Source organism: Bacillus sp. FSL H7-0578 (assembly GCF_038630855.1).
GTDB lineage: Bacteria > Bacillota > Bacilli > Bacillales > Bacillaceae > Bacillus > Bacillus safensis.
Genome location: NZ_CP152045.1, coordinates 287,305 through 344,975, shown reverse-complemented (window position 1 = coordinate 344,975; position 57,671 = coordinate 287,305). Strand labels below are relative to the sequence as shown.

The following is a 57,671-nucleotide window of genomic DNA, read 5'->3' as shown; positions in this document are numbered from 1 at the left end:
TGATAACAGGGATGGCACTCTCAAAGTCCTTCCCTCCGATGATTTTCTTAGATGCAACAGCACTTCCCCAATTACGAGCAATATGGTTCAAGAGACTGCTCTTTGACAAAAACAAGAAGAAATTTCTTGTGACCGACTCCATAAAGGGCACCTCCCACTCTTTGTAAGCTATGTCTTTATTGTAAAGCTCATAAGCTGTCCGCTACAATATTTGAAGATGACAAAAATTCTGACTTTTTTTGTGGTTTTATCACAATAAGAGATAAAAAAGAGCCTGCCGTGATCCGGCTGGCTCTTCCCTGCTTACGCCCACACCTCATCAAGGGTAGACTGCAGCAGCTCATTTAATTCTTGCAACAGGCTGTCCTTCGGCTGATTGTAGCTTTTCACCAATTCATCAAATCGCGCGAGCTCTTTGTCGATAAATGGATGGACATAAGCGAGGCGGTTCTCTACATCCATTTCTTCGCCGTCCATTTTACGTTTGAGCAGCTCATGGATTTCCGCTAAAAGCGGACCTTCCTCCACTAGTTCCTCGAGCAGTTTATGAAAGTCCATCGGCGGAACCGTCCTGTATCGTTCAATCCACTGACAGGCAAGCAGCGGACGAAGCACATAGAAATACTTCTTGATTCGCACCTGCTCTCCTCGTAAATGCCGGCTTTCATTCCGCTTCGCCATATTGAGGTAATGATACATCAATGCGGCAGGATAAAACGCTCGATCCTTTAATTCTCTTAGCTGCTTTGCCAAAGAGAAGGATTCAGCATAGATGATGTCAGACGACAGCCATTCCATGATGGACGGATTCGATTTATTGAATAAGCGAAGTGCCTTTCTAAGCTCCCAGCCGCTGATATCAAGCACATCATCAATCGGCCGTTCAATGACATCACGATGTTCTTCCATTGCCCAATACCATTCTTTTCGAGGAACATATAAAAAACGAACATCGTAATCACTATCAGTCGAGGGGAATCCCCATGCTCTGCTGCCTGATTCGACCGCGAGGCAAATTTTCACGTCATACGTTTCTTCGATGATTTTCAGCTCTTCCTTGATTCTCTCTCTCATCATCCATCAACTCTTTCTATAGAAATCTGCATGACTTCTTCACGTTTTGGTAAAATACGAATAAGACATATATGAAAAAGGAGTTGGATCTCATGTCTATATCTCGCATCATGAAATGGATCACCGGAATTTTTGAAGCCTGTCTTGCCATCCCTGTCATCGGAGGACTATTTATTATTAGCAATGGCTATTCACCGCTCATGGTCATGCTTATTCTGCATATTATCACACTCGTCTTATCGAAGCGAGACCAAGGACCAATGATTGGCAGCATCATTGGGATTATCACATCCTGCCTCGCCTGGATTCCGATACTTGGATTCATCCTTCATATCATCACAGCTCTTGCCCTTATTATCACCGCGTTAGTACCTGATGAAAAAACGAGACAAAATACGAGTTATTAAAAAAGAGGCCCTCCTAGAGCGGCCTCTTTGTTCTTTTATTTGAGCAAGTGCTTTTGTAAGAAGGAGAGCTTCTCTGTTTGAAAAGCCGGGATAAACTCGTGTCCAAAATAGCGGTATACCTTAAGGTCTTTATCTGTTTCTAAATGGTTGTATGCCGCAAACACAGTAGATGGCGGGGTAATTTTGTCAATCAGACCGATCGCCATCAATGTTGGCTGTTTGACCCATCCAGCTAAATTAATTAAGTCAAAATAGCTTAATGTCTCAAATGCCTTTTCTTCCACTTCCGGGTCACTATTTCTCCGAAAGTACGAATTGATTTCTAAATAAGGCTGCTCCAATGCCACATCCACTGCACGCTCAAAGTTTGATAAATAAGGGTAATCTGCCGCGACGACCTTCGGAATATCTGAAAGGGCTGCAGCTGCTACCGCTAATGCGCCTCCCTGGCTCCCACCAATTACGCCGATCCGGTGTTTATCCACTTCAGGGAAGGACTGAATAACTTCGAGTGCACGAACCGCATCTAAATAAACACCGCGATAATAGTAGGTCTCTTTTGATAAAATGCCTTTTGTCATCCACCCCAAAGCGTGACCGCCTGGTGTCACTGTCTGATCTTCACTGCCGCCTTGACCGCGGACGAGCATACCAAATGTGGCATAGCCGTGGAGCGCCCAGTTGACGATGTCGTGAATGCCGCCGTCATAGCTGGCATTATAGCCATGAAAACGAACGAGCGCTGGATGCGGGCCAGTTTGATCAGGTACAGCATAAAAGCCTTCAATTTTAGAATGTCCAAAGCTTTGATACGTCAGGTGGTACACCTTGACGCCTTTCACTGGATAGTCATACGGTTCAAGTATTGGCTTTGCCTCCACTTGGCGCAGTTCTTCGAGTGATTTCTTCCAAAAATCTGAGAAATCAGGGCGTGCTGTTTTCTTTGGTTTATATTTTTTTAGCTCTTCAAGTGGTAAATCGTACAATTGCATATCCGAGTATCCCCCTTTGTTTTATTCATTATATGTATCATAACACCGATTTCTTGAGTGAGAAAGCCATTTAACAAAACCTTCTGACATTTCTATTGGCAAAGATGATGGAAACCTTTATGATAAAGAAACTGGCCTTGAAGACTAAAATAAACCATTACATACATTCATGATTTTCACATGACATATAGCAAATAAAGGAGGAACTCGTATGAAAATCGCCCTTGTCCAAATGGACGTACAAATTGGAGAACCAGAAGTGAATTTTAAAAAAGCAGCAGCGTTTTTAGAAGAAGCGGTTCGCGAGCAGCCTGATTTGATCATTTTACCCGAAATGTGGAATACCGGCTACGCCCTTGAACAAGCCGATCAGCTTGCGGATGTAAACGGTGAACGCACAAAACAGCTCTTTTCCTCCTTTGCCCGCAAGCATCAAGTGTATCTCATCGCAGGCAGTGTATTAAATAAGCGGACAGAAGATGAAAATATCACCAACACGATGTATGTCTTTAACCGCCAAGGGGAGCTTTTGTTAGATTATGATAAAATTCATTTATTCCGCTTAATGGATGAGCACAACTATTTAACCGCTGGTGATCAGCTTGGTTTATTTGACTATGGGGAAGATGTGACGATTGGTGCAATGATTTGCTATGACCTCCGTTTCCCGCAGCTTTCCAGAACACTTGTGAACAAAGGAGCGAAGGTGCTCGTCAATACGGCGCAATGGCCGTCAGCAAGAGTGGACCATTGGCGCAGCCTGCTCATCGCAAGAGCGATTGAAAACCAGTCATTTATGATTGCTGTTAACAGAACAGGCACAAGCAGAGACACGGCATTCCCTGGACACTCTATGGTGATTGATCCACTCGGCCGCATCCTGCTTGAAACAAACGATGACGAAGATATTTATTATGCGGAAATTGATCTTCAGCTAGTGGATGAAGTCAGACAGCAAATTCCGGTTATGACGGATCAGCGTCTCGACTTATATTAAAAAGCAGGGTGCTCCCCTGCTTTCAGCGTGTAGACAAACCCTCGCATTCGGTGTCAGGTCTGCGCTCCGGTGCTCACGAATGTCAAATTCGCTCCGCTCCGGTGCTCGCCCTTCCTAGACTTCAAAGGTTTTCTATCACGCTGAAAAGAAGATAAAGGGCTAAAATCAAGATCATTTTAGCCCTTTGTCACCAATCTTAAAGCAGGGTGCTCCCCTGCTTTTTGCGTTTAATTAAACGTTTGTTTAAGCCTTCCCTTCATTCTGATAAAGGTCCATGAAGGCTTGAGCGGCTTTCGTTAAATACCTTTCTTCCACATATGCAAACACAAGTGTGCGGGTTGGGCATGAATCAATGTGTAAATAAATGACCCCGTTCCTATCCTCTTGCGCCACCATTTTCGGCACAACGGTCACACCTAGTTCGTTTTTGACCAATGCCTGTGCTGTTTGAATATGACTTGTTTCAAAAGCCGCTTTTGGCTGGAAACCGTGATGACGGCACAGCTCCATGACCACTTGCCGAAAACCGTATCCCTCTTTCAGCATAATAAATGGGGTACCTTCAAGAAGCTGAAAGGGAACGATTTCGTGACCGGACTCTTTTTGCCCTGCTTGCTTGATAATCTCGTTCAATTCCTCTGATAACCATGGCTGAGCAGCTTGCGGAACTGCAAGAAGGAGCGGCTCTGTCAGCATTTGTTTCGTTTTCAATGATTCATGCTCGACAGGCATAGATAAAATAGCCAAATCCAGTTTTCCAGCCAATAGACGTTTTTCGAGCTCACGAGGAGACTCTTCTATCAGTTGAACGTGAACATGAGGATACGTTTGACAAAAAGTTTTTAATAAACCGGGCAAGACATAGCCCCCAGTCACTGCTGGCGCTCCAATGTTCAGCTCTTTCCCGATTTCATAAGCTGCCTCTCCTATTTCACGCAGCAAATCATCTCTTTCCTTCAAAATATTCTCAGCCCTTTTAATGAATCGTCTCCCTTGAGGTGTGGGCGTTACTTGTCCATACTTTCGAATAAATAGCGGTGTGTCTAATTCCTCTTCCAGCTTCTTCATTTGCTGGCTTAAAGAAGGCTGTGCAATATGAAGTTGATCCGCTGCTTTTGTAAAACTTTGCTGCCGGTACACTTCCATGACATATTCCATCATTCGTATATCCACTTTCATCACCTCATAGGTTTTAACTATCCATGTCATATCTTTTATGTCTTAGACAAATAACAGAAGGAATTCTACGATAAAGAGACCACAAAGGGGGAAAAGAAATGAATCCATATGCTAAAGCCGAGAACCAATTTTCACAAAATGCCGAGAACTATCGAGATTCACCTATATTTGCGGCCGGAGAAGAGCTGGAATGGATGAAAACAACTGCAAATGCGAAGGGACATGAGCATTTACTTGATATTGGCTGCGCGGCAGGACATACCGTTTTTTCCTTTTCAGACGTTATCTCTAAAGGGGTCGGCATTGATGTCACGCAAAAAATGATCGAGATTGCAGCAGCACTTGCGGAAGAACGCCGCCTGAACCACATTACTTTTGAGCAGGCAGCCGCAGAAGCATTGCCCTTCTCTGATGAATCATTTGATTTAGTGACGTGCCGATTTGCTGCTCACCACTTTCCAAACCTTCAGGCAGCCATGTCTGAAATCAGCCGAGTCTTAAAAAAAGGCGGCCAATTTCTGCTCGTCGATCATTATGCACCTGAAAACCCTGCACAGGATTCATTTATTAATCACTTAAATAGACTGAGAGACCCTTCTCATGTGCGGGAAAGCTCGTTATCAGAATGGAAAGAGCTTTTCGATGACAACCAATTGACTCAGAAAGAGATTCGTTACTGGGACCTGCATATTGATTATAAGGACTGGATTATACGTGGACGCACGCCAGAGAATATTCAAAAGGAGATCGTTTCCCACCTTCAAGCCGCAGACCCTGACACAAAGCAGCTGTTTCAGCTTCAATTCGATGCACAGCATCAGCCCATTTCCTTCTGTTTAAAAGCTGCAATGATTCAGGGAATCAAGAATTGACCTTATAGAAAAAGTCTACCATTGTCGGTAGACTTTTTTAATCTTCACTGTCTCACAGGTATTGCTTTTCATGTTCGTGACACGTCTCTCCTTACGACAAGGAGTGCTAGTCATGTTTGTATTATATGATAAATGAACGAAGATAGGTGAGGCATTTTAGATCCTCTGAATAAAAAAAGAACCTACCCTCTTTGGAATAAGTTCTTCACTGCACGCGTAACTTACGGTGCAATATCCTCTAATACTTTCTCGCGCGTTTCTATCATTTTAAAAGCAAGAATTGCTCCCACTACAGTCACACTTGCAAAAAGAATAAAAATAGTTGAAACACCGCTTACCTCTAAAATAAAACCTATCATAATAGGAGCGATCGCTGAGGCCAGCCTAAGCCACGCTGTAGCAAATGCTGTTCCAATCACCCTCATACGGGTCGGATAAATTTCAGGTGTATATAGATAGAGGAGAACTGTAATTGTCCCCATCATTCCGTAAGCAGCAGACCCTAAATAGATGACGCTTTCTGGTGAAGTCGCTCCGCTGATCCATAAAGCCGTTAATAAAACACCTGTTAATACAAATGCAATGGTTGCCCAGCGCTTTCGTCCTACTTTATCAATTAAAAACGCACAAGCGAATACCCCTATGGTCTGTAAAATATTTGTGAGAGATGCTGCCCTTAATGAATCTCCGACTGGCAAATGGTAAACCGTATTATAAAGACTTGGTAACCAGTTATTTAAACCATTCGATACAAAGTAGGCAGAAAACCATAGTCCCCATACGACCAATGTTCTTTTACGGTAAAAAGTTGAAAATAGCTCTTTCCAGTCGCCTTTTTCAGTACTGCTGGATACTTGATTTGCGACAGGCATTCGTTTGTCAGTACTGGCTTCAATTTCTTCAATAATTCTTTCGGCTTCATCTAACCTGCCTTTCGAAATAAGCCACCTTGGCGATTCACGCAGCATGAAAAAGAATACAAAGACGATTAAACCTCCAATGCCTCCAATCAAGAACATCCATTTCCACCCAAAGCTAGGTACGACGAATGCGCCAATTTGTGCTGAAATCATTAATCCTAAAGGAAAAATCATCTCATAAAGCATAAAAAATCGACCTCTCCCTTGGGCTCGGGACAACTCATTAATATATGAGGCTGCTACCGGCACCTCTCCTCCAACTCCAATCCCTTGAATAAAGCGGAAAATAAAAAGGGCCATAAAATTACCTGAAAATACACAAGCGATACTCATAATAGACATGAGGAATACCGTCCATTTTGCACTAAAAACACGGCCGCGCCTTTCTGCTAACCATCCAAAGAAAATAGCACCAATCGCTTGTCCTATATAACCAGACCCAATAAGAAGACCAATCTGTGCAGGTGATAAATTCCACATGCCGATGAGGACCGGGAGAACAAACGCTAAAGATAGTGCATCAAAAGCATCAAAAAAGGTAGCAGATCCCATAATGATCCGAGGTTTTAAATGCCACCTCGAAAAAGGTACACTTTCCATCCTGGTCAATAGTTGTGAAGCTCTATCAACAACTTGCTCATCATGAGAATTTGAATTTCCGCTGAGTTCTAACGTCATGGTATCTCCTCCTTATTGGAGGAAATGATGCAAAAGTACATGCCGAAGAGCGCTAAAGAAATCGCTTACATTTTAAATCAAGAGAAATTCTCAAGCGATCTTACGAGTTTTCAGCATCTATCACATCTTTTTTGGCGTTCCCGTGGTGCCCCGATCTATATAATACATAGGGAAAATATGCTCCATCGCCTCTAACTGTTGTCCTTCCAACAACTGTGTTAGTAAAGAAACAGCTTTTCTTCCCATTCCAACTAAATCAACATGAACAGAAGATAAAGAAGGGGTTAGAAAACTTGCAATGGGCACATCATCGGCACCAACGACAGACAAATCATGAGGTATTGACACATTTGCGTTTTCTGCCGCTTTCATGACCCCTATCGCCAAAAAATCTGAAGAGCAAACAACTCCAGTCATGTGCTGGTTTCCTTGGAGAAATTGAGAAACCACTTCTACTACTTTTCCCCCATCAAATTCATCTAACTCAAACACAAGCTCTTTGTTCATTGTTAATCCTAAACGTTTCAGTGTGCGCTCATACCCCTTGTAATATCTCACACTATGCATCGAACTCATTGGACCATTGACCAGCCCAATGGTTCGATGACCTTTATCAAATAAGGCCGTTACAGATTGACAAACACCTTCTTCATCATCTGGCCTGACACATGGAAATGGTGAATCCTCTAAGTAACTTCCGACAACAATAATGGGAATAGCCAAACTTTTTAACCAATCCATGCTCAATTCTTCATTTCTTGGAGAAAATAAAATGGCACCATCTACAGCCTGCGTCTCAAGTAACCGCTGCTGCTGAACAGATGTAAATGACATCAGCATATTGAATTCGGTCTCATCTAATTCCTTCGCTATTCCATCTAAAATCGTTGAAAAAAATGGATTATTCAAAATATATGAACCGCGGGGAACCACTACAGCAATATTCCCAGTCTTTCTTTTCACGAGCCCTCTCGCTCCTAAATTAGGGCGGTAGCCTAACTCATCAATCACTTGTTTGATTCTTTCAGCCGTTTGAGCACCTACTCCTGGTTTACCACTTAATACTCGGGAAACAGAGGCTATAGACACTCCTGCTTTCAATGCTACATCTTTAATACTTACTGACACATTTCATACCTCCGGGAGTCTGTTGTTTTATACCCTATTATAACCTGACTCACCTTCATCATGAAATCAATGGTCTGTTATCTACTGACGTTTTCCTTAAGCAAACCAACACTTTGAAGGCCCTGGCGAATCTCTTCTTTTTCCTTTTGAGTTAAAGGTAATACCGGCTTTCTAGCAAGCGAACTGCTGATCAAGCCTCTCTGGAACATCGCTTCCTTCATTCGCAGATGAGAGGTAGATGAAGGTTCATCCATTTTATATACAGCATGCTTTAATTCAAAGATTCTATCGTACACTTTATTAGCTGCTGCAAGGTCTTGTTTTTCCACACATTTCACAAGTTCAGCGATCAAATCTGGCACAAAACAGCCGAAACCGACAAGCGCCCCATCAATCCCTTGAACTAATGTTGGCAATAAATATTCATCGTGACATGTGAGCAGCGATACATCTGGTGCATGCTTTTTCAGTGCGCGCACATCGACTTCATATTGTGCCATGTCCCTTTGACCAATTTTGAATGAGACAACATTTTCAATTTCCGACATTTCTAGTAATTGATTCGTTGTATATGAGGTTTTTGTCCACGTTGGATATTGATGAACGATGATTGAAATGTCAATCGCTTCTGCAACATCTTTAAAGAATTGGACAGGTGATTCAGGCTGCATACCGAATCTCAGCCATGAATGCGGCGGCATGAGAAGGATACCTTCTCCACCAGCTTCTTGAACTGCTTTTGCATGCTGGATCGCTTCAATTGTCCCTTCAGCTGAAACCCCGGAAATGACAGGTACTTCCCCTTTTAATTCGTCGGCTGCAATACGCACAGCCTCAGCTCGTTCATGTGGCAGCAAAGTCATAATCTCGCCAGTATGTCCATTGACAACAATCCCGTTAATTCCTTCGTGCTCCGCCACCCAGCGAACAAGCTTACGAAAAGCAGGTTCATCAATTGAATAGTCATCTTTAAAAGGAATTAAGACCGCCGGGAATACACCGCTCCATTTTTCTTTATTTTTCATCAACAAATTCCTCCCCATTCGATTATAGTAAACGTTTACCGTAAGCGTTTACGTAAACAATCATAGAATGTCCTCACGGAAGTTGTCAACATTATTTTTTAAAGATTATAATAATTCAATAAACTCTTATTGAAATTTAGATACTATTTTATTTTTCCGAAAAAGAAAATGATCTAGATCAAAAACCTCATCATCATGAACTGATTGAAGGAGGATCACCGCTTTTTCCAAACGGCTGCACACCAAAAAAAGGATAAATACATTTTGGTTGTCAAAGCATCATCATATGTACGAAGGAAAAGAATTCAATAGAAAAAAAGTCTACCCTCACGGTAGACTTTTTTTATTTCGAATATAAATCCCAGCCAAGCTTGAGTGTGTCCACAATATAATTGGCGACTTCCTCAGCCTCTAAATGATCTGTTTCCACTCTTGAGTTATGAAGAGAATAAATCTCCCGGCGCTCTTCAAACAGCTCTTTCATCTCATCAAGCGTCCGGTTGTGAAGAACAGGGCGGTTTTCAATTAAAATATCAAGCCGCTGCTTCCAATTCTCCCAAGACAAGTCAAGGAAAAGAACGGTACAATGCTTCAAGCAGGCGCGTTTGATTTCTTCCTGTTTGAATGCACCGCCTCCAAGGGAAACGATCTTGAGCTGTGTATGTTCACATAAATCGACGATATAATCCTTTTCAGCCTGCCTGAAGAATGCTTCTCCTTTTTGCTGAAACATCTCTGGAATCGTCATGTTGTACTTTTTCTCAATCTCCTGATCGACATCAATAAAATCTCTATATAGCTTTTTGGCAACCAGCTGCCCAATGGTTGTTTTCCCAACACCCATAAAGCCAATGAGGACAATATTCCGCTGTCTTACAGGAATTTCTCTATTGATTTTCATGGTCGTGACACGTCCTCCCTACGACAAGGAATGCTACATAATGTTTCTATTATATGATAAATGGAGCGCGAAAAGATAGGCAATCTTAAAAATTGTGTTTGACGACGTAGCCGAGCTGTTCAGAAAGCCTCTGTGCCTGTTCTTTCACTTTTTGCTGCAGCTTAGGAATGACTTCTTCAGTAAACCGATGGGTTGGACCAGATATGGATAAACAAGCCTTCACTTCCCCATGAATGTTAAAGACTGGTGCCGCTACTGCCGCAGATCCTACCTCTCGTTCATCGATACTGCAAGAAGTATACGTGTCAAGAATATGTTTACGTTCCTCTTGCCAGTCATCTCTCTTCACATGATCAGCCTCAGACGCTAATACTTTTTGTTGAAATTCTTCACTTTGAAAAGCCAATAATACCTTTCCGCCTGCACCTGCGTACAATGGCAGCTTCTCACCAATCTTGACAAGATGGCGAATCGATTGCAGCCCTTCCGCTTGTTCGATACAAACCCTGCTTGTTGAATCCAGTACATACAGGTTGACGGTTTCCTTTGTTTCATCACGAAGTGAGTACATGAGTGGTTTAGCCAGTTCCCTCAATTTAATGGACTTTCCTGCAATGTATCCAAGGAGATAAAGCCTTTGACCCAATCGGTATTTCATTGTTTCTTGATTCTTCTCCACAAAATGATTCATTTCAAGCGCCTTGAGCAGTCTCGTTGTCGTAGACATTGCTAAATTCATCTCTTTTGAAATATCCGTTAGCGTCAGCTCTTGACGTTCTTCACTAAAACAATACAGAATATCCAAAGCACGCTGAACTGTACGCAGTCCTGATTCTTCTTTTGACTTTTTATCAGCCATGTTCATTTTCTCCTTTTCCCCTTTGATTTCTTATCGACATCAACGATCGATTTTGCTATAATCCATTTTAAACGTTCCACTAAAAGAAAACAAATTCCACCAGTCGGAATAAAATCACTTGAAGATATTTGATGGAGGAGATATTTGAATGTACCTGCTCGTTTTTACACTTCTTATCAGTCTATATATTGTTCATCAACTATTTCCTGCTCCTATACTCTCCTATTTTGTTGGTCTGCTGGCCGCTGCCTCGCTCACCATTTCTTTTAAGAAAGCAAATGGGCTTTATTTGAAAACAGGTGCTGTATTTCTCATCATTGGGTTGTTCTTATTCTTCATATCCGGCCAGCCATTGCACACGTTTTTTCTTCACTTTCATTCCATGCTGGGCTTGCTTTCTCTCTTTTTCATGCTGCCTTTTATTCATTCTCTCATACATGTTGGACATTTCGATACACAATTAAATAAACTGCTCACACTGCATACAACGAGCTCAAACCAGCTTTATCGCAAGAGTTCATTTGTCACTCATATTCTCGGCATGTTTTTAAATATCGCGACGATTCCTTTACTATATACATCGCTCAAACCGTCGCTCGAATCTTTAAAAGAACAAGTGAAGCAACATCTTTATACACGGAACCTCTTAAGATCATATGCATTATGTTTAAGCTGGAGTCCTGTTGAAGTGCTGGTAAGCGTCACCATTGATGCAACCAAACTAAAATATTATCAAATTGCACCTATTACTTTTGGTTTAATGGTCGTCGTGCTGGCGATAGATTGGATGCTTTTTTCTCGTCAAAGCAAACGATTACCAAACATCATTCAGTCTTCAGAAACAAACGCCAATCCTCATCGAATTAAGCGAAAAACCCTTCAGCTCGCTTTCATGCTGCTAGGTTTTATGACAGTCGTTTCACTTGTCGATGCATGGATTGGGAAAGGCTATTTATTCGCTGTAGTACTGACGATTATTCCATTTGCTCTATTATTCTCTTCTATTATCAAAAAAAGAAAACAATATATCGCTGTCTCTGTGCCTCATTGGAAAGAAAGAACCCGTCAGCTCTCCAACTATATGTGTCTATTTTTAAGTGCAGGCTTCTTTGTCGATATGCTCCTTGCGACAAACAGTATGCAGCCGATTCAAGCATTTATTGTCAGTATATCAGACCATGCCATTTGGGTTTATTGTGTCATTGGGTTGTATTTTCTGATCACCGCCCTTTGCGGTTTTCACCCGCTTGTCTCGCTTGCTTTGTTAGTCAGCATGATGGCACCAGTCATCCATGAACTGCCTGCTCTTCCGATCGCAATCATGCTGATCGTTGCTGGCACATCAACTGTTATGTTTAGCCCTTTTAATGTTTCTGTCTCCTTATTGGCTGATTTGATGAAGGTCAACCCTTACCGTATCACTCGCTGGAATATATGGTTTGCCAGCCTTTATATCAGCATGGGCATCGCATGTGCAGCGATCATCACCATTATCTTTTATACATAAAAAAGAGAACTCACCTTTGAGTTCTCTTTTGCTTTCTCACTATGGTTTCAATTGAATTCGTTCAATTTTACCTACAATAAAAATGTACGACAATGCCCCGCCTAAAGCGACTAAACTGACGAATAAAATTCCTCCATTGTAAGAGCCTGTCGCCGACACGATGAATCCGATAATCAGCGGAGTGATGATCCCAGCTAAATTAGCAAAAAAGTTAAATACGCCGCCAGCCAGCCCAACCATTTCCCGCGGTGCCACCTCAGACAGCATCGTCCAAGAGATATTAGACAGTCCTTGCGCAAATGAAGCGATGGATAAAATGGTCAGCACAAGCGGGATATTTGTTGTAAAGTTTGCTAAAACAATGGTACTCGTCATCAGCAAGCCAACCACTACTGGCAGCTTTCTCGCTACATTCACTGATACGCCCTTTTTGAGCAGCCAATCAGACACATAACCTCCAAACAAGACCCCAAAGAATGCAGCAATGTAAGGAAGAGAAGCAGCAAAACCTACCTTGAGAAACGCCATATTTTTCGCCTCTGCCAAATAGGTCGGAAACCACGTTAAAAAGAAAAAAAGGGTAGACGCAACAGAGAATTGCCCAATATAAAGCCCGATCAATTTACGATATTTTAGAAGGGCGGCAAAGTCCGCCCATTTCAGCTTCTCCTGTGATGCGACTGTCAGCCCATCGCCTTGCCGGATTAATTCTAACTCATCTTCATTTATCTTCGGATGCTCTTTCGGTTCGTGATAATACTTGTACCAAAAGAAAGCAAATATGATACCGAGCGCACCTGCCGTAATAAAGACGGTTCTCCAATCGAAAGTCGTCATGATCCAAAAAAGAAGAGGTGTCGCAAAGGCAAGACCCACATACTCTCCAGCAGTATAAACACCTGTTGCAAAAGCCCGTTCCCGCCTTGGAAACCATGTGGTGACAATACGGTTATTTGCAGGAAAAGCGGGAGATTCTGTAATCCCAATAAACAAACGGCAGCCGAATAAAAAGGCAAAGCTGTTCGCAAACGCCTGTAAGCCTGTGAAAATAGACCAAGTAACGAGTGATATCCCATACGTTACCTTTGAGCCAAATTTATCGAGAATAAAACCGCCTGGTATTTGCATCGCTGTATATGTCCAGCTAAATGCCGAAAAAATCAAGCCTAATAAGGCAGGATTTAATTGCAATGAAGATTGAATCGCAGGAGCAACAATGGATACACTGGCTCGATCAATATAATTAATAGCAGTAATAAAAAACAACAGAATCAATATGCCAAAACGGGCTTTCGTTGGTTTCACATATGCGGGCTGCAATTCATTCCCCTTCAGTTCTGAATGCACTTTCATAACCATCCTCCTTTGTTTCCGCAGCGTGCGGTTCGGTTGAGCGTATTAAATTACCCCTTTTTCTTCTAACTGCTTACACTCTTCTTCTGTTAAGCCAAGCATATTTGTTAAAATCTCATAATTATGTTCGCCTAAATCAGGTGCAATGTGACGGATACTTCCAGGTGTTTTTTCAAACTTCGGAATGATCCCAGGCACCTTCACTTTTCCAAGACGAGGGTGATGCACCTCGACGATATTCTCTCGTGCTTTAAATTGTGGATGCTCAAAAATATCTCGAATACTTAAGATTGGGCTCACAGGTACGCCATGTGTATCTAAAATTTCTAATACGTCATCCCTTGTTTTCGACGCGATCCATTCAGAGACGATCGCATCCATTTCTTTGTTATGCTTCAGCCTGGATGCATTGACTGCAAATTTTTCATTCTCTAGTAAATCTAATCGATTCATCGCCTCTGCCAATCGATTGAAGGTCGAATCTGTACTCGTCACAAGAACCAAATAATGACCATCCTTTGTCTCATAGGTACCGGCAGGGCTTGAATGTCCGCTCAGCCCCGGTGAACGCTCACGCACCTTCCCAAGCTTGTCATATTCTGCAACCAAAAACTCTAACATACGAAACACAGATTCATAGAGGGCCAAATCCACCATTTGCCCAGTTCCTTCTGGATGTGTATCCCTGTAATACATCGCTGTCACAGTAGCAAACGCCACATAGATGCCAGCAATATAATCAGTGAGAGAAAAGGAAGGGCTGACTGGATGCCGGTCTGGAAACCCTTGAATATATGTAAAGCCGCTAAACGCCGTCGCTGGTGTTCCAAATCCGGCTTTGTCCTTAAACGGGCCCGTTTGACCATAACCCGATACACGAATCATAATTAAACGAGGGTTGATTTCTTTTAACACATCGTACCCAACGCCCCATTTTTCCAGTGTTCCAGGGCGGAAATTTTCAATCAGCACATCGACCTGACCCGCAAGTTTTTTAAAAATGTCCTTTGCTTCGTCTTTGTGCAGATCCAGTGTAAGGGATTTCTTATTCCGTGAGAGACCTGACCATCTAAGTGGTTCTCCATCTGCAAAAGGGCCGACATGCCGCAGCGTATCGCCTTTACCAGGAATTTCGACTTTGATGACCTCTGCGCCAAAATCCCCTAGAAGCACCGCGCCATAGGGTGCAGCAATCATCGTAGAGACGTCTAATATTTTTATTCCTTCGAGCGGTGTATTCATATTCATTGCTTGACTCCCTTTCATTCAAGTGATGAAGGGCTAAAATCATTCCTAATTTTAGCCCTTTTCATCTTTCTGATTGACCCGGAAAGCCCTGATGATCCAAAAGGAGGGCTTACCGGTGCAGATTTTTAATCCTTTGGAAGCTGCCCTTGCGGTGTGTAGAGCCAAATGAGCCATAAAGGTTCATCTCCTGTATTGACATGCTGGTGCGGGACTCCGTCTGGAATGAACATGAAATCATTTTGTTTAAAGGACTGCCTTTCTCCATCACAAATGACTTCGCCAGATCCTTTAATCACAAAATCAAATTCCTCTGAACCCGGGTGATTGTGCACTGAACTTGCTTCCCCCGGTTCAAAAATGGTGAGACCCGCCATCATATGCTCTGATCCAACAGTATCTGGTGTAATGGTTTGAAATACCTTTCGAATCATTTGCTCCTCTGGACGATCTAAGCCTAACCATAATGGGTTCCCATCTTGAAACGGATTCAATACTTTAATTTTCATTGTTAATTCCTCCCTCGTTCTGTTTAATTCACGCTGACATGTGAGCGCTTTGAATTTGGTGAATAAATGTCATTAATATTCCAATGTCCATCCGTAGGAACAGGATCATTTTTCATCGCTACATCAATAACGCAAGGCTCCTGAGAAGCAATGGCTTCAGCTAAAGCTTCTTTGAATTCAGAAGCAGAGGTGATTTTAATCCCCTTCATCCCATAACCTCTCGCAACGGCAGCAAAATCCGGTGAATAGCTTTCTCCACCTTTTCTGAAAACAGTGCCGTACGTCGTTTCATAGTGCGCCATTTGCAAACCGGCTATTGTTCCAAATGCACTGTTATTCATCACAATCCACACAACAGGAATGTTCTCTTCAACTGCTGTTGCAAGAACGGATGGATTTTGACCGAAGCCGCCGTCTCCAACGAGTGACACAACAACACGGTCAGGCTGGGCAATCTTTGCCCCAAGTGCGGCAGGTGCTCCAAATCCCATCGTTGCAAAGCCGCCTGGCGTTAAAATGGTACCTGGCGTGAGCACAGGAAATTGCTGTCCGACCCCATTTTTGTTCCAGCCAACATCCGTTGTAATAAAGGCATCTGGCGGCAATACTTCCCGTACTTCCTGCAAAATACGCTGCGGCTTCATTGGGAAGGATTCATCTTGAACATTCGTCAGATTGCTAGCCTGAAAATCCTTACGATATAACGCAATTTCCTTTTTCAATTCAGGACGATCCAGCCCTTTTGGCAGTCTCTCTCTCGCCACTCGATTGAGTACAGTCAAGGCTTGCTTAAGATCGGCTACTGCTCCAATTTCAACAGGATAGTTACGTCCAATTTCATTCGGGTCAATGTCAATATGAATGAGCTTTGTTGATGGGAAGCGGAACGTATAATCTGATTCCCACGAGCTCGCATCAGCTTCAGCAAAACGGGTGCCTAAAGCCAATATATAATCTGCTTCTTTGCACTGATCATTGATAAATTTTGTCCCCCAAAACCCTGTCATTCCAAGAGTCATTGGATGATCATCCGGCATGGCTCCTTTCCCCATCAAAGAATGGGCGACAGGGATACTCAGATGGTCAGAAAATGCCTTTAATTCTTCAGCTGCATCAGCTAATATAATGCCTCCCCCTACATATAAGAGCGGTCTTTCTGCCTGCAGCAATCGATCCAATATCCGATTGGCCGTTTGATCATCAATAGAAGGTTTTTCAATGGTGTGTGTATGATGGTTGATTTGTTCAAACAAGGACACATCTAGGTCCTTTGAGAACACATCCATTGGAACAGAAATAAGCACCGGGCCAGGACGGCCGCTTTCAGCTAACTGAAATGCTTTTGATAAAATCTCTGGAAATAATTCTGGAATATCGACTCGCCATGCTCTTTTCACAAACGGCCGGTAAATTTCGTATTGAGAGGCATCGGAATGAAGATTGATCTCTTGATGCGGGTGCTTTCCGTAATAATGACTTGGGACATCTCCTGCAATGACAACCATTGGAATGGAATCAAGTGCTGCATTCGCTACCCCTGTTGCCGCATTGGTGAGTCCGGGTCCTAGATGACTGAGAACAACAGCCGTCTGTTTCTTTGCCCGCGCATAACCATCAGCTGCATGTGCCGCTATCTGTTCATGCCTGACATTGACAAATTGAATCGAGCTTTTTTCAAGCGCTGATAAAAAAGCAATATTCGTATGACCGCAGAGACCGAAAATATGCTCGACTCCCCGATTTTCTAAGTACTGAATAACCTGTGTAGAAATATTCTTCTTCATGTTTCTCTCCTCTCACGGTGCAGCTATGAATCTGCTACTCACTTATTCTTTGAAAACACAATAGATAGAACATTGTTCAAATCCTGTATCGCCACTTGCCCGGGAGCTGAGCTTTCTTTCCCTACAGCAAAGGTCATGACAGATCCAAAAAGTCCGCCAATCATTCTTGTAAAAGCCCCGTATTCTCCCATTGCCATTGAAATAACGGGAATTGACAGCTGCTTTTTCGCATGGCTGGTCGCCGAGAGCAGTGTTAATGCATCGTCATAGGAATACGGCATCACTGCGATCTTTGCGATGTCGGCGCCGACTGATTCTGCATTGACGAATAGCTGCACGAGACGATCTACCTCAGGGGCACGCTGGAAATCGTGATACGACACAATCAAGGTGATCCCATTTCTTTTAGCCGCCTGACTGACTTGCTGTATATGTGTCACATCATGCATCAATTCATAATCAACGGCGTCCACAAGCTGAGTGGAACAAAGCTCGGCAAGCAGAGAAACCTTCTCAGATTCTGAGAGTGATATACTTTCGCCGCCCTCCTTTTCAGAGCGAATCGTGAATAAAAATGGGATACCCTTTGCCTTTTCTACCATTCCCTTAAGAGTTTCTATCACTTGTTCCTTGTCATGAAGGTGATGAAAAAAATCCGCCCGCCACTCTATCACATCAGGATTTTTCTCAGTTAACACCTCGACCTCATGAAATAATTCTTCCTTTGTTTGTCCGATGAGCGGCGTACAAATCATTGGCTGACCGCCTGCCTGCACACTTTTTACCTTTTGCTGAAATGCATTCACATCCATACGCCCCTTTCACAGACCCTGTGGAAGCACGACCATTTTGGTTTCGGTCATCTCCTCAATGGCGAAACGCGGACCTTCTCTTCCAAGGCCACTTCGCTTAATCCCGCCATAAGGCCAATGATCCAGTCTAAAATTCGATGTCCCATTGATGACAACCCCGCCAGTTTCAAGCTCTTTTGCTGCGTGCAACGCCACATCCAGCTGATTCGTAAAGATCCCTGCCTGCAAACCATATCGGCTATCATTTGCTTCTTTAATTGCCTCCTCCAGCTCCTCATAAGGGAGAATGCTGACAACTGGGCCGAACACTTCCTCACAGACGACCTTGGCCTGTTTCGGAGGGTTTAGCAAAATAGCCGGTGTGATGCTCGCTCCATTTCTTTTCCCCCCACATAAAAGGTGGGCACCCATGCTCTCTGCCTCTTGTATCCATGCCTCAACACGCCGCGCGGCCTGGACATCAACCATACAGCCGATATCACTCTCACTAGACAGCGGATCTCCAACGACAAGCTGCTCTACTTTTTGTTTTAATACCTCAGTAAACGTCGGCATGATTTCCTGGTGGACATAAATTCTTTGAACAGAAATACAGCTTTGACCGGAATTACTAAAGCCTGTTTTGGCACAAAGGGATGCGGCTTGTTCAATATCTGCATCGTGATGAACAATCGTCGCGCCATTCCCTCCGAGTTCGAGCAATACCTTTTTCAATCCCGCAGAGGTTGTAATGTGTTCGCCTCCGGCAGCCCCGCCGGTAAAAGAGATGAGATTCGTTCTTTCATCAGTGACTAACTGTTTCCCGGCCTCGACCCCGCCAATCACAAGCTGCAAACCAGCCTCAGGAAATCCTGCTTCGAGAAGGAGTTTGACAAATGCTGTGGCAACAGCTGATGTTTGCGGTGCGGGCTTCAAAATGATGACATTCCCTCCCGCAAAGGCCGGACCGACTTTGTGGCAAATTAAGTTGAGCGGTGCATTAAAAGGGGTAATCGCCAGCACAACTCCGACTGGTACTTTAAATGTCATGGCCATTGCTCCCTGTCCGCGTGATGATACATTGCCAGGAATGGTCTCACCTATTAATCGATTCGCTTCTTCCGCAGACTGCGCCAGCGTCTCAATTGATCGCGATACTTCATCTCTTGTATTTTTAAGCGGTTTGCCTAATTCCAGCGAAATCAGTTTTGCAAAATGGTCTTTTTGTTCTTCAAGCAAGGTGGCTGCTTTTGTTAGAAGCTTTGAGCGTTCGATAGCCGATATTTCCGCTATTTGTTTTTTAGCCTGCTGCGCAATAGAAAGTGCCTCTTCTATGTCTTCTGATGAGGCGAGATAAGATGTTCCGATCCTTTCTCCTGAGTAAGGATTGATGATATCTGTTTTGACACGACCGGTATCCAGCCACTCGCCGTTTATATATGACAACGCTTTTAAATCACTCAAATTTTTTCTCCCTCCTTCAAGTGCCGCGTTCCATGTCCTGCATAACGAACCAATCTTTCTTCATTCGGACAAGGTCCCTTCACGAGGGCTCCCTTTGTCAGCTCCTCATATGCATGCGCCACGATGCCCATTCCTCTGGATAAGGAAAAAATGCCTTTTGCTGCTTCTGCTGGAATGTTTAATTCACATTGAATGGCAGCAGATACACCATCTATATTCATCGTGATTTTCTTCCCTTTCAGTTGTTCAAGCTCATGTCTAATCGCTTCGGCCAACCGTAAATATGTGCCACTGATAAGACCTTGCTGGACATGTGTGTGACTCAGCTCATATAGACGTCTCACCCTCGGATCATCATCATGAAGCTGATGGCCGATTCCCGGAATTTTTTCCTTGCGATTTAACCATGTTTGACACACTTGCTTTGCCGCAGCCTGTATATCCTTTTGATCATCGTAGACCGCTTTGGCCTCGTATAACATACGCATGGCCTTCTCTCCGGCTCCGCCATGAATGTCACCTAATAGATTCACCCCTGTTGCAACAGAGGAATTAAACGAAATGCCGCAAGTCACCGCCATTCTAGCTGCTGCAATAGATGGCGCTCTTGGTCCATGGTCCGCACCTGCGACAAGAACACTTTCAAAAAGAGCTGCTTTTGAATCATCCAATAATTCACCAACAAGCAGTAAATAGAGCATTTGTGGATACGACAATTCACCAATCAGTTCTTCAATCGGATACCCTCGTAGTTCAATTGAATTTTTTTGAATATGACTAATCTCAGTCTCCCACCATGCGCCTCCCTCTTTGTAAATTTCCAGTGCACTTCGATTTTTCATTGTGTGAATCATTCCTTTAGCTTCTTATTTGGAGGTGAATCACCCCTTTATTCCATTCAGTGGAATCTAATTTCACTTTTCGGAATGTGGTTTCATTGTAAGCGCATTCTTTTTGTTCGTCAATTATTTTTTCTGAAAATACTGTCAATAGAAGTGAAATTAAGTGAATCGAACTAATTATGTTTGCTTTTTTTGATCAAAAAAATCGTATTTAGTTAAATGGACTTAAGTATATCGTTCTACTAATTTAATGAATTTTTGGTTATTTTGTCAAATCCACTTGAAATTCGACATAAAAAAAACCTCTCCATCATCGGAGAGGTTTCTTTTTATTTCCACCAGTCATCAAACATGGAAGCGGGTACTTGGCGTTTATGCTCTGATTGAACATAACGCTTTTCAATCGCTTCTGCTGCTTGATCTGAGACTGGTTTTCCTTCTAAGTAATCATCAATTTCATTGTACGTAATGCCGAGCTCTGTTTCATCCGTTTGCTGAGGTTTATCATCCAGCAGATCGGCTGTTGGTTTCTTTAAATACAGGCGTTCCGGTGCTTCTAGCGCTTCTAAAAGCGCCCGGCCTTGGCGTTTTGTCAGACCTGTGAGCGGAAGAACATCTGCACCGCCATCACCATACTTCGTGAAGAAGCCGGTTACTGCTTCAGCTGCATGATCTGTACCGATGACAAGCAATCCTTCCTCACCACCGACAGCATATTGCGCGATCATTCTCATGCGTGCTTTGACATTCCCTTTATTAAAGTCAGACAATGGTCCACCCGTTTCCTTTTGATATTGATCACTGAATGCTGACACGGCAGGTGCAATATCATATTTCCACGACTTGTCTGGCTGAATATATGATAGGGCGAGCTGTGCATCATCTTCATCCTGCTGCACACCATGCGGAAGGCGTACCGCAATAAAGACCGCATCCTCTTTTCCTTCTTGACGAAGCTCACTTACAGCAAGCTGTGCAAGACGTCCAGCAAGCGTTGAATCCTGCCCGCCACTAATGCCGAGTACGAATCCTTTTGCCCCGGTTTTTTTCAAGTACTCTTTTAGAAATCCAACCCGTTTTTCGATCTCCTGCTTTGGGTCAATTGAGGGCTGCACATGCAACTCTTGGCTGATCTTTTTCTGCAAACTCATACACTTTTCCTCCTAAGCATCCTCTACATAAAGAGAACAGGTTTTACTCACAATTCATTGATTTAATAACGTTTTTTGAATCTTCATTATACCATGTTTTCATCAAGAACATTTTGTTAGACGTTCCCCTATTTCTTAGATGATCAAACATTCACAAGTGAAAAAGACCACGTCTTTATGGACTGGTCCTTTTCTTTTTTAATCGATTTCTACTCGTATGGATGTACAGCTTGATCCATTACACTTCCCAATATCAGCAGGACATGCAGACACGGCCACAATGAGGTCCATTTCAGCCCGCAGGCGAATGTAGTCACCGGGCAGCGATTTTGGCAGCTCGACAGACAGCTTTCCTTTTTCATCAATGACTGTATTCATAAAGGCATTAAAAGGATAGTACATATCCTCCTTTGGAATCCCAAAGGGCTCAAAGGCAGTCCGCAAATTGTCGTAGCATGTATGCATGACCTCTAAGTGCGTCCGGCCGTATAAAAGCTGATACATCTCTTGCCGGCAGGCGGGCATGTATAAATCATGGCATTCTACTGTATCTTCAATGATCGTAAACATCGGTTTATATAAATTAGAATAAAGCTTATCGCCTTTTTTCACTTTAGACGAGAACAAACTGTCCATCGTCGCACCTTGGTCAAATTTTTCATAAAAATCTTTTTCATGATAGGCCATCACATCTGCTACTTGCTGGCCTTCGACATCAACCACTCGCATACATTGGCCTTTTCCTAAACGAAAGCCGAGTCTACCCTTTGGTAAAATGACGTGTTCTCCGTTCATCACATGCACTCCTTTCCATGACAGTATGCCCAAAATGTCCCCTTGATCATGTATAAAAAAAAGAGGCGGTCACAAGCTAATGTCATTGAAATAGAAAGGTGTTGCACTTGCATTGAAAGAAGAACAATCTTTATCTTGGTGGCAGCTTTCTCTCATCGGAGTCGGCTGTACAATTGGCACTGGGTTCTTCCTTGGTTCCAGCATCGCCATTACAAAATCCGGTTATTCCGTCTGCATCTCTTTTTTGCTTGCTGCAGTCGGAACATATCTCGTCTTTAAACATTTAGCTGCGATGACAGCTGATAATCCTGATAAAGGGTCATTTTGTTCCTATGCTCGTAAAGCATACGGACGCTGGGCAGGGTTTAGCAATGGCTGGGTGTATTGGTTTGCAGAAATGCTGATTACAGGAAGTCAGTTAACCGCCATTTCTCTGTTTACCCGCCACTGGTTTCCTTCTGTTCCGCTTTGGGTGTTTTCTGCGATTTATTCCGCTCTTGCCCTGCTCGTGATTATCATTGGGCTTTCTTCTTTTCAAAAGACAGAAAATGTTCTTGCGGTACTGAAAACAGCGGCGATTTTTCTATTTATGATTCTTGCGGTGCTTGTATTATTCGGCATTTTGACAGAACATAAACCGACCCTTCATCTGCCTAACAAGGATCACGAATGGATGCCTCTTGGTCCACTTGGTCTTTGGAATGGATTGATTTACGCATTTTATGCATTTGGGGGAATTGAAGTCATGGGGCTGATGGCGGTTCATTTAAAGGACCCGAAGGATGCGGCAAAAGCTGGACGTGTCATGCTGATCATTCTAGCAGTCATCTATATCGTCTCAATCGGACTTGCTCTCTTGCTTGTCCCAGTGACAGCCTTTAATGAGAACAGCAGTCCATTTATTACTTCATTAGAGCCGTTTCATTTATCGATCTTTCTTCATATCTTTAATGGCATTTTCATTATTGCTGGTTTTTCGACATTGGTTGCCTCTCTCTATGCGGTCACAACGCTGCTCGGCACAATGTCAGAGCATCAGGATGCACCTGCTTGTTTTAAACAAAAAGATCCATCGCATGTGAGATGGTCTTCGATTATCTTAACTGCTGCTGGCTTAATTGTCTCAATTTTGCTTGCACTCTTTTTGTCCAAACACATCTACGAGCATCTCACAACAGCAGCCGGTCTTACCCTGCTGTACACATGGATTTTTATTCTGTTCTCAAGTAAAAAGCTATCCAAGCCATCCACCCGCCAAACGTGCGAAATGATTCTTGCGCTGCTCTTAATTGGAGCCGCTGTATCAGGCACATTAACGGAGGCAAGCGGACGACCTGGCTTTTTTATCAGCCTTGGGATCATTGCAGTGATTGCCATCATGGTGCTATTTATGAGGAAAAAGTGGAAGCAGGATCAGACCGCATCATAATTTCATCATGTTTTTTAATGCAGTAAATGGACATTTGGCGGAGGCTGGTTTCTCCGCCTCTTCATCTGGGAGAAAGTATTGCTTCCATTCATGATTGGTCGGATCCCCGTACCATTTTAATGATGGATGAACACTGACCTCATCATATGCTTTGAGCCGCTTGCGAACGAGCTGGCTCATTTTTTGTCCAAACTTGGTCGATCCATTCATTTTCTCAAACACCCACCTAGGCTGAAATGCCATCAAGAGATAAGGGAAGTGGCGGCTTTTTCTGAGCTTATGAGCAGGTGTGGAACACAAAATAAAATACGCCTCACCATGGAAGCAATACTCCCACTCATGATGATGAGTATCTAATGGGATCTCCTCAGGCCACGGTTCTTCATCTTTATGATGCAGCCGCTGAAGCAGCGACCAAAACTGCTGCTCAAACTCTTCAAGCGAACTTTCCTGTAAGTCCTGCGGTGTTTCAAAAAAACAGATAAATGAAGCATATTGACCGGTTTCTTTCGCACAGCCTTGATATTCTCTCAGCAGCTGGGCTAATTCATCAACCGCTTCCTCTTTCCTAGGGTCACCGACAAACCCATAGCGTAAATGATCGAGAAAAAATCCCTGTCTTCCGGGTACACATGGGAATGTATCGGCTTCATCTCCTACCATCTTGCCAAATCGTGTGAAAGCATCCTGCTTCCATTCTTCTAGTGATCGTAGATTTTGATCAAGGCAACTTTTTGCATACAGCTGGGCCATTTCTTTACACCTCGTTTTAGCGTCTTCTCCATAGCCTATGAGGTGCAAATGGCTGTGGTGACTGTCCTTCCACGACTTTCCTAGCGCATGACAAAATGGGGTTTCTATTCAAATTGAGCAGGTATTTGTTTCTTTAATTCTATTATGTATGATCAGACTAGTGTAAGTTAATAGAGAGCCTTTCGCCATACCTACGATCGATTATTCATCAAAAAAACGGAATCCAGCACCCAATAAATAAGGGCTGCGCAGAAGCTAAACAGATAGACTTTATAGCTCATGAACACAACAAGCCCATAATCAATCCATAAAGCCAAAGCCGAACAAACCAGCCATGCCGCAATAAAATAAATCAGTAAGTCACGGCTTCGAAACCTCTTAGGATGCCGGTGTAAAACAAACTGAATCGGTGCAGCAAAAATGACATAAGCTGACAAAATGAACAGGCTGGTCATCTCCACATAACTAAAGCCCACTTCAGGCGGCATGAATAAAAACGTATAAACGAATGTTGCTGTGATGACTGATAAAATCAGCATACACACATAGTTGAATACTGGCAAAAACATACGCATAGCAGAAGCTCCTTCAAACCATTTAATATTCCACCATTATTCAAGAATGTGTTATGTCTGTCAATCCTTACAAAAAAACAGACTGAATGTGTCAGTCTGCTTCAGATTATTGACAAAGGGCTAAAATGATCTTTATTTTAGCCCTTTGTCTTCTATTCAGCGTGATAGAAAACCTTTGCAGTCTAGGAAGGGCGAGCATCGGAGCAGAGCGAATTTGACATTCGTGAGCACCGGAGCGCAGACCTGACAAAGAATGCGAGGGTTTGTCTACACGCTGAAACAGACTGAATGTGTCAGTCTGTTTTTCTACCCAATCAACGCCATAATCCCTTGATACCCAAAATAGGCACCGAAACCAAGTAACGATAGACCTGCAAGGACGGATAAGCCATGTAAAACACGTTCACTTAAATAACGCCTAAACGAACTAGCAAGCAGCGCCATACTGAAATCCCAGATCAGCATGCCGATAAAAATAGCCATACTGTACATGAGCATTTGGGAAGCTCCATACTTTTCGATCGTATTGGCTAAGATGCTGCCATAGATGCCAAGCCAAAACAAAATACTGAGCGGATTAGAAAGAGAAATGAAAAATCCGGTCATAAACGATTTGCCAATTGATGTGTTTTCGCTGTCTTTTTTCGGACTCTCCTGCAAATTGATTTTACGCAGACTTTCAATGCCGGTATAGGTCAAAACGAAAAAGCCGAACAGCCACAAAAAGGTTTTTACAAGAGGTGCAGTCAAAAGCTGGGCGACACCAAAATAGATGAGAAGCATATAGACAATATCCGCAGCCATAGCCCCTACACCAAAAATCCACGCATGCCAAAATCCACTTTTAATCCCTCTGTCGATTTGGGCTGCATTGACTGGCCCAACAGGCGCTGAAAGTGACAACCCTAAAAAGATATAACCAAAAAACACCGCCACATAGACGTCCTCCTTTTGATGCTGACTTGTACATGTTATTCAAACTTTCTGCGTTTTAGTACAAGTCCTTTGTCATCATTTCAGGCGGATGCTTAGCGGTCTGCTTTCAGTGCCGACTGCTGCGCGTGTATTGTTTCTTTTTTCTTAGAACGATTCATTTGAATCGCAGCTGCAAACAGAAGAACAGCTAAGAAGGCAAATACAAAGACGGCACTTGCCGCTCCTGCCCATTCCAGACTAAATCCAATCAAAAAGGACAAGCAGGCTCCGCCTAAGCTTGCGGCTGCAATAAAATAACTCGTCGCCTCATCGATGGCATTTTCAATCATTAAGGCAGATGCTGTCAGTGCGATTGGGAACATGCCCGCTGCGCAAAGGCCGATGAAAAAGATGAGAATCAACTGCGCGGTGATGTGGGTTGTCAGAGCGAATATCACAAGCAGCAGAATCATCAGAGATGCGCTTAGCTTTAAAAAACGCAGCGGATGCAGCTGATCGGCTTTTCTCGCAATTACGGTTCTGCCAATGACGATCGCTGTCCAGAAAGTAGAGACCGCAAAGAGGCCCCAATTTTCTCCCCCTTTTTCCAGCATGATCGACGGCAAAAAATTCGCAAAGTTCGTTTCAATCCCTGCGTAGAAAAAGGCAAAGCAAATCATGATCACCACAATCATTCGATTATTTCGATCAACAAGCAAGGACGGTTTCCTCGTCCCTTCTGTGGAAGGAGCATCCATCTGTCCGTGAGGCAGTTTGTTCATAAAAACAAGCCAAAGCATAAGGAAAAATGTCAGCGCACCCACCTGAAATAAAAACACATACTGCCATGTCTGTTCTGTGACAGTCAGCAGAATCACTAGCGGGAATAACAGCGCACCTAATCCAAAAAAGACCTCCATGATACTGATTCGCTTTGCACTATTTGCCATCGAAATGACATATGCCCCAGCTGTTGTCTCAAGACTGCCTGCGCCGCTCCCAAGAAAAAAACCTGCCAGCACAAGCGTTGTCCAGCCCGGCACCAATAGCCCCAGCAGAAGTGAGCCGATCATCAGCAAAAGACCCATGGTCAGCACAGCGCCATAGCCTTTTTTTCTCACTAGAATGGGGGATAACAGAACGCCTGTCAAAAAACCAATAAACTGAAAAAAAATTAAAGATGATAATTCCCCGGGGCCTTTATCGTAACTCGACAGCAAATAAGGCGTTAAGCTGCCAAAAAACACATGAATGGTCCCAATAAAAAAATAAAAGACACAGCCAAAATAAAATACCTTTTTCATCTTTTCACTTCCTCTAAAAAGGAGCGGAGTCATCACATCCTCCGCTCCACCTCTTTAATATGCCTGGGCAGAGACGACTGCCTCTTCCCTCTCAAAGCATGTATTGAGCGCAGCCTGCGCGCGATAACCATCTTCAAAATCAGCGACCTTCATATGAGATGGGTATGGATCAGTATTCACCCAATGCATCAGCTGATCGCGGAATGTATCGGACCATCCGTAAAATTCATTTGGCGGATCTGTCAGCAGAGTTTGCGGCATTTGATGACGCTCCACACACAATCCATCACTGATTTCATATTCGTTTTTCATGTTCGTATGGTATTTGAATACCTTGTCATGTCCAACGACTTCTACACTAAATCCACATTCCTCAGGCTGCGTGCTTTTGGATGTCACCAAATGAAAGAACACTTGATTCTCCATCTGCCCGAAAATTTCGGTATGATCATCCACCTGAACCTTTTTCTCTTCTTTTTCCTTTACATGTGTCAGCATCTTGGTGTTAAGTGATTCTTTCTTCATTTCACTGCCAAATAAGTACCACAGCATATCAATCAAATGAATGCCAAGGTCCCCTAGTGCACCGCTCGTACGCAGACTTTCGCCGCTGTCTCTCCATGAAAATGTCTTTCTTCTGAGGGCACTGTTTTTCTTAAAATGAGTTCTGACGGTCAAAATGCGGCCTAATTCACCGTTGGCAATCAAGTTTTTCAATATATTCACAAAGGATAAATAACGATAGTTAAAGCCCATACTGGCTTGAACTTGGAACTGTTTGGCTGTCTCCACCATTTCCTTCGCTTCCTTCAGCGACACAGCCATCGGTTTTTCACATAAAATCGGCTGTCCTGCTCTTAGCGACTGAAGGGCATGGTCCTTGTGACAAAAATTAGGAGAAGCAATGATCAATCCATCAGATGCATCTGCCAGTGTCTCGATACTTGAATACACACGTCCGCCGTACTGTTTAATGAATCCCTGTGCGACCGACTCATGCAAATCATAGACACCGGATAATTCTGCACCTTTGATCGTTGATAATGCTCTTGCATGTGCTTTTGCAATATTCCCTGCTCCAACAATTCCAATTTTCTTCATGAATGTGCCTCCTCATGTTTATACATCACTGTTTTCAGAGTTTCATAAATTCCTTTTGCATACCCATGATGACAAATTTGGTGATGGTGCCGTTTGGCTTCCGCTGTCGCATTTTGGACAAGGAAACCGTGTGTGACGGATTGAAGCATCCGCAAATCGTTCCCACTATCACCAAAGGCAAAGCCTTGATCTTTCGATAAATCATATTGGTTCAGCATAAAACGGACAATTTCATCCTTCCCTGTTCCGACTGGTAAAAAATCGACATCATAGCAATCCGCAGGATCTCCTGCAAGCGGGTTGCATTTGTTGATGTTGACCGCCACGCCTCGCTCTTTAGCCAGTGTTTGGATAAATGATAGATGATGAAGATCCGTCCGCTCATCCTGCTCCTGATAATAGAAATTCTTCTTATACCCTGAGCTGCCCAGCTGCGTTTGCGGCCTAAGGGAAATTCCCTTTTCTCGGATAGTTTTTAGGATGTCTTCGATTTTTTCATCTGAAAAGCCCTGCGCATCCAGCCGCTTCATCCACTCTGCATCTGGCTGTCCAAAATGAGCATCCGACGTATATACAATCTCAGTCCCTAAGTTCGACGCAATGAAATGCGGGAATTGATGAAAACCGCCCTTTTCCATTTTGCTCGTGACAGAATCGAGACTGCTTCCCGTCACCCAGCCCAGCAAGAGCTGTCCCGCTTCACTCTTTTCTTCTACAAAGGCTTCCAGCCGCTTGATATCCTCTCTCTGCTCCTCTGTCATTCCGTGAGAATAATACGTTTCATCAAAGTCACAGAAGACGATCCACTGCGGATTCTTCGGCTGATTCAGCAGTTTTTTATTGAATGGAAGACTTGATAACATGTTGAACCCCCTCGATGACCTTCTCCTGATCTTGCAGCGGCATTCCTGGATAAAGCGGCAAGTGAAGTAATTGCTGTGCTGCTTTTTCCGTGTGTGGAAGTGTCGTTTGTCTATATTTTTGAGAAACAAGATTTGTTTGATGCTGATGCGATAGAACCGGGTAATAAACATCCGTCTCTATGCCCACTTCCAGCAATTTCGCTGCCAGTTCATCGCGGTCTCCCTTCAGCACTCTGATCGGGAATAGATGCCAGACATGATCATCCGTCAGCTTCGGAAGCTTCATGTATCCTTCATCCTCAAGCGGTTGCAGCTGGTCAATGTACCGCTTGGCTAAATAAAAACGTTTAAAGTTTTGCAATCCTAAATACTTCATTCGTTCAAGTCCGATCGCTGCCTGCAAATTATCAATTTTCGAATTAAAGCCGTAGTCACTGCGTTTGACATTTTTCTTTCCAGCTTCAAAGCCGTGATAGCTGATCTCCATGCATTTTTCCGCTAGGGCCTCATCATTTGTAGCGATGGCTCCTGCCTTTCCGCAGACCCCAAGGTTTTTGTATGGATTAAAGCTGAGAACAAGTCCATCTCCATAAGCGCCAAGGCCGCTGCTGCCAATCGCTTGACAGCCGTCTTCAATGATTTTCAGCCCATGCTGTTTCGCAATCGCCGAAATCTCCTTCATATCCGCTTGCTTTCCATATAAATGAACCGGTAGAATGCATACCGTTTTATCTGTAATATGCTTCTCTATTTCGCTCGGTGAGAGGCAGTAGGTTTCAGGATCAATATCGGCATAAACCGGAACAGCCCCAATGGCGAGCACTGCATTTTCTGTTGCAGCAAAGCTGTTGGCCGGCAAAATCACCTCGTCTCCTGGATGGACGCCTGCTGATATGAGACTGATCATCAATGCATCTGTTCCACTTGACGTGGCAATGACATATTTTTTCCCTAAGTACTCAGCAATCGCCTTTTCAAACGTCGGAATATATGGCCCTGAAGTAAAACGGCCAGAGCTCAATACTTCCTTCAGCACCTGCATAATATCATCGATTTCATCTTCTGAAATCAGTTTGTCAACTGGCAGAAACGGTATCTTTTTTTCCTTATTTTGTTTATAATGGAAGAGAATTTTTTCCAAACCTGTGCGCTCTATATCTTGCTCAAGGAACGTCACCAGCTTTTCATTTGCTAGATGCTTTTCAACTGAATCGGCCTTTACTTGAACACCTTGATTGATCATATCCAGCAAAGGAAGATAATCCTTGCTTTTACCTGATATCTTCGTCAATATTTGCATTCCATTCCCTCCAATTAATCAATTCCTTTTGTTAATATTTAACTTGTTTCACATTGTAAATGATGTTATCGATTTCAGAACAATAACTTTGTGTAAAGGATTTGTTAATATGTGTACAATTTATGAAATTGCCAAACGCTGCGGGGTTTCAACCACCACCGTTTCCAGAGTGCTAAACCATCACCCATATGTGTCAGAAGAAAAGCGGAAGCTCATTTTACAGGTGATGAAAGAAATGGAATATACACCGAGTTCAGCAGCCCGCACACTAAGGTCACATCAGACAAAAACCATTGCTGTGTCTGTTCCAGCTGTGGATCATCCTTTTTTTGCACAATTGATTAAAGGCATTTCAAAAGAAGCCCTTGATCAAGGATATAAAGCCATCGTGCTTCAGACGTTTTATCAAGAAGCATTGGAGCTTGAAGGGCTTCAATTATTAAAAAGAAAAGAAGTAGATGGGGTCATATTGGGGGCATTAGAAAATCAGTGGGAAAAGATCGAGCCATTTTTAACAAACGGCCCCATTGTCATGGCAAATGAATATCATCAAACAGCAAACATCCCGATTATTGGTTACGATGAACGGGAAGCCGCCTATAAAGCGGTGGACTATTTGATTCGGTCGGGGCGAAAATCGATTGGGTTTTGTTTTGATACAGAAAGCAGTGAAGCGCAGAAGCAAAGGAAACAGGGCTATCTTGATGCACTCTCTGCTCACGGTTTGCCGCTTCAAGACGATTGGCTGTTTGGAGAGGCTTTTACCATTGAAGACGGCTTTCGCTTAATGGAGGTCATCCATCACATGAAGGAAGCGCCTGATGCCATTTTCACCGGCAATGATCAAGTCGCAGCAGGACTCATTAAACAGGCCATTTCATATGGCTATCAAATCCCCAAGGATCTAGCGGTCATCGGCTATGACAACCAAGACATATGTGAGGTGACAGCTCCAACGATCACCACGATTGACATACCGATCGTAGAGCTTGGCCAGCGGTCTGTACAGCAAATGATCGCACTCCTGCAAGACCAAAAACCATTGCAGCGTGAACATATCCAGCTACCTACCCGGCTCGTGACAAGAGAATCTACATAAAGAAAAAGACTGAGATTTCTCTCAGTCTTTTTTAGTCTATCAACCTATACAAATTGAGCAAGAATGAATGTCCATATACATACAATACCGAGCAGAATGAAACTGTACTTCACGGTTTTTTTGAAGAGCTCAGATTCTTTCCCTGTTTCTCCAACAGCTGCTGTAGCGATAGCGATAGATTGTGGAGAAATTAATTTCGCCATCACACCACCGGTCGTATTCGCCCCAATTAACAAACCTGCTTGTGAGCCGATTTGAGAAGCAGTGACCGCTTGAAGGTTACCGAATAAGGCGTTGTTACTCACGACAGATCCCGTAATAAACACGCCGATCCAGCCAAGCACCGGACTGACAAGCGGGAACAAATCGCCTGTTTTGGCAAGAGCAAGTCCAATGGCTGAACTTAGTCCAGCAAAGTTTGCCAGGTTGGCAAAGCCCATGACAAAACAAATAGTAAGAACAGGAACCCAAAGCTCTTTCACCGCTGCTTTTAAGCAGACAGCGCCTTCTGTTAATGTAATATGTCTGCTAAACAGCCCTGTCAGCATGACCGCAATCAGAATGGCAGTACCCGTTGCACTGATGACATCAATTTTAAAGATCGCATCAATAGGTGTTTCCATTTGGGCAATTGGTGGTAATTTCACAATTTGCTGATGTAAAAAGGGCATTTTCACTAAAATGGTCGTCCAGTTAAGCGGTCCTCCTACAGCAAACAATGCTTTAAATGCCGGCAGACTCCATACCGTAATAACAGCAGTTAAAATATAGAACGGAGACCATGCTTTCAGTATTTCAACGCCGCGATACGTTTGTTTCTGTTCAATATCTGGCGCTCCTTCTTCACGATAAATGTGTTTTGGCTGCCATTTCCGAAGGAATAAAGCTAAAACTCCCATACTTGCCAAGGCAGAAATAATATTGGCAAGCTCAGGTCCCATCGTCACCATTGTGACAGCTTGCAAAATGGCATAGGTTCCACTCACAACAAGCAAGGCTGGCAGCGTTTCTTTGATTCCTTTGAATCCATCTACAATCAGAATGAGGAGGAACGGAATACAGAATGAAATAAACGGGATCGTATATACAAGGGTTTGAGATAACGCAAGCGGCGTCATATTGCCCATTTGCGCCCCTGTAATCACTGGAATGCCTACAGCACCAAATGCACCAGACGCAGCATTGGCAATTAAGCAGAGCATCGCAGCTTTCAGCGGTTTAAACCCAAGCTCTGTTAAGAGAGCGGCACTGATCGCAATCGGTACACCAAAACCAGCAGCTCCCTCTAAAAATGCGTTAAAGCTAAAACCAATTAATAAGAGCTGAAGACGTTGATCTTGAGAAATTCCTGCAATACTAGATCGAATGACATCGAACTTACCAGATTTCACGGCAATTTTATAGAGCCATACCGCCATGATGACGATATATCCAATCGGCCACAGCCCATTAGATATACCGAGCAGCACAGCAGATAATGCCTTTTCAACTGGCATATGAAAGAAGAAAACAGCTGTTACAAAACTGACGATTAAGGTAAAACAAGCGGCTAAAACACCTTTTAGCTTAAAAACGGTTAATGCAAGAAGGAAAAACAAGATTGGGAGCATTGCCACCAATGCACTGACGAATTCATTACCAAACGGATCATATATTTGCTGCCACATAGTGATTCATCCTTTTCTGCTCAGATAGGTTGCTTTTGATTGATTAAAAATGAGGAGCCAAAATCTCTTTTAACACATTCACACTGTGTGCAAATTTTTCTTTCTCCGTGTCGTTCAGTGTGAGCTCCATTACTTCTGTTGCGCCATTTCGATTCACAAGGGCAGGTACACCAATGTAGACATCTTCTGCTCCGTACTCTCCATCTAAGTAAGTGCTGACAGTTAAAATGCTGTTTTCATTGTGCAGGATCGCTCTTGTAATGCGGGCTAAACTCATTGCTACGCCGTAATAAGTGGCGCCTTTTTTCTCAATGATTTGGTAAGCGGCATGACGGACATTTTCCATGATTTCATCTAAGTCTTCTTGTTTGTATTGATCATTTCTCTTCATTAATTCTGTAATCGGCACACTTCCAATATTTGCATGACTCCAAACAGCAAGCTCTGTATCTCCATGCTCACCAATGATGTACGCATGCACGTTGTGTGCCGCTGCGTCAAAGTACTCACTGAGCATGTATCTGAATCTTGCCGTATCAAGCGTCGTACCACTGCCAATCACTCGTTCTTTTGGAAGACCACTGAATTTCCAAGTCGCATATGTCAAAATATCGACTGGGTTTGTGGCCACTAAGAAAATACCGTCGAATCCACTTTTCATCACGTTTTCTACAATGCCTTTAAATATATTTAAATTTTTCTCAACAAGGTCAAGTCTTGTTTCACCTGGCTTTTGGTTTGCACCAGCACAGATACAGACGATATCTGCATCCTTACAATCCTCATAATCTCCATACCATGTATTCACAGGATGCGGCGCAAATGCTTTTCCGTGGTTTAAATCCATCACGTCACCCATTGCTTTGTCTTGATTCAAATCGATGACAACCAATTCATCTGTGATTGCTTGATTTATTAATGTAAAGGCATAACTGCTGCCGACGAAACCTGCTCCAATAAGGGCTACTTTGTTTACTTTTTCGTTTGTCATTTATCTCATCCTCCTGAGTAAAACTAGGCTGTTTTTCTTATGTGAAGTATTTCACATTCTTATTGTGCAACATTTCACAAACTTTTGCAAGGGGGCTGCTCAAAAAAAATATGTAGCGAATTTGTGAACACATTTATTGTGCTTTCAAAGCGCCCGCTCCATACATATTTCCATAAGAAAAAAGCTGCCAAACGCTCGTCGGCAGCTTCCTACATATTTAATAAGGTCCCCAGTTGATCATGACCCCGATACAAATAAACACAAGACCGATGACAAACCAAATGAGGGCAAGCGGCACCATAAAACGCAGCCACTTTACATAAGGAATACCACTTGCAGCAAGTACAGCCATCAACACACCGGAAGTCGGATTGATACAGTTGACCACCCCTTCACCAAGCATTACCGCTTCTACAGCGACCTGTCTTGTGATGCCCATTAAATCAGCGAGCGGCGCAAGAATCGGGATAAAGACAACGGCTTCTCCTGAACCTGATGAAATCAAAAAGTGAAGAAGCGCACTCGCAATATACATCCCGATCGCACCAGCGATGGGACTAAAGCCTGTCAGCATACTCGCCAAGCCATTGACCACTGTATCAAGCAGCTTCCCGTTTTCTAAAATGACCGAAATACAGCGTGCCATCCCAACAATAAGTGCGCCGTATACAAGGCTTTGGCACCCGATAATAAACGTTTTCGCAATATCATTGGCAGCTAATCCGCCGAGCAGTCCAGCGACGATAGCCATAAAAATGAACACACCCGCCATTTCCTTATCGGTCCAGCCAAGCTGAAGTGCGCCATATAAGAAACCTCCAAGTGACAATCCGCACACCGCTAAAATCAGCTTATGTCTGCCAGTAAATGCAGGCTTGTCCACAGATTCCGCATCGGCTCCGCCAAGCCCCTTAGCAGGAAACCATTGATCGCCAAGAATGCTTCCCTTTTCTTTATTCTTCAGACGTCTTGTATATAAATAGATGTACACAATACTAGAAATAAGAAAACAAAGATAAATAATGACACGCAGGCCGATGCCAGAAAAGATCGGCAGCTCTGCAATTGTTTGTGATAAACCTAATGGAGATGGAGATAAAATCGTTGCGTTAAACCCTGCATAACAGCCGATGTATATGACAGCGGCTCCTGCTACAGCATCCCATTTCAAGGATCGTGCCACAATGATGCCGATTGGAATAAACCCAATGACAGAATTCACGACAATTCCGGTCGTTCCAAGGACTGAAAATAATCCCCCAACAATACAAATAAACAATAATTGCTTCGTTTGAAATCGGCTGATGACATGGTGAATCATCCCGTTAATAGCACCTGTCTTCTCCAAAATGGCAATGGTTCCGCCCGTAAATAGAATCAGAAAAATAATAGAAGAGGACCCTACCATTCCTTCTTGTATCGCTGTGAAAAAGCCAACTGGACTCACTGGTGATTGATCAATACGGTGATAGCTGCCAGGAACGGCTGTTGTGATCTCCCCAGATGTCTTTCGGTCAAACTCACCCGCTGGTACAAAATACGTTGCTATTGTACAAATCAGTGCAATCATAAATAAGAGAACATACGCATCCGGCATTTGAAGTTTTCGTTTTTGTTTCTCTGGTGCTGATACTGTCGCTGTTTTCATGTGTCAAAACCCCTTTGTCCCGATCGGAATTTCACTTAATTTTCAGAATAATCAAATGATGTGTTATATTATAAACACTGTTGATATTTAAGATCAATATTATTTCACTAAAATAATGTTTTGACAGATTATCTGTCAGCAAGGAGGCTTCTCATGACAACTTTGACAAACGAAATGAAACAAACCGTGACAGACATCTTTGAACACTTGCATGCCCATCCAGAAATCAGCTGGGAAGAAACAGAAACGACTGCTTATATTGAAGATATATTGAAAAAATTGGGCTGCAAAACTCAAACATTTGACGACTGTACAGGGGTGATCGGTGAAATTGGAGAAGGCGCACCAGTGGTCGCTGTGAGAGCCGATATTGATGCACTTTGGCAGGAAGTAGATGGTGAGTTTCAAGCCAATCATTCATGCGGCCACGATGCACACATGACAATGGCTCTCGGCACCTTCATGGCATTAAAGGAAAAAGAACGCCCGAACGGCACGATCCGTTTCATCTTTCAGCCTGCCGAGGAAAGAGGCGGCGGTGCGCTGAAAATGATTGAAAAAGGTGTGCTCGCAGATGTCGATTACTTATATGGCGTACATGTGCGCCCAATCCAAGAAACATTAAACGGACGCTGCGCTCCTGCTATATTGCACGGATCAAGTAATCATTACGTCGGCACCATTATTGGCGAGGAAGCGCACGGTGCACGTCCACACCTTGGCGTCAACGTCATAGAAGTGGCTTCAACCCTCGTGCAGAGACTCGCGCATATCCATGTCGATCCAAGAGTCGCGCATTCTGTCAAAATGACCAATTTACATGCTGGCGGGGGCAGCTCAAACATCATCCCAGGCAAAGCCTCTTTTACATTAGATGTACGGGCACAAACAAACGAAGTGATGGATGAACTAGAAAAAGAAATTGAAAGAGCGGTTCATTCTGTAGCGGATGCCTTTGGCGCTTCCATTACACTTTCAACAGACCATCGTCTGCCTGCCGCCACCTTAAATGAAGAAGCTGCCCAGATCATGTCTCATGCAATTGAACAGGTTCTAGGAAAAGAGCAGCTAGATCCCCCGATCGTCACAACAGGTGGAGAGGACTTTCACTTTTACGCAGCAAAGCTTCCGCATATCAAATCCACGATGCTCGGTTTAGGCTGTGATTTAAAGCCCGGTCTTCATCATCCGTATATGACCTTCGACCGCTCTGCTATCTTTACTGGCATTGAGATTTTGACCGAGGCTGTCTATCAAACACTCCAGCAGCATTCATCATAAATGAAAAAGCCACCCGCCTTCTCTTCAGGGCGGGTGGTCTGCTTTATATTACGCATTCAGATCTGCCATGGCTGGAACGTTGATTTCTTTCACGCAAGATACCCTTGATAAATGAATCACACATCTCGCAAGCTCCACAATATCCTGAACAGGGATTCTCGTTTCATCATAAAGAGTGATGGCCTTTTCGGCTCCATCTTCATACGGAACCTCCGCCGCAAGTTCTCCTGGATTGATACAGGTGACGGATATTTTATCTTTCCTCACATGCTCTCTCAGTGCATTCACAATTCCGCGCAGGCCAAATTTAGATGCAACAAACGAGACCTGCGGCAGGTTCGTATGATCGAGACCCGCCGTTGAGCCAATGACGATGATTTTTCCATTCTCCGATTTCCTTACGTGAGGAAGCAGTGCCTGGATGTACGTAATGGTTGAGGTGACATTCACATTGATTAAATGTGCAATATCCTCTGGCTGATCGTGATCAAAGGAATAATCGTCTTCAAAGCCTCGTTTTTCCCATAAACCGACGTTATAGATGAGTACATCAATCGTCTTGTTCCCAAGTGCTTCGAGCATATAAGGGATATGTGTTTGGCTTGATAAGTCGATTTTCAGCCAAATTCTATGTACACCGTCATCTATATTCAAACTGCTTGGTTCACTTCGCGACACAATCCAAACTGTATCTCCACTTGATGGAAGCCCCTTTACAAAAGCATCTCCTAACCCTTGACTTGCACCGAATATGATATAGTTTTTACTCATAGCTCCTCCTTCTAGGACACACAAACTGTAAGCGTTTTATACCTATATCATACAGATTCTAAGAGACCGGCGCCCCTTTTATGCTCGTCTTCACTTATTGATTGGCGCAGCTACTGGATTTCCTTTAATTCGACTGGTAATGCACGTGCCTCTATAAAGCTTATGACCATTTCTGTAAAAAGTTCTTTCTTTTCAAAAGTAAATGTATGCCCAATACCGGGAACAACGACGCCTGTTGCCTTCGGATGTGAATTCGTTATTTTTTTTGCTGACCGTTTCATGATGCCTTTTTCTTTTTCTCCCACTGTGACAAGAATGCGTGCCTTCGCTTGCTGAAACGTGTCTGGGAGCTTGTAATGGAGGTTTTCTTGAAACATCGTAAGAAGGGTTTTCTTTTGCAGATGTTTCGATTCCGCCGCATAATGATGCAGTACATGTTGCGGGAGCCCCATCTTTTCGGCTTGGAGCTGAATAAACCAATCTTTCTTTAATAATGGATACGTCAGTGGCAAAAGGGGTCTCACCATGAAATGGAGCCATGGCAAAGGCAACACAAGGGCGCTATTGATGACGGCTATGTCTACGATATCCGGCTCTCTTGATAACACATCAACGGCAATCTGCGCACCTAAAGAAAATCCAATCAGAATCACTTGACGGCCATTCGCGTTTTCCTTGATCCATGAGATGACTTCACGGGTGCTTTCATTCATTGAAAATATCTGTTCTTTTGCTCTTGTCCCGTGTCCAATGAGATCAGGGGCAAAGCATTCATACGTGTCCTTCAATATTTCAACCTGCTCCTGCCACATCCAGCTGCTTACTCCTCCACCATGCAGAAAAATCATGATTGACTTATCCATCGCCCGACAACTCCATCCTTCTATATAAGAAAAAAGCAGCCGCTTTTTGAGCAGACTGCTTTTTGAGCAGACTGCTTTTTCAACATGCTCCCTTCTATTATAAGGGAACCATTACATCATTGACTATTTTTTCAAATCCTCAATGGAGTTTACGTTCTTCATATATGTCGGGACAACTAGCCCCATTCGAAGACCTTTCATACTTGTACCAAGGTCATCATATTTTCCTTTAAACTTCGCTGCATACGTTTTATGCGTATTTGGCAGCCAAGCGGATAATGATGCATCCGCACTTCCGGTTGCAATTGCTGTCCACATCGGACCTGCTTCAACCTGAGTCAAAGTTACTTTAAACCCGAGTTCACGCAATACTTCTGCTGCAACATTGGTACTTGCAATCTCACTATCCCATGCAACGTAGGCAAGATTCACTTTTCCACCATTCGACTTTTTCACGCCTTTTGTCCATTTCGCTACTTGGTCTTTATGTTTTTTCACATATTTTAAGGCGGCATCCTTTGGTTTCACACCATCTTGGATATCAATCATGACTTCGCCCATGTCATCTTGAGACCATTTAAACTGACTAAGCATTTTAGCTGCTTCCGGCTGATCCTTCGCAAAGCCTTTACGTGAAATCGTATGAATTTCTTCCGCTTCACCGTAAGATTTTTTTGGATCATCTAAATATTTTAAATCATAGCGGGAAAACATCCAGTGTGGATTCCAGCCAGTGATAATGATTGGTTTTTTACGGTCGTATGATTTTTTGAGCGTTGCCGTCATGGCTGCACTTGATGCAGACACAACCGTCCAATCCTCTAAGCCATAATCCTTTTTGGCCTGATCGGTTAGGGCCATAATACCTGAACCCGGATCAATCCCAATAATCGTTTTATTGACCTGCTGTGCTGCACTTGCATTTGAATCCGATTGTGCACCGCAAGCGGCTAGTAAAAAGACGAGCAGGGCGGTCATCCCAATGTAGAGAGACTTTTTCCACATTAAGCATTCCCCCTGGTTTTTTTCGTTTTAATGTTTTGTGTAATACGGTCGAGTGTAATCGCCACAATAACAATGGCAATACCTGCTTCAAAACCAATACCTGTTTTCAGCTGCGTTACCGCACTATATACTTCTGAACCAAGTCCTGGTGCACCTACCATTGCCGCAATAACGACCATGGATAGAGCCAGCATGATACTTTGGTTAATACCAGCTAAGATGGTTTTTGTTGCAAGTGGAAGCTGAACTTTGAATAAACGCTGGAATGTCGTTGAACCAAAAGCTTCAGTTGCTTCAATTAAATCCGCTGGTACTTGTTTAATACCGAGAATGGTCATACGAATCGTTGGCGGCATGGAGAAAATAACCGATGCCACAACCCCAGGAACAACCCCAATGTTAAAGAAAAAGATCGCTGGTAATAGATAAACGAATGCAGGCATTGTCTGCATTAAATCTAAGATAGGTGTCACAATTTTACGCACAGTTTCCTTCTGTGATGCCCAAATACCGATCGGAACCCCGATCACGATAGAAATGACCACAGCGGTCAGAACGAGCGCAAGTGTTTGAAGCATTGGATGCCAGTAGCCTAAATAGTCGATCAGTAAAAATCCAATAAGTGTGAAAAGAGCAACTCCTCTTGTACTGATCCACCAAGCAATGCCGGCAAAGATAAGGGTTAAAATAATGGATGGAATGACGCCAAGTGCAGCTACAATTCCATTTACTGTTCCAGCTAATCCATTTGTGATGCCATCAAAGAAACCACCAAACGTTAATGTTAACCAGTCAACAAATCGATCGATATAATCCGCGAACGGAATTCTAGGTAAATCACTCATACTAAACATCTTATTCTACCTCCTGTGCAGAAGGCTCTTGTGTCTTAATTTCCTCTAGCTTGTTAGAAGACATGTTGATATATTCATCATTACCTGATAATGCACCAATCAATGCACCTCTGACCACAATGCCCTTCATTCTGTTTTTCTCATCTACAACTGCAATTGGAATGTTTGCCGCATCAGACACTGCATCAAAGATTTCTGTTAAATACGTTGATTCCAATACTGTGGTAAATTCTTTATCAAGAACAGTTTCAAGCGACGCTCCCGTTTCTGCTGCTTTTTTCGCTGCTTGTGCAGAAATAACACCTAATAAATGCTTTTTCTTATCTACTGCATAGATAGACGAAATCCCAAGGTTTTTCATGAGCGTAAGCGCAACACGTGCCCCTTTATCGATCTGAACTGTTTCTGCACGTTTCATAATATGACCAGCGGTTAATACTTTAGAAAGGTCAACATCTTCAACGAAGCGTTCAACATATTCATTCGATGGGTTCATCAGAATTTCTTCTGGTGTTCCGATTTGAACGATATTTCCGTCCTTCATGAGTACAATGCGGTCACCAATACGAAGCGCCTCATCTAAATCATGGGTAATGAAAATGATCGTTTTTCCTACAGATGTATGAAGCTCAAGCAATTCATCCTGCATATCTTTCCGAATTAATGGATCTAGTGCGCTGAATGCTTCATCCATTAATAAAATGTCAGGGTCATTTGCTAAAGCACGTGCCAATCCAACACGCTGCTGCATACCACCACTTAATTGATTTGGGTATTGCTCTTCAAAACCTTCAAGTCCAACAAGCTTTAAAGATTCAAGCGCTTTTGATCTGCGCTCTTCTTTATCTACACCTTGCAATTCAAGACCATACTCTGTGTTCTCAAGAATTGTACGGTGCGGGAACAATGCGAAGTTTTGGAAAACCATGCTGATCTTTTTCCGTCTGACTTCACGCAATTGATCCTTTGACATATTTGTTATCATATCCCCATCAATATATATTTCACCGGAGGTTGGTTCGATTAACCTGTTTAGCATCCGCACAAGTGTGGACTTTCCGCTCCCTGATAGCCCCATGATGACAAATATCTCGCCGTCATAAACATCAAAATTTGCTCGATTGACCCCAACTGTTGCGCCGGTCTCTTTTAGGATTTCTCTTTTTGTTTTCCCTTTTTCAAGCATTTGAGATGCTTTTTTAGCATTTTTACCGAAAATTTTAGATACATTATTTATCTTGATTTTGATATTTCTCTCTTCAGAATTCATATTTTCCCTCCAAATTAGCATCTTTATAACCGTAACATAAGCGTTATGATGCGAACAATCTTTAGAATTCGCTTATTTCCCCACAATATGTATGAATTCCATATAGAGGTCTGGTCATTAGAGTTTATACGCCGTATTACTCGTAAATCCTATAGAATGCTTCATAAACTACATATTTTACGGGGTATTTCCTCTCATCAGACAATATTTTACTGGAAATTCCTAATTGTGCTAAAAAATAAGTCGAATCCTCGTTATAGCGGTTTTTTGAATCATGGGCGAACCATTCCCCTGAACAGGATTTACCCGAAAATGGTCACATAAAAACCTTCTTTCTCAAATTTTATTTAAATTCATAAAAAAACTGCCTGCAACTTTAGTTACAGACAGCTTGTTTTTTTTAGGACTCCAGGGCAGCCCGCTTAATATTATCTTGAAGCTCAAGCATACGTTTTGTTCCATCTTCACGTAATCGCTTGTTCTCTTCTTCGATCTGTTTCGTCTCTTTCATCCCTTGTACAATTGTATTAAAGGAAGATTCGATCGTTTCAATGTCGATGCTTGGACGGCCAGATAATTTGGCAATCTCCACACTTTGACTTGAAATGTTTTCAGCATTTCGTTTCAGCATTTCATTTGTTCTTCTATCCAGCTCACTCATAGAATCAGCCACAAGCTTTTGTCTCTTCGCTGTAACAGCTTGAATGATCCCATTTTTGAAAATTGGAATCGTGATGATGAAGGCAGAGTTGATCTTCCCGATTAATTTCGTATTCCCGCGCTGAAGCAAACGGATTTGCGGTGCTGTTTGAAGCGCCACCATTCTTGCCATATCAAGGTCATACACACGCTCTTCAAGCGCTTGAATGCCATTACGAAGCGTATCAAGCTCCATCTGCGCCAGCTGGTTTCCACTAGCTGCTTTTTCTTCATATGAAGGAACCAATTGCTTTAATTCTTCGATTTTCATTTGACCGGCTACGACATACTTTTCAAGCTCCATATAGTATTGAATGTTATGCTCATACATTTCTTCAAGTGTCACAGTCGATTTGGTCATTTCATCTTTATATTTGCTAATTTCTACATTAATTTTTTCAATCTCTGCACCGAGGGTTTGATATTTACTAAAAATCTTTTCGATCATGCTGCCGCCGCGCTTAAAGATTTTTGACAACAAACCACCCTTCGGTTCGTCAAAGTCATTTTTATCAAAGCGATCCATAATCTTGCCAAGCTGCGTCAGCATTGTTCCTGAGTCAGTGACACTTGTTGAACGCATCATTGAAAGGATACGATCAGAGAACTTAGAGATTTCAACGGCCGGCTGTTTTCCGTATTCAAGAAGTTCAAGCTGATTTTTCGCATCGATCTGTCTCGCAATATTTTGCACTTCTGGTTCGTTTCGAAGCTGAACGCGAATATCGTCTGCCTTCTCAATCGTGATTTCCTCTTTATCAATTGAAATGATGTCATTTCCGTTTGTATTTGTCATAAGCTTTGATCTCCTTATCGGTTTTTAATGGATTGAAATAACTTTCTAACGATGGACGGCTCTTTAAACTCCTGGTTCATGACCATCTCATCAAGCCAATGGGTATCAAATAATTGGTCATCGATATACCGTTCGATACACTGATATCCCGCCGGATGATATACGAAGAGATCCACACCCATTTCATTTAGGAAAATCAGGGCGGCAGCATCAGAGCGAGTCAGCTCACCATTATATTCTGTATGGTATAAAATCACTTTCGGTACGGTTTGTGCGTAATCAAAGGTTTGAATCAGTTCAATGAGATCCTGGCTTAAATGCAGAACCTGCTTGAATAAATAAATACGGACATCTAATTCGGTTTCATTGCCTTCTTTTAATAGCTTCGGATGCTGACAGATTCGAGATATCGCCTCTGCAATCGCACGCTGCGTACCCTCATATAGATGAGAAAACTGCCACACATTGCTTTTCATTAATAAGTCAGGATCAATCTCTCCAGCAGAAGAAAGTGCATGCTGATAATGAAATTGATAATTCGATGTCACTTCTTTCGTAAAAGGAAAATGGCGAATGGTCTTCGTCTCTTTCCCTTCCATTAACGTGTGAATGCGATCCCAGTATTCACGCTTGTCTCGTGTGACACCCATCATTTTCGCAAAGAGGTTTGGAATCTGTATCGTGTCTCGGTCTGCTTTGAAATTCGGGCGGATAAAGGATCGTTCCTTTGCAATTAAAAACAGCTCATCATACGTTGTCTTGAGTGTAATGGAATGAGGAGTATGATCTCTGAATTGCCACGGCTTATAGAGCATTGAATCTTCCGTGTGAAGCACCTCTTCAAGCTCTCTTGTCGAGCGGTACGCCACCGTTGATTTCCTCTCAGGCTTTTCAGCAGGGAACGGCTCAAGCTTTGAAGTTCCCGGGTACTGATCAATAAAAGTCAGCTTTTCTTCTGGATCTAATTCGCGGAACGAATCCTTGCCTTCTGGATGAAATAGGACAACATCACAGCCAATCAGCATGACATAGTAAAGAAAATAAAGCTGACTTTTATTCGCCTCTCCATACCAAATAACAGCCGGCATTTTTTCTTCGATATTGACTTCCTTCAGCCATGGACCTAGATGATTATTTGAAAACTTCACGACATCCAGCAGGACCCGGCGGAAATCAGGATGCTGAAATCCACCCTCGTGCAGCTGCTTGAAATGCTCAAACACCTTGATCAATGAAAGACGGATATGCCGGTTCATCACAGGGTTTGGATGGCGTACAATCAGCTGTTCACCATCTAAAAAAGCCACAAAGCGATTTACGGACAATCCCTTTTCTTCTTGGTTAATCAAATGAATACGCTGCAGTGCTTGAAAATGCTCCGGCTCAATATGGCGATTGAGTGTTTCACTTAAAATATGCATGCCGTCTGTTTCGTATAATTCATGTAAATAAATAAAATAATCGGTTGCATCATGCGGAGTTCCAAGGACCCGGGCGGCGAGACGCGGCAAGGACAACGTATGCTCGTCCTTTACATAACCGTCTCTTTCAGGGAGCGGCTTTTTCAGCACGTTTTTCCAGGCTTCCTGCTCCGCCCGTGTATGGGTGACATTGATTTCTTTATAACTCACGCCGCTCCTTCCTTTCTCCTATATTTTCTCGAAAGCTACTACTATCATATCATTCAGCCTTCTACTTCTGCTATCGAATCGAAGGCTTTTTTACGTTCATCATATGCTTGATGACACAAGCGGTGATTTCATCTGCTGCGGCCATGCCAGATGCTGCTGTCGGCTCAAGTTCTGGATCAAAGCCGAGAACTTCTCCATGCCTTGGGGCAAAGCCCATATCTGACTGACGAATGAGCCCCGCATCTAACAGGGAATCACCCGCACCATAGACGTATTCTAGCTGCAGCCTGTCCTTTAGAAAAGCAACAGCATCCCACTTATTAAGCGGCTGGGGAATAAAATAAAGCTTCCGTCCCTGAAGAGAAACCTGCCATCCTCTCTCCTCACCCCACAGCTTCAATTCAGCAAGCGGAATGTGAGATAGATACTCCTCTTTCATAATCAAATAAAGGAATCTTCCCTCTGCTGTACGGGTACGCTTCACCCATGCCGCAACTGGAAGCTCGGAGATCGCCCTCAGCATCTCTCTGACTGGCATACACTCCCTAAGTCTCTCATCAACAATGGCTTGCCAATCCTCAAGCGGCTTGCCATGATGAAGAATACAGCCCCCGTTTGTTGTGACAGCATACTCCGGTTTAAGCTCTTGCTCAAAGAAGGTGATTCGTTCATACTGTGCAGTTGTTCTTGTCGTCACTGGAATGAACCAGCCTGATTGATGAATCGTCTGCAAAGATTTTTTCGTTTCAACAGACATATAGGAAAGCGGCCGTTCGTCCAGCACCTCAACTAAATCGTACTCTCCTTCATACGCATACTGCTCAAGCACTCGATGTGAGTAAATCAGCGTCCGGTCTAAATCACTGGCAAATGCATATGTCTTCATGACGTTTGCTCCAGCGGACGAATTAATCCACAGCACGTGTAGGACATATTGGCATATTCAATGACAGGAACACCTCTGTCCTCAGCCAAAAGCAAAATATGCTTCAGCTTCTCCTGAGATCCAGGCTGAATTAAGATTTTCCACGGGATTCTTCTAAGCAGCACGCGGGTCGTCTCACCAACACCCGGCTTAATCAAATGGGTATTTTCAATTTGAAACTCCTGACCGATTGCTTCAATGGATGCCATTCCCCGCCAATCTGCCGGCGTCCCCTGCGTAAGGATGGTTTCTGCTTTCTCTTGTACATTTGGTTCAAGGCTGGAAAATGCTTCTTCAATCGTATCCACATACAGATTGGACACATCCTCATCGAGCAGCTCTTTATAATACTTTGCCCCATGGAAATCATCGGCATTGATCCAGCGGTTGTTTAGTACCGTACGACTGACAAGTCCAGACACCGTCGAATTCAGGCAGGCACTTGGAATGAGAAAGTCCTCTCTCGTTCCGTATACATGTGTACAATAGCCGGGGTCTGCCAGCACAGCCAGCTCACTCGAGAGACGTACACCATACTTTTTTTCAAAATCAAAAACAGCTTTTTGGAGCTCTTTCGAAATCGCACCTTTTCCAGTCCATCCATCGATAAAAGCAATTTCAAAACCTGGATGTTCTTTCAGCATATAATGCAGTGCATTCTCGTCTATTCCGCGGTCGCGAATAATAGAGATGCTGTAATGAGGCAGATCGACACCATACGTCTTTCGAATATATCGTTTGATCAGCACCCCGATCGGTGTCCCCGCACGCGCCAAACTGCAAAGCACGGTTTGGAAGCCTCGCTTCTTCACAATCTGTTCTGCTACAACAGCTACTGCTTCTGCTACCTTTTCCTTACTTTCTTCAAGAGACTGATAGAATAAAGTCATATAAGATGCCGTTGGTTTGTACTCAATTGGCAGCATTTCTGAATAATGTGCACCGCTCTGAATTGAACGCTCCCGCTCTTCTGTACTTTTCTCCATCTCAATAGAGGATAAATCTTTGAGTAAGAAGGTTACATCCTGCTCTGGATAACTCCCCATCTTTGTATACACATTAGCCATTCACCTTCACCTCGTCTGATAAAGTCACAATATGCACATGCTTCACATGCCGCTCAGCAAATAAGTGAACAAGCGGAAGCAATGCCTCCTGAGAAACCTTTTTCTCAAAAAAGAGAAATACATCATCATATTCACCTTTTGGAATGTTGTACACGTAGTGCTGAATTCGGGCATCCTCTGGATTCATAAAGGTAAACCCATTTTGGGCAGCGTATCCATCCTTTTCGACTGGGTGAATAGGACTTCTCGTTGTTGAATGAAAGAGAACACCTTGCCCCATGTGTGCAGACAGTCTCATCGGCACATACATCAGCTCACCTGTCCCTAAGCAGAGTGTTTGTTTTCCTTTGCGTTCCTGCCGCAGCCTCAATCCCGCTTCAGCAGCTGCTTGGTCGAGCGCTTCCGTATCTGCTGCCTTTAAACCAAAACGGCCCGTTTCATGTATATATGGCGAATGACCCGCCGAATTCGCTGCATGAGAAAATGAATACGGCACTTGCTTAAAGAAAGATTGAAGAGAGTGAAAAGAGAGACTTGGCTGATTCTCTTGCTCCGCAATCTCATACGAATAAGCTGGCTCATCGAGCGTTTTGCCTCGAAAAATCATCTGCCCTTTTAATAAAGACAATGATGTGATGTGAATTCCAAGCTCCTCTTCAAGCTGGCACATGGCTTTCTCATGCTCCTCCGTCCGCCAGTCCAAAATGGAAAGAATGGTATAAGAATGCCTTGGATACTTTGCATGAAGGTCACGAATGATGTTGATATTGGTACGGCCTGTCGTGACTTCATCATCTACTAACACGATGGGGCGGTCTGTGCGAAGTAATGCTTCGTCTGCATAACAAAGCTGATCTGTTGCATGCGAATGTTCTTCTTCAAATACCAATGACGGGTCAAGACCCAGCAGCTGTTCACGTGTCGTATGAATGTATGATGCGCCTTCTATCACATCATACACACCATGTCCAAGGGCTGTTGCCGTTTCCGCAAAGCCGATGACGACAGGCTCATTGCCAGCTGAAAGCTTTTCTTTTTTGAGTGTTTCATAGGCTGCCGTTAACACCTTGTGATCATCCGTCTTGAGTGCCTCGACGATAAGATCTTGGTGCGGGGGCGTCTTTCCCGTTTGCTCTTTGGCATATGCCATCGCTAAAAGACCCGAGACAAGGAGCGGTTTTACTGGATGAACAGGAATATGCTTTCCAAGCACCTTACTAACGAATAAAAAGGCTCTTTTTTTGTTCACCCTTGCCGCCATCTCAAAAAGATGCTCTTTTTCCAGCTGAAGCGCACCTTCTTTGAGGTCAAGCTCAACCTCCATATGTTCCAAGATGTTCAGCGTATGCCGCTTCTGATTCTGTGAGTATGTCGATATAGCTTCTATTTTCATGAAACACCCCGTAAATGTCTGACTTAATTAATATGTGCTCTGCCCACCTGTAATGGGGCTTCGTTTCATTCATCTTATTAGAAAAGGCACTCTTCATCACGCCAACTGTACCGTCAGCATGTTCCAGAATGCTTAATGCATCCAAGTACTCTTCCTTTGTCACAACGTACATGCTTTGCACTGGCTTGAGATGTGTTGGATGGATCACTGTCTTTCCATGTATGCCGTTGGCTACATCGAGTCTTGTCTCTTTGAGTAAACCTTGTACGTCATCGAATTCAGATAAGGGCAGCTCACCGCCCTTAGAGAGCGCACGGATGAAAGGTTTTTGTTCCTTTCGTGCAGGGCCAAAATGCTCCCATACAGCACCTGATACAACAAAGGAACGGCCAAAATAATTGATAATATCTGTGATCAAATCAGCAATCAATCTGATTTCATAGATGGTGATGTCGCGATCACGGCGAATGCCATATAAGCCGCAAAGATCCGTTGCCCCAATACGAATATTCAAAATATATTCTTCATCATTCAGCATGATCTGCTTTAACTTAGACAGCACCGTATATCTTGTTTCTTTTTCCAATAAATCGGGTGTTTCCAAAATGGGCATACCGTACAGCGTTGTCTTCGTTTGTGCGGACGCCTGTTTCAAGCTGTCCAAATAATCCTTCGCATTATGAATAGAACACTTTGGAAATACAAAACCCGTCAATAAACGAAGAGATGGACCAAGCAAATCTGCCATTTTCAGCAGCTGCTTCGGCGAACGAACCCGAATAAATAAAAGCGGCATTTGTTCAGCCATTTCAGGTGTATGCGTTAATTTGTCCGACAGTTTGGCGAGCTGTACCACTAGATTCTGTTCAGCCATTTCCACTTCTTGATCACCGATGGCATCCTCTAAACAAAATACAACAGAGCAAAGCGCTTCATATTTCTGCGACAGCAGCATGTCTGCTATATCCTGTCTTGTCGCAGGCATATACAAAGTAGCACCTAATGCATGCGCAAGTACGTGCCTTGGCGTCATCAAATGCATCGCCCCCGGCCGTTTGAAAAAAATATCGTGCTGCCTCGCCTCTGATAAAAACTGAAAATACCGCATGCTGTGCCACCTCCTGTTGTTGAGAGAAAATCGAACAAATGACTTGATGATTCAAAAAAGGATGGAGCCGCTAATCAACTCCATTCCTTTTTGATCGTCCTATTCTTCTTTTGAAGCCGCAGCTTCGTTTGTCACTTCTTGATGTTTCTTCTTATTGATTTTATGAACAATAAACGTTCCGATAAATGCTAGGATAATAATCGCAAAGAATACAAGATGCGGAATTTCAATGTGAGCAGCACTCAAGCCCATTTTGATCGCAATGATCCCGATGAGAATAAACGCTGTATTCTCGAGCTCTGGAATACGGTCAATGAGAACAAGGAATAACTGCGCGACTGTACGCATCATGAGAATTCCAAGCATTCCGCCTAATAGTAGAATCCATACTTCCTCAGATACAGCGAATGCTGCAAGAATACTATCAACCGAGAAGGCAAGGTCCATAATTTCAACAGAAATAACGGTTGCCCAGAACACACCAAAGACACGAACCATCCAGCCTTCTTTTTTCAGTTCCTTCGCTTCATCATCGCCGTCACCTAACCAGAAGTGCTTAATAACAAGCCATGCTAAGTAAGCTGCTCCGAGGACCTTAATCCACCAGAACTTAATAAGCAGCATCCCTACGCCAATGAATAGAAAACGGAAGAAATAAGCGCCAATTAATCCGTAGGTTAATGCCTTTTTACGCTGCTTTTCTGGTAAATGTTTCACCATTACAGCTAATACAAGTGCGTTATCTGCAGATAACAATCCTTCAAGCACGACAAGCGTCCCAATAAGCCCCCAAGAGACAGGGTCTGTTAATACCTCTGCCCACATATGCCAATCAAAAAACGAGGCATATGTATCCAACATATGTTTCAAAATGTCCAACTGGTTTTCCTCCTATAAGTGTAGAAGCATCAGCAGGCTTTCGCCTGCTGCTATTCTTGATCGCTGTTTCTTTCTCACTTAGGAAAAGGCCCTCATATGAGCTTTTGACAGCATCTCTTGAACTGATTTGTTTCTCTTATTTACACTTCTAACCCATAATTTTGACAAAGAGCTGCAAGTCCGCCAGAGAATCCGCTTCCGATCGCGTTAAACTTCCAATCACTTCCGTGTCGGTACAATTCACATACCACAACAGCTGTTTCAATTGAGAAGTCTTCGCCTAAATCGAAGCGAATCAATTCTTCCCCGCCCTCTTCATTTACAACACGAACAAATGCATTAGAGACTTGTCCAAAATTCTGGCTGCGCGCCTCTGCATCATGGATCGTAACTGTAATTCCGATACGATCAATGTTAGCAGGAATTTTCGAGAAATCAACGAGAATTTGCTCGTCGTCTCCATCTCCCTCACCTGTACGGTTATCACCTGTATGAGTGACACTGCCGCTCGGATGCTGAAGGTTATTATAGAACACAAAATCTGTATCTTGCTGACAACGATTATTTGCATCCACCAAGAAAGCCGAAGCGTCCAAATCAAATTCGGCTCCGCCAGAATATTTATTCGTATCCCAGCCAAGACCGATCATCACTTTCGTCAGCCCTGGGTTGGTTTTGGTTAAATCGACACGTTGTCCTTTTGAAAGCTGAATCGCCATATTCGTATCTCTCCTGTCTTTGAAAATAGGAAGTTATCGTTATCCGATATCTAAGCCAAAGTCCGTTGCAATGCGGGCAAGACCGCCTTGATAGCCTGATCCGACAGCTGAGAATTTCCATTCCCCGCCATGACGGTATAATTCACCTACAATAATGGCTGTCTCAATTGAGAAATCCTCTGCCAAATCGTAGCGAATGAGTTCTTCATTCGATGCTGCATTTAAAATACGTACATATGCGTTAGACACTTGTCCGAAATTTTGACTGCGTGCTTCTGCATCATGAATCGTAATGACAAATGAAATCTTCTCAATACTTGCTGGTACAGCTGCAAGGTCAACATTGACCTGCTCGTCATCTCCGTCCCCTTCGCCAGTGCGGTTATCGCCTGTATGTACGACACTTCCGCCTCCGCCAGTTGTTTGGTTGTAAAAGACAAAGTCAGATGGAGAGCTTGCTTTACCTGCCGCATCTAAAAGGAATACACTTGCGTCTAGATCAAAGTCATGTCCGCCGTCATACTTATTGACGTCCCAGCCAAGACCGACGACTACTTTTGTTAAGCCCGGATTCGTTTTTGTTAAATCAATTTTTTGACCTTTCGCTAAAGAAATTCCCACTAGGAACCTCTCCCTTCTGTTTAAATATAGTTTCTCGTAATATCGGCAAGCTTCGCATCATTTGTACCATTTCCAAGCGCCGCAAATTTCCACTCATTCTCGTGGCGATAAAGTTCTCCGACGATTAACGAAGTTTTTCCTGCATAGTCATCTTTTAAATTATATTTCACTAATTCTTGATTGTTTGAACGATCAACGATGCGAATGTAAGCATTTTGAATCATACCAAAGTGTTGGTTTCTTCTAAGGGCATCATAAATGTTCACGACAAACACCAATTTATTCACATTACCCGGCACCTTGCTCAAGTTGACGAGGACTTGTTCATCATCTCCGTCTCCTTCACCAGTCAGGTTGTCACCTGTATGCTCAACACTGCCGCATTTGCTCTTTAGGTTGCCAAAATAAATCAAATCTTTATTTTCCGTAAACTTATCATTTTTCAGCATGAGCACTGAAGCATCACAATCAACATCAGCGCCGCCTCCGCCGCCAAACAGCTTTCCTAAAAATCCGCCGCCTTGTGATACAGGGTCCCAGCCAAGTCCAACAAGAATATTTGTTAGCCCTGTTTTCCCTTTTGTTAAATCAATACGTTGACCTTTTTCTAATGTAATCGCCAAATCAATCACTCCTCCAGCATAATAAAAATCTATTTATTAAGCGATGGACCCTATTAAAATCATCATACATGAAAATTCGACAAAATTCATGAAATGACATTGGAGCCTCTTACTCTTTTTTCTATTTACTAGTATATACGATCTATGTTCAAGATAGGTTTCAAACACTTTATATTTTTTTAACGAAAGATGCACATTGGAAATGATTCATGTCGTTAATGAAGTGTTTCATGTGAAACATTGTCGAAAATTCCCGATGAACAGCTCTTGCTGATAAGGAGTGTATTGATGTGGTTTCATATGTTGATATAGAAAAGATAAAAGCAAGGGATCAAAGGATAAACCCTTTCGTTTCCTTCCATCCATGGATTTCTTTATACTTATATTCAGCATGTTGATGAAAGGATGTTGATGATGCCATCACTTCATATATTAGATCAAGTCGCCATTCCTAAAGGTCAGTCTGCTCAGGAGACATTGATTCATACAACGCAGCTGGCTCAGCTGGCTGAAACGCTTGGGTATGAGCGCTATTGGTTCGCTGAACACCACAGCACAAGAGGGCTCGCTAGTACAGCGCCTGAAATATTAATGGCTCATATTGCGGCTCATACAACGACCTTGCGTACCGGATCTGGCGGTATTTTACTTCCTCAGTACAGTCCTTTTAAAGTAGCAGAGGTCACGCGGCAGCTTGAAGCCCTTTATCCTGGACGGATTGAGATTGGTGTCGGCAAATCTCCAGGCGGGATCGAAAGGACGAGGCTCGCTTTGACGGACGGCGTGCATAAAGACCTGTCTCAGTTTGACCGCCAGCTGAAGGACCTTCTTTTTTACTTATCAGACAGCCTGCCTTCTGGTCATCCGCATGCAGGCGTGAAAGCTGCTCCGCTTGTTGATACTCATCCGCCGGTTTGGCTGCTTGGGCTGGGAGAAAATAGTGCCATGCAGGCGGCGGAGCTTGGAATCAACTATATTTTCGGCCACTTTATCCATCCTGCACGCGGCACACAAGCATTTGAGACGTATCGATCACACTTTTCTCCATCTGTCTTTTCTAGGCAGCCACAATCTATGTTTGCCGTCTTTGTCATCTGCGGTGAAACAGATGAAGAAGCAGACAGGATCGCCAGCAGTACAGATTTATGGCTGCTTCGTGTTGAAAAGGGACTGGACAGCCGCGTTCCTTCTATAGAAGAAGCAAGCGCCTATCACTACACCACTCAGGAAAAGAAAAAAGTGCTGCAAAACCGCCAGCGGATGATTGTCGGCTCGAAGAAAACGGTGAAAGAGCAATTACAGACCTTGATGGACCGCTATCAAACGGATGACATCATGATTCTGAACAATTCCTTTGATCCGATCGAAAAGCAACGTTCCTTCAAGCGAATAGCAGAATTATTTTGAAGCCAGCTTTCCAGGCTTCTTTTTTACATTGTCATAAAAAATGGGAAATGTAACATCAAGATGTCAAAATCCTTCCGTCTGTCATCTGATCGCAAATGTGTCTTCTAATCGTTAGCGAACTGTAAACGCATAAGAGGTGTACCTTTTATATAGTAGAGGTACATATTCAATGAACGGTTTACAACGCTGAGAAAGAAGGAGATGACAGACATGAAAAAGAGACTCGATTGGGTTGATGCAGCTAAAGGAATTGGCATTCTGCTCGTGGTCATGGCGCATGTGCCCATTCCAGATTCGCTCAAGCAATTCATTTACTCTTTTCATATGCCGCTTTTCTTTTTACTATCAGGCATGATGTTTCGATCATCCTCATCCCCTGCTTTGTCATTTATTCAGAAAAAAGCCAAAAGCTTACTCTTGCCCTATCTCTATTTCTCCATCATTACGTATGTATTTTGGTTCTCCGTTACCCGTTTTTTCGCATTCAAGGGACAAACGGATATTGATCCTTTCGTTCCGTTTACAGGTATTTTCATATCCAATGCAGATGAAGCAAGACTCACACATAACCCAGCGATTTGGTTTTTAACGACGCTCTTTTTAGTGGAAATTTTATTTTTCTTTATGCATCGTCTTTCTAAAGGAAAACCCGCTGCCGTGATCTTGCTGACTGTTCTTTGCGGAGGTGCTGGATATGCCTCTACCTTGCTTTTAGATCAAAGTCTTCCTTGGAACGCCAATGTCGCCTTGACGGCTGTTGTATTTTATTCGATTGGATTTTTAGCAAAGCAATGGTTTGTGGAATTAAAAACAGATCCAACCCTTCTTTTATGTACAGGTCTGCTTGTGCTAACAGCTTACATGCAAAGCTTTAATTCACGGATCGATATGCGCGTCAACGACTACGGTGATCTCTTTATTTTCTACGCATGTGCTCTGCTCGGTTCAGCTGCCGTGATTTATTTAAGCTTTAAATTGAAAACATCCCCTATTTTGACGTATCTAGGACGTAATTCTATTGTCATTCTTGTCTTGCAGTTTGCCGGCATCGATATCATGAAAGCATTTGTTTTTTATGGACTCGGTATCAATATTGCTGATACAGCACAGCTCTCTTGGACACTTTTTTATACGATCGGCACATTGCTGCTCATGGTGCCATGTATCTCCTTCCTGAGCAAATACCCGATGCTGCTCGGCAAACCGGCCAAAGCCGCTCAACGCTACGAACAAAAAACATCCGCCGGATGAACAGGCGGATGTTTTTTGGATTAATCATTGATTTGAGAAGGATAAAGTGTCATTCCACCATCTACAAATAAGGTGGTGCCTGTGATATACGCCGCTTCCTTAGAAACGAGGAATGCAGCAGCGGCCCCAATCTCCTTCGGTTCACCAAAGGTTCTCATCGGAATTTTCTCAAGCTGCTTTTGTTTTTTCAATTCATCCTGTAAATCATCATTCGATTCGGTTGCCATGGTACCCGGCGCAATCGCGTTGATTCGAATACCTGCTTCGGCATAATCAAGAGCCAGCGTCTTCGTCATCATATTCATTCCGCCCTTTGAAGTGGAATAATGAACATTGAACGGGCGCGGAATTTCCTGATGGACACTGGAAATATTTAAAATAGACCCTTTGATGTCATGCTCCATCATATAGGCGAGCGCAGCCTTTGCGCCTAAAAATGCACCTGTTATGTTGACATCGATGACGTTTTGCCATTGCTCCAGCGTCATCTCATGCGGCAGCGCTTCTTCCCCGTTGAAGCCTGAATTATTGACGAATACATCTACTGTACCGAAATGCTCCAGTGCTGTATCCATGATGGCTTGGATGCCTTCCTCTTTGGAGACATCTGCGTGTACTTTCACCGCCCCACCTCCGTGCTTCTGAATGGCTTGTACGGTCTCTTCAGCTCCATCTTCATCGCCTTTATAGTTCACAACCACATTCATTTCCTCTTGTCCAAACCGCAATGCGATCGCTTGTCCAATTCCTTTTGAAGAGCCTGTGACAATGGCTGTTTTCCCTTTTAAATCTTGATACATCTTCATTTCCTCCATTCACGTGCTTCATCTTGCTGATACACAATGGTTACCCATTTTGGAAAAAACAAAAACACAACCCTCTGCATTTGTACTCGAAGAGGGTTGTGCGTTTCATCAAGCTAAAAGGTGTTATAAACATTTTCACACGTTTCGGCGGTTGGCTGATAAAAGCAATGTGACTTATACCTTGCCACAAACGGCTGATTGTACCAAGTCGCCGGACAATCGCCAGGCGGTTTAAAATACCAAAGGCTGAATTTTGCCGGCCAAAAACGTTCTCCGTTAATATTTCTCCGCGCAAGTGTTTTTTCCGTTTCTCGTGCTCGCTGATAGAAGTAACCATGCGTGACCGCTTCGAATGCATGCTCCTGATAAATCATTTGTGGAATCGTACGCAGCCCTTTAAAGTCAGAGCAGTTGGCACGCAAACGATTGATGCCCACGTTTCCTACGAGCAGCATCCCTCGCCTCCCTTCACCTTCTGCCTCCGCTCTCAGCAGTCTGGCCATTAAATCAATATCAGAGCTTGTCGCTCTTACCACTGCCATACATCCACCTCCAGTTCGTTTCTCTTTTATTTTATGTAGCGTTTCTGTGTAGATGACTGCCATTTTGACATGAAAAAGCACGTTCAGTGTCGGCAGCCTGTCTAAATTTGCTGGACATGTGTCTCGCTGCCAACAACACTCAAACCAAGTGACCATATACATAACAGGAAGAAATATTCATTACTATATACTCATTTACAAGTCATAAAAATCCTTCTAATTGCGACATCATCTTCAAAAACAGTCATTTAAACCTATTCAATAATCCGACTCAAAACCTTAAAATATAAAATGTTGAGTTTCTACAGGAGATATCAAATAATAAATTACAAGTTTCTCCTCTCAACTTAGTGTCATTTTTACTACTTGAAGCCAATCAACCTCGGAAACGCACTGAGGTATTGACAGTACTTTCGCTTCATTCTACAGTAAAAAACATACAGTATTTTTCTTTTTGTGCAAAAAGAATGATATGAACTACAGCTTTTCAATGAAATTCACCATAAACCCGAGGAGGAAAACACGCCATGTTTAAAAAGAAATTATCCCTGTTTCTTCTGATCTTGTGTGTAACTGTTGTCGCTGCTGCTTGTAGTGGTGGAAAAGACAAAACAGCTGCGAAAGAAAACGATACCAAAAAATCTCTTGATGCAGCAGAGGTAAAGGTAGAAAGTGCTGAATACACATTACCACCTCAATACGATACATCTGTACAGGATGATCAGTATGTACTAAAAGTGAATGTATCTGTAAAAAATATCAGCAAAGAGCCTCTCAATGTTGATAAAAGCAACTTCACGCTTTACCAAGATGACGCACAGGTATCTACAATCTCTCCAGATGACTATAACGAAGTATTATCTTCAAGCTCTTTAAATGCAGACAAAGTGACTAAAGGCGGTCTTTTCTTTGTTGTTGACAAAGACAAAGACTATCAGCTTGTTTACACAGAGCCAGGAAGCGGATCGAAAAAAGATGACAAGACATTAGAATTCGATATTAAAGGAAAAGACTTAATGAAAAAAGCAGATACACTACAAGC

The 57,671-nt window shown here is 43.2% G+C and carries 55 protein-coding genes (2 of these 55 only partly in view); 10 read left to right on the top strand and 45 right to left on the bottom strand.

What is annotated here, in order from left to right; translation table 11 throughout:
* Positions 1–142: the start of a proline dehydrogenase gene (locus MHB41_RS01860; RefSeq protein WP_340899389.1), read on the bottom strand. The gene continues 776 nt to the left of window position 1, outside the view; the window shows 142 of its 918 coding nt (coding positions 1–142); it begins with the start codon at positions 140–142; its stop codon lies off the left edge, out of view.
* A gap of 161 nt (positions 143–303) precedes the next feature.
* On the bottom strand, positions 304–1,074 hold the full coding sequence (locus tag MHB41_RS01855; RefSeq protein ID WP_098677320.1) for a nucleotidyltransferase domain-containing protein: 771 nt from the start codon (positions 1,072–1,074) through the stop codon (positions 304–306).
* A 92-nt stretch (positions 1,075–1,166) separates the two neighbouring features.
* Here MHB41_RS01855 and MHB41_RS01850 point away from each other — a divergent pair, with 92 nt between their 5' ends.
* On the top strand, positions 1,167–1,481 hold the full coding sequence (locus tag MHB41_RS01850; protein ID WP_024424319.1) for a hypothetical protein: 315 nt from the start codon (positions 1,167–1,169) through the stop codon (positions 1,479–1,481).
* A gap of 35 nt (positions 1,482–1,516) precedes the next feature.
* Here the strand turns inward: MHB41_RS01850 and MHB41_RS01845 are convergent, their stop codons facing one another.
* Positions 1,517–2,473: an acetylxylan esterase gene (locus MHB41_RS01845; protein ID WP_098677318.1), complete on the bottom strand. Its 957-nt coding sequence runs from the start codon at positions 2,471–2,473 to the stop codon at positions 1,517–1,519.
* A gap of 211 nt (positions 2,474–2,684) precedes the next feature.
* On the opposite strand from MHB41_RS01845, the gene MHB41_RS01840 reads away from it, so the two are divergent.
* Positions 2,685–3,470 (top strand): carbon-nitrogen family hydrolase, encoded by a 786-nt coding sequence (locus MHB41_RS01840; protein WP_041106629.1) that lies wholly within the window; start codon positions 2,685–2,687, stop codon positions 3,468–3,470.
* 243 nt (positions 3,471–3,713) lie between these two features.
* Here MHB41_RS01840 and MHB41_RS01835 read toward each other — a convergent pair whose 3' ends face one another.
* Positions 3,714–4,631 carry a LysR substrate-binding domain-containing protein gene (locus tag MHB41_RS01835; protein ID WP_176967345.1) on the bottom strand — a complete coding sequence of 306 codons (918 nt, stop codon included), beginning with the start codon at positions 4,629–4,631 and terminating at the stop codon, positions 3,714–3,716.
* Between the two features lie 116 nt (positions 4,632–4,747).
* On the opposite strand from MHB41_RS01835, the gene MHB41_RS01830 reads away from it, so the two are divergent.
* Entirely contained in the window at positions 4,748–5,521 is a 774-nt protein-coding gene (locus tag MHB41_RS01830; protein ID WP_176967346.1) for a class I SAM-dependent methyltransferase, read from the top strand.
* A 221-nt stretch (positions 5,522–5,742) separates the two neighbouring features.
* Here the strand turns inward: MHB41_RS01830 and MHB41_RS01825 are convergent, their stop codons facing one another.
* The 5 genes from MHB41_RS01825 to MHB41_RS01805 form a co-directional block, all read right to left on the bottom strand.
* On the bottom strand, positions 5,743–7,119 hold the full coding sequence (locus tag MHB41_RS01825; protein WP_070326664.1) for an MFS transporter: 1,377 nt from the start codon (positions 7,117–7,119) through the stop codon (positions 5,743–5,745).
* 120 nt (positions 7,120–7,239) lie between these two features.
* Complete coding sequence (locus MHB41_RS01820; protein WP_111927555.1) at positions 7,240–8,247, bottom strand: LacI family DNA-binding transcriptional regulator; 1,008 nt, start codon at positions 8,245–8,247, stop codon at positions 7,240–7,242.
* Between the two features lie 77 nt (positions 8,248–8,324).
* Positions 8,325–9,272, bottom strand: coding sequence for a dihydrodipicolinate synthase family protein (locus MHB41_RS01815; RefSeq protein ID WP_056765053.1), 948 nt, complete (start codon positions 9,270–9,272; stop codon positions 8,325–8,327).
* A 343-nt stretch (positions 9,273–9,615) separates the two neighbouring features.
* Positions 9,616–10,173 carry a shikimate kinase gene (locus MHB41_RS01810; protein ID WP_003214270.1) on the bottom strand — a complete coding sequence of 186 codons (558 nt, stop codon included), beginning with the start codon at positions 10,171–10,173 and terminating at the stop codon, positions 9,616–9,618.
* Between the two features lie 85 nt (positions 10,174–10,258).
* On the bottom strand, positions 10,259–11,032 hold the full coding sequence (locus MHB41_RS01805; RefSeq protein ID WP_034283265.1) for an IclR family transcriptional regulator: 774 nt from the start codon (positions 11,030–11,032) through the stop codon (positions 10,259–10,261).
* A gap of 148 nt (positions 11,033–11,180) precedes the next feature.
* On the opposite strand from MHB41_RS01805, the gene MHB41_RS01800 reads away from it, so the two are divergent.
* A complete protein-coding gene (locus MHB41_RS01800) occupies positions 11,181–12,539 on the top strand; it encodes a hypothetical protein (protein WP_251232526.1) in 1,359 nt (452 codons plus the stop codon).
* 39 nt (positions 12,540–12,578) lie between these two features.
* On the opposite strand, the gene MHB41_RS01795 is transcribed toward MHB41_RS01800, so the two are convergent.
* From MHB41_RS01795 to MHB41_RS01755, 9 genes are all read right to left on the bottom strand, one after another.
* A complete protein-coding gene (locus MHB41_RS01795; RefSeq protein WP_025092799.1) occupies positions 12,579–13,892 on the bottom strand; it encodes an MFS transporter in 1,314 nt (437 codons plus the stop codon).
* A gap of 45 nt (positions 13,893–13,937) precedes the next feature.
* Positions 13,938–15,140, bottom strand: a complete 1,203-nt coding sequence (locus MHB41_RS01790) for a CoA transferase (RefSeq protein WP_024427254.1) — start codon at positions 15,138–15,140, stop codon at positions 13,938–13,940.
* Positions 15,141–15,265: 125 nt separating this feature from the next.
* The gene (locus MHB41_RS01785) at positions 15,266–15,646 is read right to left on the bottom strand and encodes a cupin domain-containing protein (RefSeq protein WP_034283259.1); all 381 of its coding nucleotides are present in this window, start codon (positions 15,644–15,646) and stop codon (positions 15,266–15,268) included.
* 23 nt (positions 15,647–15,669) lie between these two features.
* Positions 15,670–17,430: a thiamine pyrophosphate-binding protein gene (locus tag MHB41_RS01780; RefSeq protein ID WP_034283256.1), complete on the bottom strand. Its 1,761-nt coding sequence runs from the start codon at positions 17,428–17,430 to the stop codon at positions 15,670–15,672.
* Positions 17,431–17,468: 38 nt separating this feature from the next.
* Complete coding sequence (aroD, locus tag MHB41_RS01775; protein WP_340899405.1) at positions 17,469–18,242, bottom strand: type I 3-dehydroquinate dehydratase; 774 nt, start codon at positions 18,240–18,242, stop codon at positions 17,469–17,471.
* 9 nt (positions 18,243–18,251) lie between these two features.
* Positions 18,252–19,685 (bottom strand): aldehyde dehydrogenase family protein, encoded by a 1,434-nt coding sequence (locus MHB41_RS01770; RefSeq protein WP_340899406.1) that lies wholly within the window; start codon positions 19,683–19,685, stop codon positions 18,252–18,254.
* Positions 19,682–20,539: a citryl-CoA lyase gene (locus MHB41_RS01765; protein ID WP_080769807.1), complete on the bottom strand. Its 858-nt coding sequence runs from the start codon at positions 20,537–20,539 to the stop codon at positions 19,682–19,684. Before MHB41_RS01765 ends, MHB41_RS01770 begins: the two co-directional genes overlap by 4 nt.
* A 317-nt stretch (positions 20,540–20,856) precedes the next feature.
* Positions 20,857–21,678 carry an ammonia-dependent NAD(+) synthetase gene (nadE, locus tag MHB41_RS01760; protein WP_268480661.1) on the bottom strand — a complete coding sequence of 274 codons (822 nt, stop codon included), beginning with the start codon at positions 21,676–21,678 and terminating at the stop codon, positions 20,857–20,859.
* A gap of 198 nt (positions 21,679–21,876) precedes the next feature.
* Positions 21,877–22,473, bottom strand: coding sequence for an urea carboxylase-associated family protein (locus tag MHB41_RS01755; protein ID WP_034283248.1), 597 nt, complete (start codon positions 22,471–22,473; stop codon positions 21,877–21,879).
* A 112-nt stretch (positions 22,474–22,585) separates the two neighbouring features.
* On the opposite strand from MHB41_RS01755, the gene MHB41_RS01750 reads away from it, so the two are divergent.
* Positions 22,586–23,902, top strand: coding sequence for an amino acid permease (locus MHB41_RS01750; RefSeq protein WP_034283246.1), 1,317 nt, complete (start codon positions 22,586–22,588; stop codon positions 23,900–23,902).
* Here MHB41_RS01750 and MHB41_RS01745 read toward each other — a convergent pair.
* From MHB41_RS01745 to MHB41_RS01715, 7 genes are all read right to left on the bottom strand, one after another.
* A complete protein-coding gene (locus MHB41_RS01745) occupies positions 23,897–24,655 on the bottom strand; it encodes a YqcI/YcgG family protein (RefSeq protein ID WP_034283243.1) in 759 nt (252 codons plus the stop codon). The genes MHB41_RS01750 and MHB41_RS01745 overlap by 6 nt on opposite strands.
* A gap of 191 nt (positions 24,656–24,846) precedes the next feature.
* Positions 24,847–25,230 carry a UPF0715 family protein gene (locus tag MHB41_RS01740; RefSeq protein ID WP_034283242.1) on the bottom strand — a complete coding sequence of 128 codons (384 nt, stop codon included), beginning with the start codon at positions 25,228–25,230 and terminating at the stop codon, positions 24,847–24,849.
* 306 nt (positions 25,231–25,536) lie between these two features.
* Entirely contained in the window at positions 25,537–26,166 is a 630-nt protein-coding gene (locus MHB41_RS01735; protein WP_024424337.1) for a LysE family translocator, read from the bottom strand.
* Positions 26,167–26,258: 92 nt separating this feature from the next.
* On the bottom strand, positions 26,259–27,449 hold the full coding sequence (locus MHB41_RS01730; RefSeq protein WP_034283239.1) for an MFS transporter: 1,191 nt from the start codon (positions 27,447–27,449) through the stop codon (positions 26,259–26,261).
* A 54-nt stretch (positions 27,450–27,503) separates the two neighbouring features.
* Positions 27,504–28,550, bottom strand: coding sequence for a Gfo/Idh/MocA family oxidoreductase (locus tag MHB41_RS01725; RefSeq protein ID WP_024424339.1), 1,047 nt, complete (start codon positions 28,548–28,550; stop codon positions 27,504–27,506).
* Positions 28,547–29,413, bottom strand: coding sequence for an HAD-IIB family hydrolase (locus MHB41_RS01720; RefSeq protein ID WP_340899410.1), 867 nt, complete (start codon positions 29,411–29,413; stop codon positions 28,547–28,549). Before MHB41_RS01720 ends, MHB41_RS01725 begins: the two co-directional genes overlap by 4 nt.
* Positions 29,388–30,713, bottom strand: coding sequence for a DegT/DnrJ/EryC1/StrS family aminotransferase (locus tag MHB41_RS01715; protein ID WP_340899412.1), 1,326 nt, complete (start codon positions 30,711–30,713; stop codon positions 29,388–29,390). The genes MHB41_RS01720 and MHB41_RS01715 overlap by 26 nt, the downstream gene beginning before the upstream one ends.
* A gap of 109 nt (positions 30,714–30,822) precedes the next feature.
* On the opposite strand from MHB41_RS01715, the gene MHB41_RS01710 reads away from it, so the two are divergent.
* The gene (locus MHB41_RS01710; protein ID WP_340899414.1) at positions 30,823–31,812 is read left to right on the top strand and encodes a LacI family DNA-binding transcriptional regulator; all 990 of its coding nucleotides are present in this window, start codon (positions 30,823–30,825) and stop codon (positions 31,810–31,812) included.
* A 44-nt stretch (positions 31,813–31,856) separates the two neighbouring features.
* Here the strand turns inward: MHB41_RS01710 and MHB41_RS01705 are convergent, their stop codons facing one another.
* From MHB41_RS01705 to MHB41_RS01695, 3 genes are all read right to left on the bottom strand, one after another.
* The gene (locus MHB41_RS01705) at positions 31,857–33,479 is read right to left on the bottom strand and encodes an L-lactate permease (protein ID WP_098677404.1); all 1,623 of its coding nucleotides are present in this window, start codon (positions 33,477–33,479) and stop codon (positions 31,857–31,859) included.
* Positions 33,480–33,522: 43 nt separating this feature from the next.
* Positions 33,523–34,470 (bottom strand): L-lactate dehydrogenase, encoded by a 948-nt coding sequence (locus MHB41_RS01700; RefSeq protein ID WP_070326655.1) that lies wholly within the window; start codon positions 34,468–34,470, stop codon positions 33,523–33,525.
* Positions 34,471–34,687: 217 nt separating this feature from the next.
* On the bottom strand, positions 34,688–36,118 hold the full coding sequence (locus tag MHB41_RS01695) for a YfcC family protein (protein ID WP_034283233.1): 1,431 nt from the start codon (positions 36,116–36,118) through the stop codon (positions 34,688–34,690).
* A gap of 153 nt (positions 36,119–36,271) precedes the next feature.
* Between MHB41_RS01695 and MHB41_RS01690 the strand changes: the two genes are divergently transcribed.
* Positions 36,272–37,399 carry a M20 peptidase aminoacylase family protein gene (locus tag MHB41_RS01690; protein WP_061110412.1) on the top strand — a complete coding sequence of 376 codons (1,128 nt, stop codon included), beginning with the start codon at positions 36,272–36,274 and terminating at the stop codon, positions 37,397–37,399.
* A gap of 48 nt (positions 37,400–37,447) precedes the next feature.
* On the opposite strand, the gene MHB41_RS01685 is transcribed toward MHB41_RS01690, so the two are convergent.
* The 15 genes from MHB41_RS01685 to MHB41_RS01615 all read right to left on the bottom strand — a co-directional run bounded on the left by MHB41_RS01685 (position 37,448) and on the right by MHB41_RS01615 (position 52,623).
* Positions 37,448–38,170 carry an SDR family oxidoreductase gene (locus tag MHB41_RS01685; RefSeq protein WP_061110413.1) on the bottom strand — a complete coding sequence of 241 codons (723 nt, stop codon included), beginning with the start codon at positions 38,168–38,170 and terminating at the stop codon, positions 37,448–37,450.
* A gap of 110 nt (positions 38,171–38,280) precedes the next feature.
* Positions 38,281–39,033: an alpha/beta hydrolase gene (locus MHB41_RS01680; RefSeq protein ID WP_340899416.1), complete on the bottom strand. Its 753-nt coding sequence runs from the start codon at positions 39,031–39,033 to the stop codon at positions 38,281–38,283.
* A gap of 123 nt (positions 39,034–39,156) precedes the next feature.
* Positions 39,157–40,038 (bottom strand): glycine betaine ABC transporter substrate-binding protein, encoded by an 882-nt coding sequence (locus tag MHB41_RS01675; RefSeq protein WP_034283229.1) that lies wholly within the window; start codon positions 40,036–40,038, stop codon positions 39,157–39,159.
* Positions 40,038–40,883 carry a glycine/proline betaine ABC transporter permease subunit OpuAB gene (gene opuAB, locus MHB41_RS01670; protein WP_034283343.1) on the bottom strand — a complete coding sequence of 282 codons (846 nt, stop codon included), beginning with the start codon at positions 40,881–40,883 and terminating at the stop codon, positions 40,038–40,040. Before opuAB ends, MHB41_RS01675 begins: the two co-directional genes overlap by 1 nt.
* Positions 40,884–40,893: 10 nt before the next feature.
* Positions 40,894–42,162 (bottom strand): glycine/proline betaine ABC transporter ATP-binding protein OpuAA, encoded by a 1,269-nt coding sequence (opuAA, locus tag MHB41_RS01665; RefSeq protein WP_034283228.1) that lies wholly within the window; start codon positions 42,160–42,162, stop codon positions 40,894–40,896.
* A 400-nt stretch (positions 42,163–42,562) separates the two neighbouring features.
* Positions 42,563–43,657 carry a toxic anion resistance protein gene (locus tag MHB41_RS01660; protein ID WP_034283225.1) on the bottom strand — a complete coding sequence of 365 codons (1,095 nt, stop codon included), beginning with the start codon at positions 43,655–43,657 and terminating at the stop codon, positions 42,563–42,565.
* 14 nt (positions 43,658–43,671) lie between these two features.
* Positions 43,672–45,288, bottom strand: coding sequence for a YceG family protein (locus MHB41_RS01655; RefSeq protein WP_041116552.1), 1,617 nt, complete (start codon positions 45,286–45,288; stop codon positions 43,672–43,674).
* Positions 45,289–45,358: 70 nt separating this feature from the next.
* Positions 45,359–46,174, bottom strand: a complete 816-nt coding sequence (locus MHB41_RS01650) for an HAD family hydrolase (RefSeq protein WP_061110414.1) — start codon at positions 46,172–46,174, stop codon at positions 45,359–45,361.
* Complete coding sequence (locus tag MHB41_RS01645; RefSeq protein WP_046313744.1) at positions 46,171–47,280, bottom strand: cysteine protease StiP family protein; 1,110 nt, start codon at positions 47,278–47,280, stop codon at positions 46,171–46,173. Before MHB41_RS01645 ends, MHB41_RS01650 begins: the two co-directional genes overlap by 4 nt.
* Complete coding sequence (locus tag MHB41_RS01640; protein ID WP_061110415.1) at positions 47,273–48,604, bottom strand: phosphoribosyltransferase family protein; 1,332 nt, start codon at positions 48,602–48,604, stop codon at positions 47,273–47,275. Before MHB41_RS01640 ends, MHB41_RS01645 begins: the two co-directional genes overlap by 8 nt.
* The gene (locus MHB41_RS01635) at positions 48,594–49,781 is read right to left on the bottom strand and encodes an HpcH/HpaI aldolase/citrate lyase family protein (RefSeq protein WP_340899420.1); all 1,188 of its coding nucleotides are present in this window, start codon (positions 49,779–49,781) and stop codon (positions 48,594–48,596) included. The genes MHB41_RS01640 and MHB41_RS01635 overlap by 11 nt, the downstream gene beginning before the upstream one ends.
* Before the next feature lie 99 nt (positions 49,782–49,880).
* Complete coding sequence (locus tag MHB41_RS01630; protein ID WP_034283214.1) at positions 49,881–50,660, bottom strand: TerC family protein; 780 nt, start codon at positions 50,658–50,660, stop codon at positions 49,881–49,883.
* 140 nt (positions 50,661–50,800) lie between these two features.
* Positions 50,801–51,379, bottom strand: coding sequence for a TerD family protein (locus tag MHB41_RS01625; protein WP_007498343.1), 579 nt, complete (start codon positions 51,377–51,379; stop codon positions 50,801–50,803).
* 39 nt (positions 51,380–51,418) lie between these two features.
* The gene (locus MHB41_RS01620) at positions 51,419–52,000 is read right to left on the bottom strand and encodes a TerD family protein (protein WP_039176267.1); all 582 of its coding nucleotides are present in this window, start codon (positions 51,998–52,000) and stop codon (positions 51,419–51,421) included.
* A gap of 20 nt (positions 52,001–52,020) precedes the next feature.
* Positions 52,021–52,623, bottom strand: coding sequence for a TerD family protein (locus tag MHB41_RS01615; RefSeq protein ID WP_024427228.1), 603 nt, complete (start codon positions 52,621–52,623; stop codon positions 52,021–52,023).
* A 414-nt stretch (positions 52,624–53,037) separates the two neighbouring features.
* On the opposite strand from MHB41_RS01615, the gene MHB41_RS01610 reads away from it, so the two are divergent.
* Positions 53,038–54,030, top strand: coding sequence for an LLM class flavin-dependent oxidoreductase (locus MHB41_RS01610; protein WP_340899422.1), 993 nt, complete (start codon positions 53,038–53,040; stop codon positions 54,028–54,030).
* A 210-nt stretch (positions 54,031–54,240) separates the two neighbouring features.
* Complete coding sequence (locus MHB41_RS01605; RefSeq protein ID WP_024424359.1) at positions 54,241–55,281, top strand: acyltransferase family protein; 1,041 nt, start codon at positions 54,241–54,243, stop codon at positions 55,279–55,281.
* Positions 55,282–55,301: 20 nt separating this feature from the next.
* Here the strand turns inward: MHB41_RS01605 and MHB41_RS01600 are convergent, their stop codons facing one another.
* Together MHB41_RS01600 and MHB41_RS01595 are read right to left on the bottom strand one after the other, a co-directional pair.
* The gene (locus MHB41_RS01600) at positions 55,302–56,081 is read right to left on the bottom strand and encodes a glucose 1-dehydrogenase (RefSeq protein WP_024427225.1); all 780 of its coding nucleotides are present in this window, start codon (positions 56,079–56,081) and stop codon (positions 55,302–55,304) included.
* A 119-nt stretch (positions 56,082–56,200) separates the two neighbouring features.
* Positions 56,201–56,629, bottom strand: a complete 429-nt coding sequence (locus MHB41_RS01595; RefSeq protein WP_024424361.1) for a cell wall hydrolase — start codon at positions 56,627–56,629, stop codon at positions 56,201–56,203.
* 527 nt (positions 56,630–57,156) lie between these two features.
* On the opposite strand from MHB41_RS01595, the gene MHB41_RS01590 reads away from it, so the two are divergent.
* On the top strand, positions 57,157–57,671 hold the 5' portion of the coding sequence (locus tag MHB41_RS01590; protein ID WP_024424362.1) for a DUF4352 domain-containing protein. Its footprint extends 547 nt past the window's final position; the window shows 515 of its 1,062 coding nt (coding positions 1–515); the start codon lies at positions 57,157–57,159; its stop codon lies off the right edge, out of view.

Excerpts from the sequence above, each read along its gene's own strand:
- MHB41_RS01730 (WP_034283239.1), bottom strand. The coding sequence starts at position 27,449 with ATGAAAAAGGTATTTTATTTTGGCTGTGTCTTTTATTTTTTTATTGGG.
- MHB41_RS01790 (WP_024427254.1), bottom strand. The coding sequence starts at position 15,140 with ATGAATATGAATACACCGCTCGAAGGAATAAAAATATTAGACGTCTCT.
- MHB41_RS01830 (WP_176967346.1), top strand. The coding sequence starts at position 4,748 with ATGAATCCATATGCTAAAGCCGAGAACCAATTTTCACAAAATGCCGAG.
- MHB41_RS01745 (WP_034283243.1), bottom strand. The coding sequence starts at position 24,655 with ATGGCCCAGCTGTATGCAAAAAGTTGCCTTGATCAAAATCTACGATCA.
- MHB41_RS01675 (WP_034283229.1), bottom strand. The coding sequence starts at position 40,038 with ATGTGGAAAAAGTCTCTCTACATTGGGATGACCGCCCTGCTCGTCTTT.
- MHB41_RS01685 (WP_061110413.1), bottom strand. The coding sequence starts at position 38,170 with ATGAGTAAAAACTATATCATATTCGGTGCAAGTCAAGGGTTAGGAGAT.
- MHB41_RS01845 (WP_098677318.1), bottom strand. The coding sequence starts at position 2,473 with ATGCAATTGTACGATTTACCACTTGAAGAGCTAAAAAAATATAAACCA.
- MHB41_RS01640 (WP_061110415.1), bottom strand. The coding sequence starts at position 48,604 with ATGGAGGTTGAGCTTGACCTCAAAGAAGGTGCGCTTCAGCTGGAAAAA.
- MHB41_RS01765 (WP_080769807.1), bottom strand. The coding sequence starts at position 20,539 with ATGATTCACACAATGAAAAATCGAAGTGCACTGGAAATTTACAAAGAG.
- opuAB (WP_034283343.1), bottom strand. The coding sequence starts at position 40,883 with ATGAGTGATTTACCTAGAATTCCGTTCGCGGATTATATCGATCGATTT.
- MHB41_RS01710 (WP_340899414.1), top strand. The coding sequence starts at position 30,823 with ATGTGTACAATTTATGAAATTGCCAAACGCTGCGGGGTTTCAACCACC.
- MHB41_RS01690 (WP_061110412.1), top strand. The coding sequence starts at position 36,272 with ATGACAACTTTGACAAACGAAATGAAACAAACCGTGACAGACATCTTT.
- MHB41_RS01650 (WP_061110414.1), bottom strand. The coding sequence starts at position 46,174 with ATGAAGACATATGCATTTGCCAGTGATTTAGACCGGACGCTGATTTAC.
- MHB41_RS01595 (WP_024424361.1), bottom strand. The coding sequence starts at position 56,629 with ATGGCAGTGGTAAGAGCGACAAGCTCTGATATTGATTTAATGGCCAGA.
- MHB41_RS01610 (WP_340899422.1), top strand. The coding sequence starts at position 53,038 with ATGCCATCACTTCATATATTAGATCAAGTCGCCATTCCTAAAGGTCAG.
- nadE (WP_268480661.1), bottom strand. The coding sequence starts at position 21,678 with ATGAGTTTGCAGAAAAAGATCAGCCAAGAGTTGCATGTGCAGCCCTCA.
- MHB41_RS01785 (WP_034283259.1), bottom strand. The coding sequence starts at position 15,646 with ATGAAAATTAAAGTATTGAATCCGTTTCAAGATGGGAACCCATTATGG.
- aroD (WP_340899405.1), bottom strand. The coding sequence starts at position 18,242 with ATGGATGTGAATGCATTTCAGCAAAAGGTAAAAAGTGTGCAGGCAGGC.
- MHB41_RS01695 (WP_034283233.1), bottom strand. The coding sequence starts at position 36,118 with ATGAAAACAGCGACAGTATCAGCACCAGAGAAACAAAAACGAAAACTT.
- MHB41_RS01850 (WP_024424319.1), top strand. The coding sequence starts at position 1,167 with ATGTCTATATCTCGCATCATGAAATGGATCACCGGAATTTTTGAAGCC.
- MHB41_RS01600 (WP_024427225.1), bottom strand. The coding sequence starts at position 56,081 with ATGTATCAAGATTTAAAAGGGAAAACAGCCATTGTCACAGGCTCTTCA.
- MHB41_RS01700 (WP_070326655.1), bottom strand. The coding sequence starts at position 34,470 with ATGACAAACGAAAAAGTAAACAAAGTAGCCCTTATTGGAGCAGGTTTC.
- MHB41_RS01625 (WP_007498343.1), bottom strand. The coding sequence starts at position 51,379 with ATGGCGATTCAGCTTTCAAAAGGACAACGTGTCGATTTAACCAAAACC.
- MHB41_RS01825 (WP_070326664.1), bottom strand. The coding sequence starts at position 7,119 with ATGACGTTAGAACTCAGCGGAAATTCAAATTCTCATGATGAGCAAGTT.
- MHB41_RS01680 (WP_340899416.1), bottom strand. The coding sequence starts at position 39,033 with ATGGATAAGTCAATCATGATTTTTCTGCATGGTGGAGGAGTAAGCAGC.
- MHB41_RS01740 (WP_034283242.1), bottom strand. The coding sequence starts at position 25,230 with ATGCGTATGTTTTTGCCAGTATTCAACTATGTGTGTATGCTGATTTTA.
- MHB41_RS01755 (WP_034283248.1), bottom strand. The coding sequence starts at position 22,473 with ATGAACGGAGAACACGTCATTTTACCAAAGGGTAGACTCGGCTTTCGT.
- MHB41_RS01795 (WP_025092799.1), bottom strand. The coding sequence starts at position 13,892 with ATGAAAGTGCATTCAGAACTGAAGGGGAATGAATTGCAGCCCGCATAT.
- MHB41_RS01725 (WP_024424339.1), bottom strand. The coding sequence starts at position 28,550 with ATGAAGAAAATTGGAATTGTTGGAGCAGGGAATATTGCAAAAGCACAT.
- opuAA (WP_034283228.1), bottom strand. The coding sequence starts at position 42,162 with ATGAATTCTGAAGAGAGAAATATCAAAATCAAGATAAATAATGTATCT.
- MHB41_RS01720 (WP_340899410.1), bottom strand. The coding sequence starts at position 29,413 with ATGTTATCAAGTCTTCCATTCAATAAAAAACTGCTGAATCAGCCGAAG.
- MHB41_RS01855 (WP_098677320.1), bottom strand. The coding sequence starts at position 1,074 with ATGAGAGAGAGAATCAAGGAAGAGCTGAAAATCATCGAAGAAACGTAT.
- MHB41_RS01645 (WP_046313744.1), bottom strand. The coding sequence starts at position 47,280 with ATGGCTAATGTGTATACAAAGATGGGGAGTTATCCAGAGCAGGATGTA.
- MHB41_RS01810 (WP_003214270.1), bottom strand. The coding sequence starts at position 10,173 with ATGAAAATCAATAGAGAAATTCCTGTAAGACAGCGGAATATTGTCCTC.
- MHB41_RS01840 (WP_041106629.1), top strand. The coding sequence starts at position 2,685 with ATGAAAATCGCCCTTGTCCAAATGGACGTACAAATTGGAGAACCAGAA.
- MHB41_RS01815 (WP_056765053.1), bottom strand. The coding sequence starts at position 9,272 with ATGAAAAATAAAGAAAAATGGAGCGGTGTATTCCCGGCGGTCTTAATT.
- MHB41_RS01605 (WP_024424359.1), top strand. The coding sequence starts at position 54,241 with ATGAAAAAGAGACTCGATTGGGTTGATGCAGCTAAAGGAATTGGCATT.
- MHB41_RS01660 (WP_034283225.1), bottom strand. The coding sequence starts at position 43,657 with ATGACAAATACAAACGGAAATGACATCATTTCAATTGATAAAGAGGAA.
- MHB41_RS01715 (WP_340899412.1), bottom strand. The coding sequence starts at position 30,713 with ATGCAAATATTGACGAAGATATCAGGTAAAAGCAAGGATTATCTTCCT.
- MHB41_RS01705 (WP_098677404.1), bottom strand. The coding sequence starts at position 33,479 with ATGTGGCAGCAAATATATGATCCGTTTGGTAATGAATTCGTCAGTGCA.
- MHB41_RS01805 (WP_034283265.1), bottom strand. The coding sequence starts at position 11,032 with ATGGCTGATAAAAAGTCAAAAGAAGAATCAGGACTGCGTACAGTTCAG.
- MHB41_RS01835 (WP_176967345.1), bottom strand. The coding sequence starts at position 4,631 with ATGATGGAATATGTCATGGAAGTGTACCGGCAGCAAAGTTTTACAAAA.
- MHB41_RS01800 (WP_251232526.1), top strand. The coding sequence starts at position 11,181 with ATGTACCTGCTCGTTTTTACACTTCTTATCAGTCTATATATTGTTCAT.
- MHB41_RS01635 (WP_340899420.1), bottom strand. The coding sequence starts at position 49,781 with ATGCGGTATTTTCAGTTTTTATCAGAGGCGAGGCAGCACGATATTTTT.
- MHB41_RS01780 (WP_034283256.1), bottom strand. The coding sequence starts at position 17,430 with ATGAAGAAGAATATTTCTACACAGGTTATTCAGTACTTAGAAAATCGG.